This window comes from Micromonospora sp. NPDC050417, assembly GCF_044458865.1.
GTDB lineage: Bacteria > Actinomycetota > Actinomycetes > Mycobacteriales > Micromonosporaceae > Micromonospora_G.
Map to the genome: position 1 here is coordinate 506309 of NZ_JBITIH010000001.1, position 55444 is coordinate 561752.

General features: G+C 69.4%; 58 protein-coding genes (1 of these 58 only partly in view). 24 read left to right on the top strand and 34 right to left on the bottom strand.

What is annotated here, in order from left to right; genetic code table 11:
* Positions 1 to 107: 107 nt before the first annotated feature.
* Together ACIBF5_RS02110 and ACIBF5_RS02115 are read right to left on the bottom strand one after the other, a co-directional pair.
* Positions 108 to 500 (bottom strand): SCO5389 family protein, encoded by a 393-nt coding sequence (locus ACIBF5_RS02110; protein WP_396807151.1) that lies wholly within the window; start codon positions 498 to 500, stop codon positions 108 to 110.
* Positions 501 to 562: 62 nt separating this feature from the next.
* Positions 563 to 1534, bottom strand: coding sequence for an ATP-binding protein (locus ACIBF5_RS02115; protein ID WP_396807153.1), 972 nt, complete (start codon positions 1532 to 1534; stop codon positions 563 to 565).
* Positions 1535 to 1659: 125 nt separating this feature from the next.
* Between ACIBF5_RS02115 and ACIBF5_RS02120 the strand changes: the two genes are divergently transcribed.
* Together ACIBF5_RS02120 and lipB are read left to right on the top strand one after the other, a co-directional pair.
* On the top strand, positions 1660 to 3507 hold the full coding sequence (locus ACIBF5_RS02120; protein WP_396807375.1) for a DUF2079 domain-containing protein: 1848 nt from the start codon (positions 1660 to 1662) through the stop codon (positions 3505 to 3507).
* Positions 3508 to 3574: 67 nt separating this feature from the next.
* Complete coding sequence (gene lipB, locus ACIBF5_RS02125; RefSeq protein WP_396807155.1) at positions 3575 to 4219, top strand: lipoyl(octanoyl) transferase LipB; 645 nt, start codon at positions 3575 to 3577, stop codon at positions 4217 to 4219.
* Between the two features lie 55 nt (positions 4220 to 4274).
* Here lipB and aspS read toward each other — a convergent pair whose 3' ends face one another.
* The gene (gene aspS / locus ACIBF5_RS02130; RefSeq protein WP_396807157.1) at positions 4275 to 5645 is read right to left on the bottom strand and encodes an aspartate--tRNA(Asn) ligase; all 1371 of its coding nucleotides are present in this window, start codon (positions 5643 to 5645) and stop codon (positions 4275 to 4277) included.
* 436 nt (positions 5646 to 6081) lie between these two features.
* On the opposite strand from aspS, the gene lipA reads away from it, so the two are divergent.
* From lipA to ACIBF5_RS02145, 3 genes are all read left to right on the top strand, one after another.
* The gene (gene lipA / locus ACIBF5_RS02135) at positions 6082 to 7113 is read left to right on the top strand and encodes a lipoyl synthase (protein ID WP_396807159.1); all 1032 of its coding nucleotides are present in this window, start codon (positions 6082 to 6084) and stop codon (positions 7111 to 7113) included.
* A 219-nt stretch (positions 7114 to 7332) separates the two neighbouring features.
* A complete protein-coding gene (locus tag ACIBF5_RS02140; RefSeq protein WP_396807161.1) occupies positions 7333 to 8850 on the top strand; it encodes an NAD(P)/FAD-dependent oxidoreductase in 1518 nt (505 codons plus the stop codon).
* Between the two features lie 105 nt (positions 8851 to 8955).
* Entirely contained in the window at positions 8956 to 9645 is a 690-nt protein-coding gene (locus tag ACIBF5_RS02145) for a DUF4191 domain-containing protein (RefSeq protein ID WP_396807163.1), read from the top strand.
* Positions 9646 to 9729: 84 nt separating this feature from the next.
* Here the strand turns inward: ACIBF5_RS02145 and ACIBF5_RS02150 are convergent, their stop codons facing one another.
* From ACIBF5_RS02150 to ACIBF5_RS02165, 4 genes are all read right to left on the bottom strand, one after another.
* Entirely contained in the window at positions 9730 to 10056 is a 327-nt protein-coding gene (locus ACIBF5_RS02150; protein WP_396807165.1) for a hypothetical protein, read from the bottom strand.
* A gap of 98 nt (positions 10057 to 10154) precedes the next feature.
* Entirely contained in the window at positions 10155 to 11060 is a 906-nt protein-coding gene (locus ACIBF5_RS02155) for a GlxA family transcriptional regulator (RefSeq protein WP_396807167.1), read from the bottom strand.
* 7 nt (positions 11061 to 11067) lie between these two features.
* On the bottom strand, positions 11068 to 11673 hold the full coding sequence (locus ACIBF5_RS02160) for a cysteine hydrolase family protein (protein WP_396807168.1): 606 nt from the start codon (positions 11671 to 11673) through the stop codon (positions 11068 to 11070).
* A 68-nt stretch (positions 11674 to 11741) separates the two neighbouring features.
* On the bottom strand, positions 11742 to 12164 hold the full coding sequence (locus tag ACIBF5_RS02165; RefSeq protein WP_396807170.1) for an RDD family protein: 423 nt from the start codon (positions 12162 to 12164) through the stop codon (positions 11742 to 11744).
* A gap of 266 nt (positions 12165 to 12430) precedes the next feature.
* Between ACIBF5_RS02165 and glnA (ACIBF5_RS02170) the strand changes: the two genes are divergently transcribed.
* Entirely contained in the window at positions 12431 to 13855 is a 1425-nt protein-coding gene (glnA, locus tag ACIBF5_RS02170) for a type I glutamate--ammonia ligase (protein WP_396807172.1), read from the top strand.
* Between the two features lie 330 nt (positions 13856 to 14185).
* On the opposite strand, the gene ACIBF5_RS02175 is transcribed toward glnA (ACIBF5_RS02170), so the two are convergent.
* Together ACIBF5_RS02175 and ACIBF5_RS02180 are read right to left on the bottom strand one after the other, a co-directional pair.
* A complete protein-coding gene (locus ACIBF5_RS02175; protein WP_396807174.1) occupies positions 14186 to 14404 on the bottom strand; it encodes a hypothetical protein in 219 nt (72 codons plus the stop codon).
* Positions 14405 to 14774: 370 nt separating this feature from the next.
* On the bottom strand, positions 14775 to 15965 hold the full coding sequence (locus ACIBF5_RS02180; protein ID WP_396807176.1) for a helix-turn-helix domain-containing protein: 1191 nt from the start codon (positions 15963 to 15965) through the stop codon (positions 14775 to 14777).
* A 563-nt stretch (positions 15966 to 16528) separates the two neighbouring features.
* On the opposite strand from ACIBF5_RS02180, the gene ACIBF5_RS02185 reads away from it, so the two are divergent.
* The 3 genes from ACIBF5_RS02185 (at position 16529) to ACIBF5_RS02195 (ending at position 19555) form a co-directional block, all read left to right on the top strand.
* Positions 16529 to 17095 carry a hypothetical protein gene (locus ACIBF5_RS02185; RefSeq protein ID WP_396807178.1) on the top strand — a complete coding sequence of 189 codons (567 nt, stop codon included), beginning with the start codon at positions 16529 to 16531 and terminating at the stop codon, positions 17093 to 17095.
* A gap of 350 nt (positions 17096 to 17445) precedes the next feature.
* Positions 17446 to 18759, top strand: coding sequence for a hypothetical protein (locus tag ACIBF5_RS02190; RefSeq protein ID WP_396807179.1), 1314 nt, complete (start codon positions 17446 to 17448; stop codon positions 18757 to 18759).
* A 172-nt stretch (positions 18760 to 18931) separates the two neighbouring features.
* Positions 18932 to 19555 carry an HAD family hydrolase gene (locus ACIBF5_RS02195; RefSeq protein WP_396807181.1) on the top strand — a complete coding sequence of 208 codons (624 nt, stop codon included), beginning with the start codon at positions 18932 to 18934 and terminating at the stop codon, positions 19553 to 19555.
* A gap of 66 nt (positions 19556 to 19621) precedes the next feature.
* Here the strand turns inward: ACIBF5_RS02195 and ACIBF5_RS02200 are convergent, their stop codons facing one another.
* The 6 genes from ACIBF5_RS02200 to ACIBF5_RS02225 form a co-directional block, all read right to left on the bottom strand.
* The gene (locus ACIBF5_RS02200) at positions 19622 to 20866 is read right to left on the bottom strand and encodes an RNA polymerase sigma factor (protein ID WP_396807183.1); all 1245 of its coding nucleotides are present in this window, start codon (positions 20864 to 20866) and stop codon (positions 19622 to 19624) included.
* Positions 20867 to 20930: 64 nt separating this feature from the next.
* The gene (locus tag ACIBF5_RS02205; RefSeq protein ID WP_396807185.1) at positions 20931 to 21311 is read right to left on the bottom strand and encodes a YciI family protein; all 381 of its coding nucleotides are present in this window, start codon (positions 21309 to 21311) and stop codon (positions 20931 to 20933) included.
* A gap of 215 nt (positions 21312 to 21526) precedes the next feature.
* A complete protein-coding gene (mptB, locus tag ACIBF5_RS02210) occupies positions 21527 to 23035 on the bottom strand; it encodes a polyprenol phosphomannose-dependent alpha 1,6 mannosyltransferase MptB (RefSeq protein ID WP_396807187.1) in 1509 nt (502 codons plus the stop codon).
* 36 nt (positions 23036 to 23071) lie between these two features.
* Positions 23072 to 24778: a hypothetical protein gene (locus ACIBF5_RS02215; protein ID WP_396807189.1), complete on the bottom strand. Its 1707-nt coding sequence runs from the start codon at positions 24776 to 24778 to the stop codon at positions 23072 to 23074.
* A complete protein-coding gene (locus tag ACIBF5_RS02220) occupies positions 24771 to 27959 on the bottom strand; it encodes a bifunctional [glutamine synthetase] adenylyltransferase/[glutamine synthetase]-adenylyl-L-tyrosine phosphorylase (protein WP_396807191.1) in 3189 nt (1062 codons plus the stop codon). The genes ACIBF5_RS02215 and ACIBF5_RS02220 overlap by 8 nt, the downstream gene beginning before the upstream one ends.
* Positions 27956 to 28735: a type 1 glutamine amidotransferase gene (locus ACIBF5_RS02225; RefSeq protein ID WP_396807193.1), complete on the bottom strand. Its 780-nt coding sequence runs from the start codon at positions 28733 to 28735 to the stop codon at positions 27956 to 27958. Before ACIBF5_RS02225 ends, ACIBF5_RS02220 begins: the two co-directional genes overlap by 4 nt.
* A gap of 138 nt (positions 28736 to 28873) precedes the next feature.
* Between ACIBF5_RS02225 and ACIBF5_RS02230 the strand changes: the two genes are divergently transcribed.
* Both ACIBF5_RS02230 and ACIBF5_RS02235 read left to right on the top strand, forming a co-directional pair.
* Complete coding sequence (locus ACIBF5_RS02230; protein ID WP_396807376.1) at positions 28874 to 29749, top strand: LD-carboxypeptidase; 876 nt, start codon at positions 28874 to 28876, stop codon at positions 29747 to 29749.
* A gap of 200 nt (positions 29750 to 29949) precedes the next feature.
* Positions 29950 to 30453, top strand: coding sequence for a hypothetical protein (locus ACIBF5_RS02235; RefSeq protein ID WP_396807195.1), 504 nt, complete (start codon positions 29950 to 29952; stop codon positions 30451 to 30453).
* Between the two features lie 131 nt (positions 30454 to 30584).
* On the opposite strand, the gene ACIBF5_RS02240 is transcribed toward ACIBF5_RS02235, so the two are convergent.
* Together ACIBF5_RS02240 and glnA (ACIBF5_RS02245) are read right to left on the bottom strand one after the other, a co-directional pair.
* Positions 30585 to 31001, bottom strand: coding sequence for a hypothetical protein (locus tag ACIBF5_RS02240; RefSeq protein WP_396807197.1), 417 nt, complete (start codon positions 30999 to 31001; stop codon positions 30585 to 30587).
* 73 nt (positions 31002 to 31074) lie between these two features.
* The gene (glnA, locus tag ACIBF5_RS02245; RefSeq protein WP_396807198.1) at positions 31075 to 32427 is read right to left on the bottom strand and encodes a type I glutamate--ammonia ligase; all 1353 of its coding nucleotides are present in this window, start codon (positions 32425 to 32427) and stop codon (positions 31075 to 31077) included.
* A gap of 259 nt (positions 32428 to 32686) precedes the next feature.
* Between glnA (ACIBF5_RS02245) and ACIBF5_RS02250 the strand changes: the two genes are divergently transcribed.
* Positions 32687 to 34609, top strand: a complete 1923-nt coding sequence (locus ACIBF5_RS02250; RefSeq protein WP_396807199.1) for an NAD+ synthase — start codon at positions 32687 to 32689, stop codon at positions 34607 to 34609.
* Positions 34610 to 34716: 107 nt separating this feature from the next.
* On the top strand, positions 34717 to 35613 hold the full coding sequence (panB, locus tag ACIBF5_RS02255) for a 3-methyl-2-oxobutanoate hydroxymethyltransferase (RefSeq protein WP_396807201.1): 897 nt from the start codon (positions 34717 to 34719) through the stop codon (positions 35611 to 35613).
* Between the two features lie 53 nt (positions 35614 to 35666).
* Here panB and npdG read toward each other — a convergent pair whose 3' ends face one another.
* The 4 genes from npdG to ACIBF5_RS02275 all read right to left on the bottom strand — a co-directional run bounded on the left by npdG (position 35667) and on the right by ACIBF5_RS02275 (position 39026).
* On the bottom strand, positions 35667 to 36365 hold the full coding sequence (gene npdG, locus ACIBF5_RS02260) for an NADPH-dependent F420 reductase (RefSeq protein WP_396807203.1): 699 nt from the start codon (positions 36363 to 36365) through the stop codon (positions 35667 to 35669).
* 89 nt (positions 36366 to 36454) lie between these two features.
* Positions 36455 to 37909, bottom strand: coding sequence for an RNB domain-containing ribonuclease (locus ACIBF5_RS02265; protein WP_396807205.1), 1455 nt, complete (start codon positions 37907 to 37909; stop codon positions 36455 to 36457).
* 55 nt (positions 37910 to 37964) lie between these two features.
* Positions 37965 to 38735 carry a histone gene (locus tag ACIBF5_RS02270; RefSeq protein WP_396807207.1) on the bottom strand — a complete coding sequence of 257 codons (771 nt, stop codon included), beginning with the start codon at positions 38733 to 38735 and terminating at the stop codon, positions 37965 to 37967.
* Between the two features lie 87 nt (positions 38736 to 38822).
* Positions 38823 to 39026, bottom strand: a complete 204-nt coding sequence (locus ACIBF5_RS02275; protein WP_121156090.1) for a hypothetical protein — start codon at positions 39024 to 39026, stop codon at positions 38823 to 38825.
* Between the two features lie 396 nt (positions 39027 to 39422).
* Between ACIBF5_RS02275 and ACIBF5_RS02280 the strand changes: the two genes are divergently transcribed.
* The 3 genes from ACIBF5_RS02280 (at position 39423) to ACIBF5_RS02290 (ending at position 41815) form a co-directional block, all read left to right on the top strand.
* On the top strand, positions 39423 to 39641 hold the full coding sequence (locus ACIBF5_RS02280) for a hypothetical protein (RefSeq protein ID WP_396807209.1): 219 nt from the start codon (positions 39423 to 39425) through the stop codon (positions 39639 to 39641).
* A 93-nt stretch (positions 39642 to 39734) separates the two neighbouring features.
* On the top strand, positions 39735 to 40754 hold the full coding sequence (locus tag ACIBF5_RS02285; RefSeq protein ID WP_396807211.1) for an iron-containing redox enzyme family protein: 1020 nt from the start codon (positions 39735 to 39737) through the stop codon (positions 40752 to 40754).
* Complete coding sequence (locus ACIBF5_RS02290; RefSeq protein WP_396807213.1) at positions 40751 to 41815, top strand: glycosyltransferase; 1065 nt, start codon at positions 40751 to 40753, stop codon at positions 41813 to 41815. The genes ACIBF5_RS02285 and ACIBF5_RS02290 overlap by 4 nt, the downstream gene beginning before the upstream one ends.
* 191 nt (positions 41816 to 42006) lie before the next feature.
* Here ACIBF5_RS02290 and ACIBF5_RS02295 read toward each other — a convergent pair whose 3' ends face one another.
* The gene (locus ACIBF5_RS02295; RefSeq protein WP_396807214.1) at positions 42007 to 42291 is read right to left on the bottom strand and encodes a CDGSH iron-sulfur domain-containing protein; all 285 of its coding nucleotides are present in this window, start codon (positions 42289 to 42291) and stop codon (positions 42007 to 42009) included.
* A 33-nt stretch (positions 42292 to 42324) separates the two neighbouring features.
* Complete coding sequence (locus ACIBF5_RS02300; RefSeq protein ID WP_396807216.1) at positions 42325 to 42909, bottom strand: TetR/AcrR family transcriptional regulator; 585 nt, start codon at positions 42907 to 42909, stop codon at positions 42325 to 42327.
* A 252-nt stretch (positions 42910 to 43161) separates the two neighbouring features.
* Here ACIBF5_RS02300 and ACIBF5_RS02305 point away from each other — a divergent pair, with 252 nt between their 5' ends.
* On the top strand, positions 43162 to 43623 hold the full coding sequence (locus tag ACIBF5_RS02305) for a DUF6789 family protein (protein WP_396807218.1): 462 nt from the start codon (positions 43162 to 43164) through the stop codon (positions 43621 to 43623).
* A gap of 108 nt (positions 43624 to 43731) precedes the next feature.
* Positions 43732 to 44391, top strand: a complete 660-nt coding sequence (locus tag ACIBF5_RS02310; protein WP_396807220.1) for a DUF6766 family protein — start codon at positions 43732 to 43734, stop codon at positions 44389 to 44391.
* A 32-nt stretch (positions 44392 to 44423) separates the two neighbouring features.
* On the opposite strand, the gene ACIBF5_RS02315 is transcribed toward ACIBF5_RS02310, so the two are convergent.
* The 5 genes from ACIBF5_RS02315 to ACIBF5_RS02335 form a co-directional block, all read right to left on the bottom strand.
* Positions 44424 to 45089: a DUF3618 domain-containing protein gene (locus ACIBF5_RS02315; RefSeq protein WP_396807222.1), complete on the bottom strand. Its 666-nt coding sequence runs from the start codon at positions 45087 to 45089 to the stop codon at positions 44424 to 44426.
* Positions 45086 to 45535, bottom strand: coding sequence for a phage holin family protein (locus ACIBF5_RS02320; protein ID WP_396807224.1), 450 nt, complete (start codon positions 45533 to 45535; stop codon positions 45086 to 45088). The genes ACIBF5_RS02315 and ACIBF5_RS02320 overlap by 4 nt, the downstream gene beginning before the upstream one ends.
* Complete coding sequence (locus tag ACIBF5_RS02325; protein ID WP_396807226.1) at positions 45532 to 46257, bottom strand: hypothetical protein; 726 nt, start codon at positions 46255 to 46257, stop codon at positions 45532 to 45534. The genes ACIBF5_RS02320 and ACIBF5_RS02325 overlap by 4 nt, the downstream gene beginning before the upstream one ends.
* 76 nt (positions 46258 to 46333) lie before the next feature.
* On the bottom strand, positions 46334 to 47059 hold the full coding sequence (locus ACIBF5_RS02330) for a TetR/AcrR family transcriptional regulator (RefSeq protein WP_396807228.1): 726 nt from the start codon (positions 47057 to 47059) through the stop codon (positions 46334 to 46336).
* Between the two features lie 335 nt (positions 47060 to 47394).
* Positions 47395 to 47685, bottom strand: a complete 291-nt coding sequence (locus ACIBF5_RS02335) for a hypothetical protein (RefSeq protein ID WP_396807230.1) — start codon at positions 47683 to 47685, stop codon at positions 47395 to 47397.
* Positions 47686 to 47750: 65 nt separating this feature from the next.
* On the opposite strand from ACIBF5_RS02335, the gene ACIBF5_RS02340 reads away from it, so the two are divergent.
* Both ACIBF5_RS02340 and ACIBF5_RS02345 read left to right on the top strand, forming a co-directional pair.
* Positions 47751 to 48302: a DinB family protein gene (locus ACIBF5_RS02340; protein WP_396807232.1), complete on the top strand. Its 552-nt coding sequence runs from the start codon at positions 47751 to 47753 to the stop codon at positions 48300 to 48302.
* Positions 48303 to 48410: 108 nt separating this feature from the next.
* Positions 48411 to 48932: a hypothetical protein gene (locus tag ACIBF5_RS02345; RefSeq protein WP_396807233.1), complete on the top strand. Its 522-nt coding sequence runs from the start codon at positions 48411 to 48413 to the stop codon at positions 48930 to 48932.
* A gap of 130 nt (positions 48933 to 49062) precedes the next feature.
* Here ACIBF5_RS02345 and ACIBF5_RS02350 read toward each other — a convergent pair whose 3' ends face one another.
* The 3 genes from ACIBF5_RS02350 to ACIBF5_RS02360 all read right to left on the bottom strand — a co-directional run bounded on the left by ACIBF5_RS02350 (position 49063) and on the right by ACIBF5_RS02360 (position 50363).
* Positions 49063 to 49293 (bottom strand): helix-turn-helix domain-containing protein, encoded by a 231-nt coding sequence (locus tag ACIBF5_RS02350; protein ID WP_396807235.1) that lies wholly within the window; start codon positions 49291 to 49293, stop codon positions 49063 to 49065.
* The gene (locus tag ACIBF5_RS02355; protein ID WP_396807237.1) at positions 49293 to 49898 is read right to left on the bottom strand and encodes a DUF2975 domain-containing protein; all 606 of its coding nucleotides are present in this window, start codon (positions 49896 to 49898) and stop codon (positions 49293 to 49295) included. Before ACIBF5_RS02355 ends, ACIBF5_RS02350 begins: the two co-directional genes overlap by 1 nt.
* Positions 49899 to 50021: 123 nt before the next feature.
* The gene (locus ACIBF5_RS02360) at positions 50022 to 50363 is read right to left on the bottom strand and encodes a hypothetical protein (protein ID WP_396807238.1); all 342 of its coding nucleotides are present in this window, start codon (positions 50361 to 50363) and stop codon (positions 50022 to 50024) included.
* A gap of 416 nt (positions 50364 to 50779) precedes the next feature.
* On the opposite strand from ACIBF5_RS02360, the gene atpF reads away from it, so the two are divergent.
* From atpF to ACIBF5_RS02375, 3 genes are all read left to right on the top strand, one after another.
* Positions 50780 to 51313: a F0F1 ATP synthase subunit B gene (atpF, locus tag ACIBF5_RS02365; protein WP_396807240.1), complete on the top strand. Its 534-nt coding sequence runs from the start codon at positions 50780 to 50782 to the stop codon at positions 51311 to 51313.
* Positions 51314 to 51385: 72 nt separating this feature from the next.
* Complete coding sequence (locus tag ACIBF5_RS02370) at positions 51386 to 51580, top strand: HAD family hydrolase (RefSeq protein ID WP_396807242.1); 195 nt, start codon at positions 51386 to 51388, stop codon at positions 51578 to 51580.
* Positions 51581 to 51758: 178 nt separating this feature from the next.
* Positions 51759 to 52064 (top strand): DUF6083 domain-containing protein, encoded by a 306-nt coding sequence (locus ACIBF5_RS02375; protein ID WP_396807244.1) that lies wholly within the window; start codon positions 51759 to 51761, stop codon positions 52062 to 52064.
* Between the two features lie 767 nt (positions 52065 to 52831).
* On the opposite strand, the gene ACIBF5_RS02380 is transcribed toward ACIBF5_RS02375, so the two are convergent.
* Both ACIBF5_RS02380 and ACIBF5_RS02385 read right to left on the bottom strand, forming a co-directional pair.
* Entirely contained in the window at positions 52832 to 53299 is a 468-nt protein-coding gene (locus ACIBF5_RS02380; protein ID WP_396807246.1) for an NUDIX domain-containing protein, read from the bottom strand.
* A gap of 2 nt (positions 53300 to 53301) precedes the next feature.
* Positions 53302 to 53766: a hypothetical protein gene (locus tag ACIBF5_RS02385; RefSeq protein WP_396807248.1), complete on the bottom strand. Its 465-nt coding sequence runs from the start codon at positions 53764 to 53766 to the stop codon at positions 53302 to 53304.
* Between the two features lie 563 nt (positions 53767 to 54329).
* On the opposite strand from ACIBF5_RS02385, the gene ACIBF5_RS02390 reads away from it, so the two are divergent.
* Positions 54330 to 54737, top strand: coding sequence for a hypothetical protein (locus ACIBF5_RS02390; protein ID WP_396807250.1), 408 nt, complete (start codon positions 54330 to 54332; stop codon positions 54735 to 54737).
* Between the two features lie 298 nt (positions 54738 to 55035).
* Here ACIBF5_RS02390 and ACIBF5_RS02395 read toward each other — a convergent pair whose 3' ends face one another.
* Positions 55036 to 55444 carry the 3' portion of a HEPN domain-containing protein gene (locus ACIBF5_RS02395; RefSeq protein ID WP_396807252.1) on the bottom strand. Its footprint extends 959 nt past the window's final position, so only the last 409 of its 1368 coding nucleotides appear in the window; the start codon falls outside the window, past its right edge; it ends in the stop codon at positions 55036 to 55038.

The window sequence follows — 55444 nt, forward strand, 5'->3', positions numbered from 1 at the left end:
ACGCCCCCCCCCCCCCCCCCCCCCCCCCCCCCCCCCCCCCCCCCCCCCCCGCCCCCCCGGCCCCCCCCCCCCCCCCCCCCCCCCCCCCCGCCGCCCCTCCTTACACCTCAGCAGTCGCGGAGGGCTGGGGACTGGTTGCGGATCTGGGCGAGCGGGGAGATGAACCGCTGGTAGGTCTCGCCACCGACCGCACCGAGCTTGAACGCCGCCACCCGGTGGCAGTTCTGGAAGGCCAGTTTCACTCCGAAGTGGCGCTCCAGCCCGCCCCGGATGGCGTCACTGGCGAGCGCACGCAGCAACTGCCCGCGCTCGGCCTCGCTCGGCGGCGGCACCGCGTGGTCGGCGAACTCGTCGGCGGTCTCCGCCGACCGGGCGGCGACGTCGGAGACGATCGTCCAGGCGTACGGCAACGAGGTTCGGACACACTCGACGAACTCGGCGTCGTTGACCTGACCGGCCTCGGCCCGCTCCAGCAGCGCGGCGGAAACGTCAAGGGACATGTTCTCTCCTTCTGGTACGGATGGCTGGTACGGATGGTTACGGGTGCTTCCTGTTCCCGTACTCAGGCGTGATCCGCGAGGTCGACCGCGGTCGGGCCGAGTACGAATTCCGGGTCGACCTGGTCGGCGAGGTCCTCGCCTACCCGGTCGTTGGCCCAGGCGGTCGCGTTGCGCAGGTGGAACTCGACCGCCTGCCGGGTGTAGGTGGCCCAGTCCTTGGCGGTGGCGTCGACGGTGGCGCGCATCAGGTCGAGCGCGTTGCGGTTCGCCGGCTCCAGGGCGGTGATCGGTTGCGGCACGCCCCGCTCGGCGGCCTTGACGTACGACGACCGCCCGATCCAGGTGAGCAGGTCGTCGCCGACGTGTTCGGTGAGGAACTCGACGTCGGACGCGTCGTCGACCTTGTTGCCGACCACTCGCACGCGTACGCCGTACTCGCGGGCGTGGCCGACGTACTGGCGGTAGACGCCGATGCTGCGCAGGGTCGGCTCGCAGACCAGGAACGTGGTGTCGAAGCGGGTGAACAGGCCGGAGGCGAAGGAGTCGGCTCCGGCGGTCATGTCGACCACGACGTACTCGTCCGGACCGTCGACCAGGTGGTTGAGGAGCAGTTCCACCGCTCCGACCTTGGAGTGGTAGCAGGCGACGCCGAGGTCTTCGGTGGCGAACGGTCCGGTCACCGCGAGCCGGATGCCGCCGACCTCGCGTACCAGGCTGTCGTAGAGCGGGTTGGCACCGTCGACCCGGAGTAGCCGGGAGCCTCGCCCGGGTGGGGTGGTCTTCACCATCGCGGCGGCGGAGGAGATGCGCGGGTTGTCGCCGCGCAGATACTCCTTGATTTCGCCGAGGTGGTCGCCGAGCGCCGGCAGCAGCACCGCCTCGTGCTCGGTCGCGCCGAGCGCGGCGGCCAGGTGTTGGTTGATGTCCGCGTCGATGGCGAGCAGCGGCGCCGTCGTGCCGGCGAGGTGACGGGCGAAGAGCGCGGCGAGAGTCGTCTTGCCGCTGCCTCCCTTGCCGACAAAAGAAATCTTCACGAGACGGGACCTTTCAGCGCATGACCAAGTTTCAATTGAATTGATAGTCATTTTCAGTAACGACGTCAAGGCTAGACGGCGCACGGGCGTGTCGGGCGAAAATTGGTAACGTGCGGCCCGTGCCGATCTCCTCGTCCCTGGTAGCCGGGCCGACGCCGACGGAATCCGACCCGCCCCGCCGGCCCACCGGGCCCCTCCGCGACCGACTCGGCCGGCGGGCCGACCTGCTCGCCGTCGTCACGGCGGTGGCACTCGCGGTCTGGGTCACCAGCGGCCTCTGGGCCGACCCCGGAGGCCGGGCCATCACGGTCAACTCCAGCGACCAGGCCCTCTTCGAGTGGCTGCTCGCCTACGGAGCACACGCGCTGACCCACGGCGGCGACCCGCTCTTCACCACGCTGCTCAACGTCCCGGACGGGGTCAATCTCGCGGTCAACACCTCGATCACCGTGTACGCGGTGGTCTTCGCCCCGCTGACGTACCTGATCGGACCGCCGGCGACCTTCCTCGTCGTCCTCACCCTCAACCTGGCCGCCACCGCACTGGCCTGGTACTGGCTGCTCTCCCGCCACCTGGTGCGACACCGGGCGGCGGCACTGGTCGGGGGCCTCTTCATCGGCTTCGCACCGGGCATGGTCTCGCACGCCAACGCCCACCTGAACTGGACCGCCGGCTGGCTGGTGCCACTACTGCTCTGGCGGGTGCTCCGGTTACGCGAACCCGGACGCTGGGCGCGCAACGGCGTGATCCTCGGCGTACTGGTCGCGGTGACCTTCTCGATCGCCGCCGAGGGGCTCTTCTTCACCGCCCTGGCCTGCGCGGTGTGGCTCGGCACCTGGTCGCTGGACCGGACCCACCGGAGCGAGGCGCGGGAGGCCCTGCCCACCTTCGTACGCGCACTCACGGTGACCGGAGCGGTGGCGTTCGCCCTGCTGTCGTACCCCCTGTGGTTGCACTTCCTCGGCCCGCAGCGTTACCACGGCACCGGCTTCGACCCCCGGATCCACGCCGAGGACATCCTCGCCTTCGGCGCCTTCCCGCAGCGCTCCCTGGCCGGTGTGGCCGGGCTGGACAGCTCGCTCGCGCCGAACCCGACCGAGGAGAACTCGTTCTTCGGACTGCCGCTGCTGATCCTCGCGGTGCTCTGCCTGGTGTTCCTCTGGCGCGCCGAGCCGGCCCGGCGCGCCACCGTACGCGCCCTCGCGGTCACCGCCGCGGTCTTCGCCGTCCTCTCCTGGGGGCCGCGGATCAAGGTCGACGGACACATTGTCGACTTCCCGCTCCCGTACGCGCTCCTGGGCAAACTGCCGGTCTTCGACGCGGCCCTGCCGTCACGGCTCGCCCTGGTGGTGGCACCGGTGATCGGGCTGCTGCTGGCCTACACCCTGGAACACCTCGCCGACCGGCGGCCCAGCGGCCGGGCCAGGATCGGCTGGACCGTCGGCTTCACCGTCGCCCTGCTGCCACTGGTGCCGGTGAGCCTGCTCACCGTCGATCGGGAACCGGTGCCCGACTTCATCACCTCCGGCACCTGGCGCGAGTACGTCTCACCCGGCGGCGTTCTCACCCCGCTGCCGTTGACCCTGGACGTGACGCCCGACGGGCAGCGCTGGCAGGCGTACGCGCTCGCCCACCGGCAGGGCGAGTTCGCCCTCCCGTCCGGCTTCTTCCTCGGCCCCGGTGGCCCGGACGGGCGGGGCCGGATCGGCCCGGTGCCCCGGGCCACCGACGCGCTGCTGGCGGAGGTCGCCGAGACCGGTCGACTGCCGGTGATCACCGACGCCGACCGGGCCAGCGCCCGCGCCGACCTGCGCCACTGGCGGGTCGAGGTGGTGGTGCTCGCCGACCGGGTACACGGCGCCAAGTTCCCCGTACACGTCGACGCGCTCCGCCAGGTCGCCACCGAACTCCTCGGCTCTCCCCAACGCGTGGACGACGTCTGGCTCTGGCGCATCCCGCCCGCTGTCTCGTGAGCGCCGCTGACCGTCGGTGAGCATGGTCACCGGGTTCGGTACGCCGCACCGGGACTACTCTGGGGGCGTGACCAGCACTATTTCCGGCCTGAAAACTGTCCGGCTCGGCGAGATCGAGTATCTGGCCGCCTGGGACGAGCAGCGCCGTCTGCACGAGGCGGTGGTCGCCGGCGAGCAGCCGGACACCGTGCTGCTCCTGGAGCACCCGAGCGTCTACACCGCGGGCAAGCGCACCGAGCCGGCGGACCGGCCGATCGACGGCACGCCGGTGGTCGACGTGGACCGGGGCGGCAAGCTGACCTGGCACGGACCGGGGCAGCTCGTCGGCTACCCGATCATCAAGCTGCCGGACCCGGTGGACGTGGTCGCGTACGTCCGGCGCACCGAGGAGATGCTGATGGAGGTCTGCGCCGAGGTGGGACTCACCACGGTGCAGATCGAGGGGCGCAGCGGGGTCTGGGTGCCGCAGGACGAGCGCGGACCGGCGCGTAAGGTCGCCGCGCTCGGCATCCGGGTGGCGCGCGGGGTGACCCTGCACGGCTTCTCCATCAACTGCGACTGTGACCTGGCCGCCTTCGATCAGATCGTGCCGTGTGGCATCCGCGACGCCGGGGTCACCTCGCTCACCGCCGAACTCGGCCGTCGGGTCACCGTGGCCGACGTGCTGCCGCTGGTCGAGCGTCGGCTCACCAACCTGCTCGGCTGGATGTAAGGAAGGGGCCCTTATTAACGCTATGCGTTAATAAGGGCCCCTTCCTTACATCCAGCTACGGGGTGAGGCGGTGCAGGTCGCGGGGGAATGCCGCGACCTCGCGTACGTTCGCCACGCCGGTCAGACGGGAGACGAACCGTTCCAGCCCGATCGCGAATCCCCCGTGCGGCGGCATCCCGTGCTGGAACGCGGCCACGTACGCGGCGACCGGCTCGATCGGCTCGCCCCGAGCGGCTAGCGCGGCCAGGTAGTCACTGTGCCGGTGCAGGCGCTGCCCGCCGGTGACCAGCTCCACCCCGCGGAAAAGCAGGTCGAACCCGTTCGAGTACGCCGCCCCGACACCGCCCGCAGCCGCCCCGACACCGCCCGCAGCCGACTCGACGCCGCTCTCGGCGCCCGTCGGGCGGTGCTCGATACTGCCGGGTCGGGCGGGGTGGGTGTAGAACGGGCGCTTCGCCATGGGGTATCCGGTGACGAAGAGGAAGTCGGAGCCGTGCTCGGTCCGGGCCCACTCCCCCAGCGCCCGTTCGTGTGCGGGCGCGAGGTCCGGCTCGTCGACCTCGGCCCCGGCAATCCGCAGCGCCTCGGTGAAGTGCACCGAGGGAATCTCGGCCGGTACCGACGGCAGCTCCACCCCGAGTGTGGCCAGTGCGCGGCCGGCCCGCTCGGCGACCCCGGCGAGCATGCCGGCGAGCACGTCGCGGAGCATCGCCATCACGTCCCGGTGGTCGGCGATGAACCCGAACTCGACGTCGAGTGAGGTGTACTGGGCCAGGTGTCGGGCGGTGTCGTGCGGCTCGGCGCGGAACACGGGGCCGACCTCGTACACCCGCTCGAAGACGCCGACCATCAGTTGTTTGTAGAACTGGGGCGACTGCGCCAGGTAGGCGGGCCGGCCGAAGTAGTCGAGCGCGAAGACGTTCGCCCCGCTCTCGGTGGCGCTGGCGACCACTTTCGGGGTGTGCACCTCGACGAAGTCACGGGCGTCGAGAGTGGCCCGGAACCCGGCGACGGCCGCGGCCGAGATGCGCAGCGCGGCCGACCGGGTGGGGTGGCGCAGCGCCACCGACGCGTGGTCGAGCTGCGTCGGCAGGGTCGCCGCGAGGGCCGGCCGGTAGAGGTCGAACGGGGGCGCGACGGCGGGTTCGCCGAGCACTCGTACGTCGGGCTTCACCAGCTCGACCCCGGCGGGTGCCGTCTCGTTCGCGGTCACCTCGCCGGTGACCTCGAGCACGGTCTCCTCGGGCAGTTCGGCCAACCGGGCCCGCAGTTCCGGGTCGGTGACCACCACCTGGGTGAGCCCGGCGGCGTCGCGCAGAATCAGGAACGCCACCGATTTGAGTAGCCGACGTCGGTGTACCCAGCCGGCGATCGTCACCGACTGGCCGACAAGGGTGGGGAGGGAGGTGGAAAGGACGCGTCGCATGTGGTGTTACCTCCTCAGTCAATCGCAACGCGATCCCCAGGGAGGTGTGGGCGAGCGGGAACCTCGCGGTGCCACCACACCTTCACCGTCAGCGGCGCGAGCCACCGACGGCCTTCGTCGTCGCCCGTGACGGGGGCCAGCCGGCGGGCTCTACTAAGTGCCGGTACGTGTGCCGGCACCGTTCTTCCCGCAGCTCAGGAGGGTCTTCACGGTTCGGGCGGGGGCCACCTTCACAGCTACCGGTGACTCTCTCGAAACCCCACTGGTCGAACCGTTACTCGGCTCCGTCGTCGCTGTTGTCGCAGGACCTTAGCAGGCGTCGATACAACCCCGTAACAGGATTCCAAACGGCGGGTGAGTGCGATCACAACTTGCCGGTAGTGAGCCCCGTCGCCTCCGGCTCCACCGACCGGTCGCTACGCGTAGGCTCGGATTCGTGACCATCGAGCAATCCGGAACGCCGACTGCCGCGCCGCAGCCGGCCGGCAACGTCGCCACCGCTTCGGGCCCTCGGACCACTGGACCGGCGGCTCCCGACGGGCGTCGTCTGCTCCGCGTCGAGGCGCGTAACGCAGCCACGCCGATCGAGCGGAAACCGCCGTGGATCAAGGTCAAGGCGAAGATGGGTCCGGAGTACACCCAGCTACGCGGCCTGGTCTCCCGCGAGGGGCTGCACACGGTCTGTCAGGAGGCCGGCTGCCCGAACATCTACGAGTGCTGGGAAGACCGCGAGGCGACCTTCCTCATCGGTGGTGACCAGTGCACCCGGCGCTGTGACTTCTGCCAGATCGACACCGGCAAGCCGGCCGAGTTCGACGCCGACGAGCCGCGCCGGGTCGGTGAGTCGGTGGCGGCGATGGGGTTGCGCTACGCGACCGTGACGGGTGTCGCCCGCGACGACCTGCCCGACGGTGGCGCCTGGCTCTACGCCGAGACGGTCCGCCAGATCCACGCCTTGCAGCAGGGCTGCGGCGTCGAGCTGCTGATCCCCGACTTCAACGGCGATCCGGAGCAGTTGGCCGAGGTGTTCGGTTCCCGGCCGGAGGTGCTCGCGCACAACGTCGAGACGGTGCCCCGGATCTTCAAGCGGATCCGGCCCGGGTTCCGCTACGAGCGGTCCCTCGACGTGATCACCCAGGCTCGCGCCGCCGGGCTGGTGACCAAGTCCAACCTGATCCTCGGCCTGGGTGAGGAGCGCGAGGAGGTTTCGCAGGCACTGCGTGACCTGCACGCCGCCGGCTGCGAGCTGGTCACCATCACCCAGTACCTGCGGCCCACGCCCCGGCACCACCCGGTCGAGCGTTGGGTCAAGCCGGAGGAGTTCGTCGAGCTGGCCGCCGAGGCGGAGCAGATCGGTTTCGCCGGGGTGATGAGTGGGCCGTTGGTGCGCTCGTCGTACCGGGCCGGACGCCTCTACCAGCAGGCGCTCGACGCCCGCGAGGGGAATGTCGCCGCTCTGACGAGCTGAACTGACGTCGGGATCGCCCCCGAGAGGTGAATCCCGACATCGCGGACGGCTGGGGTATTTCGTCGTAGCCGGGTCGGAATCACATTCGACATGTTAGATTCCGGCCGTCGAACCCCAGCCCCCGGCAGTCCATGGCCAGCGCACGCATCCCACCTGCGGATCGTCGCTGGCCAGACACTGGGGGTTGCCGTCAGCGCTTCGAAGGTGATTAATATCGTCATGGCCACCTCGCCCCATACCGTGATCATCGGAGCCGGCCCGGCCGGGCTGACCGCGGCGTACGCCTTGACCAAGCGCAGCGCCACCGTCGAGGTCTTCGAGGCCGACGACGTGGTCGGCGGGATCAGCCGGACGGTGGAACGCGAGGGCTGGCGGTTCGACATCGGCGGACACCGCTTCTTCACCAAGGTCTCGCAGGTCGAGACGTTGTGGCACGAGATCCTGCCGGACGAGGACTTCCTCCTGAGGCCCCGGATGAGCCGGATCTACTACGACGGCAAGCTCTTCGACTATCCGCTGAAGGCCGGCAACGCGCTGCGCAACCTGGGTCTGTTCGAGGCGGTCCGCTGCGTCGGCTCGTACGCGTGGGCCCGAATTCGTCCACCGAAGGACCAGAGCCACTTCGAGGGCTGGACGTCGGCCCGCTTCGGTAAGCGGCTCTACGGCAAGTTCTTCAAGACGTACACCGAGAAGTTGTGGGGCATGCCCGCCACGGAGTTGCAGGCAGCCTGGGCCGCGCAACGGATCAAGAACCTCTCGCTCTCCACCGCGGTGATCAACGCGCTGCTGCCGAAGCGCAACCAGAAGGAGATCACCAGCCTCATCGAGGAGTTCCAGTACCCCAAGTTCGGTCCCGGCATGATGTGGGAACGCTGCGCCGAGCATGTCACCAAGGCGGGCGGCACGGTCACCCTGAACACCTGGGCGACCGCCGTACACCGGGGTGACGGCGGCGCGGTCGCGGTCACCGTGACCGATGCCGAGGGCAGCCACCGGCGCGACGCCGACCACGTCGTCTCCACCATGCCCCTCTCCCAGCTCGTGCAGATCATGGATCCGCCGGCCCCGCCACCGGTACGGGCCGCCGCCGCCGCGCTGCGCTACCGCGACTTCCTCACCATCGCGCTGGTCGTCCCGGCCGAGGCCGGTTTCCCCGACAACTGGATCTACGTGCACACCCCCGGGGTACGCGTCGGCCGGATCCAGAACTTCGGCTCCTGGTCGCCGTACCTGGTGCGGGACGGTTTCACCTGCCTCGGTCTGGAGTACTTCGTCTTCGAGGGCGACGACCTGTGGGAGCGGGCGGACGAGGATCTGATCGCTCTCGGCACCGCCGAACTGGAGCAGTTGGACCTGGTCAGGCCGGGCACGGTCAGCGCCGGTTACGTGGTACGGATGCCGAAGGCGTACCCGGTCTACGACGAGGGGTACGAGGACGCGGTCGACACCATCCGGCGCTGGCTCGCCGAGGAGGTGCCGAACGTGCACCCGGTCGGCCGTAACGGCATGCACCGTTACAACAACCAGGACCACTCGATGCTCACCGCGATGCTGACGGTGGAGAACATCCTCGACGGCACCGGCCACGACGTCTGGCAGGTCAACGTCGAGGAGGAGTACCACGAGGAGAAGGACTCCGGCTCGGGTGGCGGATCGGGCAACCACGGCACCGGACGGTCCGCTCCGGTCCTGCCGAAGCAGACCGGCGGCAGCCGAACGGCCGAACGGACGAGCTGACCGAGGCGGTACGTCGGCACCCGGGAGGGGCGCCCAGGGGCCCGGCCGGGTGCACCCGGTAGCCACGGGTGAACGAGATCCGCGCCGCCCACTACACTTCCACGCATGGCAAAACCCCAGGAGAAGGTGTCGTTCGGCCAGCGGCTGAAGCAGATCGGCATGGTGTTCTCGTTCACCGCCAAACAGGACAAGTGGTTCGTCCCGCTGGCCGCCGGTGCCGTACTGATTCCGCTCGCGTTGACCGTGGTCGCGGTCATGGCCTGGGGTTGGCTCTGGCTGCCGATCGGCATCCTGCTGACCGTGCTCGCCGTACTCATCGTGCTGAACCTGCGTTCCAACCGGGCGATGATGAACGCGGCCGAGGGGCAGCCGGGCGCCGCTCCCTCGATCTTGGAGAGCATGCGGGGTGACTGGCGGGTGACCCCGGCGGTCAGCTCGACCACCCAGATGGACATGGTGCACCTGGTGCTCTGCCGGGCCGGCGTGGTGCTGCTCGCCGAGGGGAACCCGCAGCGGGTCCGTGGGCTGCTCGGCCAGGAGAAGCGCCGGCTCGCGAAGGTGATCGGCAACGCGCCGCTCTACGACTACACGCTTGGCCAGGGCGAGGGTGAGCTGCCGATCCGCAAGCTGCGGATGACGCTGATGCGGCTGCCGCGCAACCTGAGCGGCAAGGACGTCAACGCCCTCGACCGGCGTCTGAAGGCGCTCACCGCCCGGCCGCAGATGCCCAAGGGCGCGATCCCGAAGAACATGCGGCCAGCGAAGGGTGCGTTCCGCCAGACCCGGGGTCGCTGACCCGGCACTGACGCTGCGAGGGCCCGGGACCTGACGGTCCCGGGCCCTCGGCGTAACCCGGCTATCCCCGGCCACCCGTCCCAGTCAGCCGATCGACCGAGACCGACCACCGAGACCGACCAGGTCGGCGAGCACCATCCGGCTGAACCGGTACCGCAGCACCAGGGCGCTCCCGCGTGGCCGCCCTCCCCGTACGCCGATGACGAGCGACGACGCCAGGTAGGTCAGCAGGCTCACGCCGGCGGTGGCGACCAGCATGAGGGTGAGCACCCGTGGCAGTTCCTCCAGTAGTCCGAGGAAGCCGAACCCCATCAGGATGACAAACGCGCCGAGGAAGATCCGCGCGGACTGGATGAAGACCTTGTACGTCCGGTCTTGCCGGAGTTCCCGCAGGTACAGCTCATAGGCCATTTGATCATCCCCTTCGAACGCAGGTTGTTGATCGTATCCGTCGCGGGCGCCCCACTGGTGCCGTAAACGGGACGGTTCAGGGGCGTACGCGGGGCGGTTCAGGGGCGGGCGCGGAGCCGGCGGAGCATCCGGGCGTCAGCGAAGCCGACCGTACGCGCGGCGGTCTCCACCGTCGCACCGTGCCCGATCAGGTGCTCGGCCCGCTCGACCCGGAGCAGTTGCTGGTAGCGCAGCGGGGTCAGCCCGGTTGTCTGACCGAAGAGCCGGGTCAGGGTCCGTTCACTGACCCCGACGACGGTGGCGAGGTCGGCCAGGAGCAGGGGTTCGGTGAACCGGGCGTCGATCTCGTCCTGTGCCCGGTGGACCGCGTCGCTGAGGTGGGCGCGGTGCCGCAGCATGGCGCTGGTCTGCCGCTCGTTGCCGTTGCGTCGGGCGTACACCACCATCGACCGGGCGATCCGGCCGGCGGCGGCGGAGCCGTGCCGAGTGGCCATCAGGTGCAACGCCAGATCGATGCCGCTGGCGATGCCGGCCGAGGTGACCACCCGGCCGTCGACCACGTAGAGCACGTCGCGAACGACGGTCGCCCTCGGGTAGCGCTGGGCGAGTTCGTCCTGCACCTCGTGGTGGGTGGTGCACCGCCGCCCGTCGAGCAGCCCGGCCCGACCGAGCGCGTCGGCGCCGGCACAGACGCTGGCCACGGTGCCGCCGGCCGCGTGGTGGTCGGCCAGCCACCCGAGGGTGGCGGCGGTGAGCTGCCCGTTGTGGTCGATCGTCGGGGCCCGCCAACCGGGTACGACGATCAGGTCCTCCGGTCCGAGTGCCGGCCGCTCGACGCCGGCCCGTACCGGCAGTCCCTGTGCGGTCGGCACGTCCTCCTGCTCGCTCAGGTAGCTGAGCTGGTAGTCGTAGCCGAGGTTCGCCGCGGTGGAGAAGACCTGTGCGGGTCCGGCCAGGTCCAGCAGGTGCACCTGGGGTACGAGCAGGAAGACGACCCGGGTCACGTGCGGTTCAGCCGGCCAGTGCGGCGCCGACCGGGCCGGTCAGCTCGTCCACCGTACGGATGGTGGCGAACCGGCCGGCGAGGACGTACTCGGTGCGGGTCACGATCTCGGCGGTGCCGAGGGTGCGCGGGTCGGCGAGGATCTCGTCCACTGGCCGTCCGGTCGGGGCGTCCCGGTGCGCGATCGGGAAGGTGGCGGTGGCGTCGGTGACGAAGGTGACCTCGAAGCCGAGGTCGGCGGCGACGCGGGTGGTGGTCTCGCAGCACTGTTCGGTCTGGATGCCGCAGACGACCAGTTCCCGGATTCCGGCGGTGGTGAGGAGTTGGTGCAGGTTGGTGGTGGTGAAGGCGTTGCGTGAGGTCTTGGTCAGGACCGGCTCCCCCGCCTGCTCGGCGAGCGGTGCGATCAGCCGTACGTGGCCGTTGACCGGGTCGAAGACGTCGCCGGTGCCGGGGTCGCTGTGCAGCACCCAGACGACCAGGTCGCCCTGGCTGCGGGCGGCTTCGACCAGCCGGGACACCTGGCCGACGATGTCGGGGTTGGAGCTGGCCCGCCAGATGGGCCGCTGGCGGAACGATTCCTGCACGTCGATCACGAGGAGTGCTTTACTCATGTGACGATCCTGACCGTGTTCGGTCATCGCCAGAAGACACAATCACGCCCGGTTCCGGACGGATCCGGTCAACTGCTCACGACGGGGCGGGTCGGGTCGGCGGGCACGATGACCGAGCCGACGGCCCGATCGTGCCAGCCGCGCCGCCGGCCGTCCATGATCAGAACCGGGATCACCAGACTGACCAGTACGCCACGGAGCAGGCCCCGGATCACTCCGATCCGGCCACCGTCGGCGTAGGCGACGCAGCGGAGCCGGGTGACGAACATGCCCGGAGTCTGGGCGAAGAGCCCGACGAAGAAGCCGTACACGCCGATCAGCACGAGCACCGGCGGCCAGCCGTCGCGTACCGGATCACCGAAGAAGTTCGCCACCAGCAGGCAAAGAACCCAGTCGATCACCAGCGCGCCGAACCGGCGGGCCAGACTCGGCGGCACGAAGGCCGGATCGGTCGCGGGGGTCGGGGTGATGCGGTCATCCTGTGTCGCCACGGAGAGTCAGGGTATCGGTGCCCATCCGGTGTCTCCGCACCGGCCGGTCCGGTACGGGTCCGGGCCGCGACACGGAGCCCGAGCACGCCGCTCTCCGAGTCGGCGGAGTATCGTCCGAAGCGGGGGACCAGACCACGACCAACCAGCGAAGATCACGCTCCGCAGGTGACGTAACACGGCGGAAACATAAGAGACATGCTCGGGCAACGGCATGGTCATAGCGTCCCCAGCAGCCTAGCCACCCCGTGGACGTGCCAGGAGGATGTGTGTTCGCCAATCCCGAGGAACTCCTGCGATACCTCAAGAATGAGGACGTAAAGTTCGTCGATGTACGTTTCTGTGACCTGCCCGGCGTGATGCAGCACTTCAACCTGCCGGTCGAGTCGTTCGACGAAAGCGTCTTCACCGACGGTCTCGCCTTCGACGGATCGTCGATCCGTGGTTTCCAGGCGATCCACGAGTCGGACATGCTGCTGCTCCCCGACGTTGCCACCGCCTTCATCGACCCGTTCCGGGCGCACAAGACCCTGGCGCTCAACTTCTTCATCCACGACCCGTTCACCCGCGAGGCGTACTCGCGTGACCCGCGCAACGTGGCGAAGAAGGCCGAGGCGTACCTCGCCGCGAGCGGCATCGCCGACACCGCCTACTTCGGCGCCGAGGCCGAGTTCTACATCTTCGACTCGATCCGCCACGAGACCTCGGCGAACCAGGCCTTCTACTACATCGACTCGATCGAGGGCGCCTGGAACACCGGCCGCGAGGAAGAGGGCGGCAACCGCGGCTACAAGACCGCGTACAAGGGTGGTTACTTCCCGGTGCCGCCGGTCGACCACTACGCCGACCTGCGCGACCAGATCGTCCGCAAGCTGATCGACACCGGCTTCACCGTCGAGCGCTCGCACCACGAGGTCGGCACCGCCGGCCAGGGCGAGATCAACTACAAGTTCTCGACCCTGCTGCACGCGGGTGACCAGCTCCAGCTCTTCAAGTACATCGTGAAGAACCAGGCCTGGGCCGCCGGCAAGACCGCGACGTTCATGCCGAAGCCGCTCTTCGGCGACAACGGTTCCGGCATGCACACCCACCAGAGCCTCTGGCTCGGTGGCGAGCCGCTGTTCTACGACGAGACCGGCTACGCCGGCCTCTCGGACACCGCGCGCTGGTACATCGGCGGTCTGCTGCACCACGCCCCGTCGCTGCTCGCCTTCACCAACCCGACGGTCAACTCGTACCGCCGGCTGGTGCCGGGCTTCGAGGCGCCGGTCAACCTGGTCTACTCGCAGCGCAACCGCTCCGCCTGCACCCGTATCCCGGTGACCGGCAGCAACCCGAAGGCCAAGCGCGTCGAGTTCCGGGTGCCGGACCCGTCCGCCAACGTCTACCTGGCCTTCTCGGCCATGATGATGGCCGGCCTGGACGGCATCAAGAGCAAGATCGAGCCGCCGACGCCGATCGACAAGGACCTCTACGACCTCCCGCCGGAGGAGTGGGGTTCGGTCAAGCAGGTCCCCGGCTCGCTGCCCGAGGTGCTCACCTCGCTCGAAGCCGACCACGACTACCTGCTCGAGGGTGGCGTCTTCACTCCCGACCTGATCTCGACGTGGGTCGACTACAAGCGGGCCAACGAGGTCGACCCGGTGCGTCTGCGCCCGACCCCGCACGAGTTCGCCATGTACTACGACTGCTGAACCCAGTCACCTTCGGCGAGCCGCCGACCGCCCCACCCGGGTGCGGTCGGCGGCTCGCCGCGTTTGGCGGAGCTGACGAGCATCAGCGGGTCCAAGGGATGAAGCGCTCGTACAGCTTGGCCGGCGACTCCCCGCGCAACTCCCGGACAGCCGACACCAACTGCTCCCCCATGTACATCGCCATGCCCACCCTGTCCCCGTGGAACGACGCCCTGACCTCCTCGCGGGCCGGCTCGCACGGCCACGGCTGCCCGCAGCGGCCACAATCCCAGCGATGGCTGGCAGCCTTGCGAGTGAGGTCGGCGGCTACCGAGGACGCCAGGCGTCGGCTCACCGCCGGGCCGCCTGCTCGGCGGCCAGCATCTCCGGGTCGGCAACCATCTGGCGGGCCCACCTCAGCCGGGCGCACCGTCCACGCCCGTACGCCGGGCAGAGTCGGCACTCCTCGCCGCCCTCGTGAGCGGCCACCGTCGCACGCGCGTTCCCGAGCATGGCCGGCCACACCGACCGGGGCATGATCGTCAGGGGGTGCCGCTCAACGATGGTCACCGCCGCCGCCTGGTCCAGCGAACGACACCCGCGTTGCGCATGATTCGCAGCAGTGGCCACGGCACCGCTTGGCTCCGCGCTTGGTCGGTCCGCCTCGAAGCGGCCGGTCGGACAGTGCGTGGATCTCCGTCCGCGCCCGTGCTCTGGGTCATCTCGCTCACCTCCGTCAGGCGGAGCGGGAGACGAGCGGTCGGCCGACCTCGTCTCCGCGCTCCGTGCACCGGGCGACACAGGGACCGGCCGGTGCGATCGGGGGCGCGGCGATCGGGGCTGAGGAAAGGGCCGCCGGATGGCGGATGTGTGCATGTATCCATCGCCGCGCAGTGATCACGAGATTACGGACGGCTAACAAGATCGGTATTACTCGCGGTTATGCGTGGACGTCAACACCGACGCGACGGGCCAGGATACGGAGATCGTCCGACATGGAACGGTCCCGAGCCCGACGCACCATCGCCACGACCGCGTCGTGGGCGAGAGGGTTCAGCGTGAAGGTCAGGGGCGCTGCCCGCTCTGCCCACATGAACGCGGTGAGCGCCTCCCGGTCGCTGCGACCCGAGTGCGCGAGCGCCCTGCCGAGATCCAGCCAGTATGACTGGTGCCGGATCACCGCTCGCAGTGAATCAGGGCGCACCTTACGCGCCGCCTCGGTCACACGACCATGCTCGCCCAGTTCGGCGGCGATCGACATCTCCCACAGCTTGACGTTCGTCGGCCCGAAGCACGCCTGGTTGAACCCCGCCCCGTCAGCCGGATCACCGAGGGTCGCGGCTTCCCGGGCCGCCTCGGCAAGGTGCCCGCTCGCGTCGTCGGCTCGACCATCCACCGCCGACGCGAACGCCGCCGACAGGTGTAATTGGCCAAGCATCTGCCGCACCTCCGGCCCGGCGGCGGCGCCTTGCAGGTCCGCGAGCGCCCTGCCGGCGACCCGGCTGGCGACGCCTGCCGCCTCGATCGGCAACGACTGGGCGGTGGCGAATCGGGCCGCCCCGATCCAGGCGTTGTGCCCCGAGGACTCGGCGGCGACCAGTGCCACCTTCGCGGCGACCCGCGCCAGGTGCCGGTAGCCGAGGTGCCGCAGGCACGCCGACGCCTGGTAGCCGACCTGGGCCAGTGCTCGGCCACCGTCGTCGTGGCCGGCAGCGGCCAGCAGCAGCGCCGGCAGCGCCCGCGCCATCGCCGCGTGGTTCGCCTGGTCCCGGAGTTCGACATTGCGCCCGATCTCGGCGTCCAACTGCTCGGCGGTCCAGGTCGGGGCGCGGCGCTCCCCTTCCTCGATCTCGATCAGGGCGGACCAGATCGCGGGTACGGCGTCGGCGGTACCTGCCTTGATCGGGTCTGTCGGGTCGCCCGGCTGGTCGAGCAGGTCTGCGACGGTGACCTGTAGGGCTGCGGCGATGCCGATGAGGGTGGCCCGCCGTTCTATGGTCTTTCGGCCAGCTTCGACCTGTGAGATGTACGGCTGCGTGACTCCGGCGAGGCCGGCGAGGACGGCCTGGGTCATCCCGCCCCGGCGCAGGCGCCAGTATTTGATCCGCGCACCGATCGTATCTGCAGACATGATGTCGCCTCCCCAGGTAGCGGTCTGGGCGGCGGCCTCACCGGCCGCTACAACCGGCGGGCCGCCATGCCGGACGGTACACGCTCCGAGCGATCGAGAGGTCCCGATCGAGCCGTGACCGGCTCGGTGCGTCGCGGTCCGGAGGGCAACGTCTCTCCTTGGGTCACCGCGACGGCGTCGCCGGGTCCACGCGGTAGCCCCACCCCGCAGCTCGGCGCAGCGCGAGCTTTGCCGGCCGCGCTGTGGTCGACTGGTCGGGCTGACCGGAGGTATCCCCCATGCCCAAAACACCCGCGTATCTACAGCTCGCAACCATCCTGCGCACCCAAATCCTCAGCGGCGACCTGCCGCCCGGCGCCTGATCCGCACCTACATCAACTCCTGGAACACCGACCCACGACCCTTCACGTGGACCGCGACCGCCGACGAGATCCTGGCCAAGGTCCGACTCACCCAGCTCAACATCAAGAAACTCGTCGCGAACAACTCGAAGTAGATCGACCATCAACAGGAACACCAGCCCGAACTATTTTTTTCCCGGCCGGTTCAGGCACCGTATGCCCATGAGCGAATACACCACAGCGGACCTCACAGTCCTGGAATTCGACAAGTCGGTCCGCCGCCGGCCAGGCATGTACTTCGGGGCCGATCCGCACCTGGCAACCAGCGTCCTAACCGCCGTCGTCATAGCGTCCCTTCACCCGGGCCCGAAAGTCGCGCCCACCGGCCCACCCGACGTCACCGCAGAGATCCTCGATGACCTCGCATTCTCGATAACCGACAACTGGCCGACCGGCCCGGACGGCTCAACCGCCGGCTACTACGGTTCCCTCCTGACCCCCTACCGCTGGGTCCACGCCGCAGCCGCCGCTGTGAGCACCCACACCACGATCGAGACCTGGCACGCAGGCCACGCCCTGCATCAGAACCTCGCCGGCTTACGCCCCACCGGACCACCCCACGATCTCGACACACCACGTGGCACCGGCACCAAACTGACCTACCACCTCGACCCCTCCTGCTTCACACCGTCCACCCTCAACACCCCCACACTCGACCTCCACGCCGAAGGCTGCTGCAACCTCCCTGGCCAGTTCCGTCTCCGCGATAACCGCTCCACCACATCCTGAATTGGGCAACCAACCACATCAACGCCACGTAAAGGCAACAGCATCACAATGCACTAGTGACTCGAACAGGATTGATGACCTCGTACCAGATTACGAGGCCAGACTGCCCAATCCCCCGCGCAGCCATTCCGGGACCGATCTTGGAGATGAGTGCGGTACTGGTGGCATGACGACAGCAACAATAAGTGCAAGCATTTGCCAGGATGACCATCTGCCGGAATTTCCGCATGAATAGTTGGATCATATTCGGGTACTCATGCTCGATCGCTGCGTGAAGTAACACCCAAAGTTAAGCGGCGGAGTACACAGGAAAGGGATCACCCTGATGCCGCAAATTGGGCAGGGTTAGCATGACGAAAAGTCGCAGGACTTTCAGTGCCTTCATTTGTATCACCACACCCGCAACATTTCTCGCAGTCGCAGTAATCGCACTTTCAGTCGGCCTTTCGGGCCTGACACAAGGTTCCACATTCGCCAGCAAGATGATGGGCGCATTTTTTGTTGGCACCGGCATTGCATTGCTGACCGGAGCGATAGCTTCAAGCGCGACGCTGCCTCGCAGTATTCGCCTGGGCGAACTGACAGCGCAACAAATCGCACTATCAGGGTCAGCCCACCGGCAGCTCGCCATTCTGTCTGGCTTCTGCGCGACAACCGTCACCGGCGTGCTGGTACTCGCACAGACTATATCTGGCGACCTTGACGCAAGAGTCTGGGTGGCACTGTTTCTCTTTATCTCATCAACCGTGGCCCTAGCTGTCATCATTGCTTGCCTTAAGCCAAGCTCATTGCTTCCCAGGAAACTGGCCGCAGGGGCAGCGATCTCCAGCCTGCTCGCAATCGGCAACTTTACGTACAGCTCAATCTACCTACCTTACGCCGAAGAGCCACTGGTGAGTGTGTCACCCACGTTCGGTGCGGTGTCCCCGCACCCAACAGGCGATGACCTGATGCTTCCACTCTCGGTGGAATTCAAATTCGGCCGTACCGAAGCAGTGATCATGGTAGCGACCTACATCGTTCTAGGGCGGCGGGCCAAGGTGACAGAACACAAAAGGACTTTGAATGAATTGAGACTTGATCTTTACCAAGGAAGAGATGCATCCACGCGAACAAGCGTCGCGGATTTTGAGTTTATTCAAGGAGGATACCTACTTGGATCTCAATCGCGGTACTCCCGAGGTCTTACCACAAGAGTAGACCGGATTGTTCTTCTACCCACACCTGTCGAATACGATTCGATCGAACTGCGAACGACCGTATCGTATATGCGTGCAGACCGAGCATTCATTGTTGATCCGGATTCGGAAGTGCCAACAAGAGGAGGGCAGAGGCCGCCTGACTGGACAGATATTCCAGAAACGCCATACTACAAGAATTCGCACTGGCGACTGGTGGAGCGGAATGCGTTGAATAGCTTGGTCCGGGATCCGGTGTGGGTTTCTCACTGGTGGGTACTTGGCGCGGAGGGCGGCCCACCCGACCCAACGGAGTATCTAGTCCTCACCCGAAGGAAACCAACCGACCGTTCATCCAAAGACTTCGACGGAGATCCATTCACCACGGAGAGCAAGGAGTCGGAATTCTGGAAGAGGTATGGCGCGTCGGTGGACCGATCAAGGATAACTCTGCTCGCCTCAGCGTTCCCATTGACGCCCAGATGATGATTCGATGGACCTCACCAGGAACGGCGCTCCGTCGATTGAAGGCTGGAGGGCTACGCCGACCACGCAGCACATAGTCAAATCCATAGATCTGCCCTCGCCCACTTGCGGTCGAATCACTCATCCGGAAGGGGCAGGGACGTGATCGTCACTTGCCCGCTAACCTGCGGTCGTGAAGGAAAACCGCGCCGTACTGTTCGATGTCGATGGAACTATCATCGATGCCTTGGAAAATCAACGCCGGGTCTGGTACGCGTGGTCGGCGCATTACGGGCTGAACCCCGAGCAGGTCTACCAAGTCGCCCTGCACACCCGCCCGGTGGATACTTTCGCCGCCGTCGTGCCGCACGCGGACCCAGAGCAGTGCCTCGCGCTTCTTCACCACCTGGAGGACGAGGACGCCCGCGTGGGCATCTACGGCGCCTTCTCGGGCGCCGCAGAACTGTTGGCTGCACTGCCCGAGCGACGCTGGGCGCTGGTCACCAGCAACTACGCCCGGCGGGTACGGATCCGCTTCGCACGGACGGGCCTACGTCTGCCCGAGGTGATCGTGGACGCACCCGCAGCGGCCCACGGCAAGCCACACCCGGCACCATATTTGCTCGCCGCCCACCGCCTCGGGATTCCACCAGACGCTTGCCTCGTCATCGAAGACACAGCTTCCGGTGTCCGTGCCGGTGTCGCCGCCGGCATGACGGTATGGGCGGTCAACACCGCTGTCCCGCTGCCTGGCTGTCATCGCCACTACTCCAGCCTGGAAGCCGCAGCCGACGATATTCGCGGTTACCTCGGCTGAACGCGACCGGCCCCGCACCCGGACATGTCGCGAACGGTGCGGGAACGGGCTGGCTCCACGGGTTGGTCAGCCGGCGAGTTGGTCGCGGCGGCGGGTGAGGTAGGCCCGTTCCGCCGGGTTGCCGGCGAGACCGATGGCCCGGTCGTACGCCACCCGCGACTCGCCGCCGCGCCCGAGTCGCCGCAGCAGGTCGGCGCGCGCGGCGTGGAAGGCGTGGTAGCCGTCGAGGGCCTCGGCGAGCCGGTCGATCTCGGCGAGCCCGACCCCGGGGCCGTCGACTTCGGCGACCGCGACCGCCCGGTTGAGCCGCACGATCGGCGAGGGGTCGAGCAGCACCATGCGGCCGTAGAGGGCGACGATGGTGGACCAGTCGGTGTCCCGGGAGGATGGGGCCTCCGTGTGGACCACGTTGATCGCGGCCTGCAACTGGTAGCGCCCGGGTGGGGCACCGCCGGCCGCCACCGCCCTGATCCGCTCGCGGACGAGGGCTTTGCCTTCGGCGATGAGGGTACGGTCCCATGCGCCACGGTCCTGCTCGTCGAGGGTCACCAGCTCCCCGGCGCGGGACACCCGCGCCGGCCGCCGGGCGTCGGTGAGGAGCATCAGGGCAAGCAGGCCGGCCACCTCGCCGTCGTCCGGTAGGAGAGTTCGGAGCAGGCGGCCGAGGTGGATCGCCTGGTCGGTGAGGTCGACGCGCAGCGGGTCGTTGCCCTCGCCGGCGAGGTAGCCCTCGTTGAAGACGAGGTAGACGACCGCGAGCACGCCGGCGAGCCGCTCGCGGATGTCGTCGGCCGAGGGCACCCGGTAGGGAATGTGCGCCGCCTTGATCTTTGCCTTGGCGCGGGTGATTCTTTGCGCCATCGCGGTCTCCCGCACCAGAAAGGCGCGGGCGATCTCGGCGACGGTGAGGCCCCCGAGCAGGCGCAGGGTGAGCGCCACCCGGGCCTCCATCGCGAGCGCGGGGTGGCAGCAGGTGAAGACCAGTCTGAGCCGGTCGTCCTCGACCGGACCGGTCGGCTCGGGAGGGGTGTCGTCGTACACGATCCGGGCCGCCCGGTGTTTCGCGTCGCGCTGCGACTCGCGACGGATCCAATCGATCGCCTTGCGGGTCGCGGTGGTGGCGAGCCATCCGCCGGGATTCGGCGGTACGCCCTCGCGCGGCCACCGCTCCGCAGCCGCTACGAACGCTTCGGCCGTCGCGTCCTCGGCGATGTCGAGGTCGCCGAAACGGCGGACGAGGCCGGCGACCACCCGCGCCCACTCCTCGTGGTGGACACGGGTGATCGCCTGCTCGACGGTGGGATCAGTCACGGCACCAGCGGCGGTCGGACGGGTTGCTCGGTGTAGACGGACAGCAGGTACCTGGGCACCGCGTTCACTCCTTCCCGGGGCCAAGACGCCTGGCCTCCCCCGGGCCTCGGAACCGGTGCACCTCCTGCGGCCAGTCGAGCACGGTCGCGAGCCGGCCAGCCCAGTATCGCGCCGCCGCGTCGTCGGGCACGTCCACGACAGCGAAGCCGCCGAGGTGCTCCTTGGTTTCGACGTACGGGCCGTCGGTGAAGACGGGCTTGCCGTCGACCAGCTCGACGCTGCACACCACGGTGGACGGGTCGAGCCCGCCGTTGCTGAAGACCAGGACATCCTCGGCCCGCATCTCCTCGATCACGGCCCGGGCGGCTATGCCCTTCTCGCGTATCTCCTCCGCCGTGTGCTCGCGCACCCACTCATCGTTGAAGGCGATCAGATACTCCGTCATGGTCGTCTCCTCTCAGTCCCCGGACAGGGACCTTTCCCGACTTCTCGTGTCCTGCGGCCCAGCGGGCCGCCGCACACTGGTTCCACGAACGGCCACGCCCTGATACGACACCATCTCGGAAAGTCTCTTCCAGGCAGCCCCGGGGCCGACGAATCGTGGGGCTGTCCGGGCGGCTCGGAACCGACCCCGGGCTGCTGTGGCGGCGGGATTGACCCTCAGCGCTGTGGTGGGGCCGACCCGGCCAGTGCCGGCTGGTCCGCGTCCACCGGCCCGCGCCTCGAACGGCGTACCCCGATCACCACCGCGACCAGCACGAACGCGGTCATCGCCAGGGCGCCGGGGAGTTTGGTGAACCGGGCCAGGTTGGTCCCGTCTGGCAGGGTCAGGAACGAGATCAACAGACCGGGTACGAGCAGCCAGCGGTTCGCTGTACCGGCCACGGTGACCGTTGCCGCGAGTACGGCCAGCGGCCAGGTCGCGTACCAGGGGTGGAAGACCGGGGCGAGGGCGACCGTGGCGGCCAACGCCAACCCGGCTCCGCGCACCGGATCGCGGTGCCGGGCCCGCCACCAGAGCACCACCAGGAGTGCGACCAGCACCGCCAACCCGACCAGTCGGGTCACCGGGACCGCGTCCGTACGGGCGCCGAAGAGCCGGGCGGCGTAGTCGACGGTGAGTCCGAACGCGGTCGGCGGTGACGTCCACTGCACCGAGTCGCCGCTGCGGGCGAGCCCGTCCACCCAACCCCAGCCCAGCCCGGAGAACCCGGTCACGGCGAGTACGGCGAACGCCGCCCCTGCCCCCACCGGCACCCCGTCGCGCAGCAGCGTGCGGAGCCGGTACGGGCCGGCTGTCGCGGCGAGCATGGCGAACGGCAGCACCACCCCGGCGGTCGCCTTCACCCCGATCGCGAGCCCGAGCAGCACACCGGCGGCGAACATGGGCACCGGGCGGCTCGGTCGGGCCACGGTGACCAGCAGCCCGGCGGTCACCAGTCCGATCATCAGCGCGTCGTTGTGTGCCCCGGAGACGAGGTGCACCGCGACGAGCGGGCAGCCGAGCAGCAGCCAGAGGGCACGCTGTGGCGGCACCCCCCGGCGGCGGGCCAGGGCGGGCAGGCAGGCGGCGGTGAGGGCGACGCCGAGCAGGGCGTACAGGCGCAGCACGGTCAGGGTGCCGAGCAGGGTTCCGCCGACCACCACCGCCAGCCCGGCGGCGAGCACGAAAACCGGACCGTACGGTGCCGGGGTGTCCTGCCAGGTTGGCGAGACCGAGTCCAGCCACGGGCAGCCCAGCTCACGTACGCCGGTGGTGTACGGGTTGCCGCCGTCGCGCAGCACCGCCCCCTGGCAGGCGTACGAGTAGACGTCGCGGCTGCCCAGCGGCGGCGCGGCGAGCAGCGGCAGCAGCCACAGCCCGGTGGTGACGTACGCCCACCGGGTCGAGGGGACGTGGTCGCGGGCGGCCCACCAGGCACCGGCGAGCAGTGCGGTGCCGAGCAGCCAGCCGGTCAGGACCAGCGGGCCGTGGTCGTCGTGCCAGATGCTCGCCGGGGTGACCCCGGCCCGCCACTGCGGTAGCACCCCGCCGAGCCGGGCCGCGACCGCGAGCAGGATCGCCCCGGCCAGGCCGACGTAGCGGACGATGCGGAGCCGGGGCACGGCGACCATCGTGTCATGTCGCTCGAACTGGCTGGTCGGGGGCGGTGCGGGCGAGGGTGCCATCGGGGGGGATCCTGGGCACGTCGGGAGCCGCGACGGTCAGCAGCGCGGGCCGGGGGTGGTCAGGCTGCTGCCGAGCCGGTGCTCGCCGGGAGCGGCGACCCGGACCACCGTCCAGCCGTCGGAGGTGGGGCGCAGGCAGGCGCCGGGTGGCCCGGTCACCGCCAGGAAGTCCGACCAGCGCACCCGGACCAGCAGGTCACCGGGTACGTCGCTGGCGAAGGTGACCGCCTGCTGGTCGGAACCGACCAGTCGCCCCGGCGCCTCTACCAGGGGCGACGGGTCCGTCACCTGGTAGAGGCGCCAGTTCCGGTCCTGCCACACCTGGCGCAGCTCCGGCAGGCCCGCGCCGACCAGGGCAGCCTCCTGACGGGCGTACCGGTCCGGTGGGCTGTCCGGGGCGAAGGCCACGTAGCTCACCGCGTTGTGGCGCAGCCAGGTGACGTACTCGGCCGGAGTGAGGTCGCCCGCGTAGAAGAGCGGGTTGCGGTCGACGTCGACCTGACGTTCCCAACCACGGGCGAGCGGCACCTCGGGTGCGACGTACGCCGATTCCCAGTGGTCGCGCAGCGGGACCACCTCGATCCGGCCGATCGGGGCGTGCCGGGACAGTTCGGTGACCAGCGGCCGGTAGAACCCGGCCCCGCTCTCGGTCGACCCGGCCCGGGTCAGGTCGCTGACCACCACCGGGTTCTGCCACCAGACGGCGACGACGAGCAGTGGCACCAGCCAGCGCCACCGCAGGTCGGCGAGGGAGGCGATGAGCGGCACCGCGAAGAGCATCGGCAGCCGCAGCGCGTTCGAGCCGATCGGGCTCTCCAGGTAGTAGGCCCCGACCAGCAGCAGCGCGGTGAGCCCGGCACCGACCCGGACCGCCCGCCACCGGCGCGGTACGACCACCAGCACCACCAGCGCCAGCACCACGTTCGTCCGCATCGAGGCGAAGGTGTACGGCTGCACCCCGCCGTTGCCGAAGAGCAGCGCCATCGGGGCCAGCGCGACCGCCGGGGCCAGGCAGAGCACCACCGCACCGACCAGGCGCCCCCCGGCACTCCAGCGCAGCGTCCGCCACCGGCCCGGCCGGCGCGGTTTCTGGAGCACCGGCAGGCGCAGGTTGGCCAGGAGCAGGGCGCCGCCGGTGAGTCCGACGAAGAGCCCCGCCACCGGGCTGGCCCAGGTCGCCAACGCGGCCAGCACCCCGGCCGCCACCAGCCACCAGACCCGCGCGGCCCGTCCCCCGCCGGTCGCCACGACCCAGCCGCCGGGGACCGGCCGTACGGTTGCGGTGGCGGCGACCGCGCAGAGGGCGAGCAGGCCGAAGAGGAGCCCGACAGCGAAGGTGATCCGACCGCTGACCAGGTTGCCGACCAGCACCACGGCCCCGAGCAGCGCACCGAGGACCGGACGTCGGGCGCCGGCCGCGACCAGCAGCCAGGCGAGGGCCAGCGCCGAGCCGACCGCGGCCAGCGCGCCGACGACGCGTACGCCGAGGGTGGCGCCGAGGCCGGCGGTGAGGAGGCTGTAGCCGAACTGGTTGACCCCGCCGTACCAGCCGAGGTCGATCGGGGTGGTGCCGAACCGGTCGACGAAGTTCGCCCGCGCCACCTGGGCGGCCAGGTCGGTGCCCATCGCGGGGGCGAGCAGGAACGCGACCGCCAGCAGCAGCGCCGCCACTGCGGCGACCGGCACCGGCCCGCCGACGGCACGGACTGTGCCGACCCGTGACGGGTGGCGTCGGTCAGGCATCGAGGACGCGCTCCACGGCTGCCCGGGACCGTCGCGCGGTACGCAGGTACTCGTCGAGGAACTCGCCCGGATCACCGGCACCGAGCAGCCGCACCACCCCCGCCAACTCCACCCCGTGCCGGGGTAGCTGGTCGCCGGCCCGGCCCCGGACCAGCATCAGCGCGTTGCGTACCCGGGCGGCGAGGGTCCAGCTCGCGGCCATGACGGCGGCGTCGGCCGCGTCGATCAGATCGGCGTCCCGGGCCGCGGCGAGCGCGTCGAGGGTACGGGTGCCGCGAAGCGTGGGCGTCTCGCCGGCGTGCCGGAGCTGGACCATCTGCACCGCCCACTCGACGTCGGCGAGCCCGCCCCGACCGAGTTTGGTGTGGGTGGCGGGGTCGGCTCCCCGGGGCAGTCGTTCGGTCTCGACCCGGGCCTTGATCCGCCGGATCTCGGTCACCTGTGCCCGGGTCAGTCCGTGTTCCGGGTAACGCACCGGGTCGATCATGAGCTCGAACTCCCGGCCCAGGTCGGCGTCACCGCAGACGTGCCGGGCGCGCAGCAGTGCCTGTGCCTCCCACACCTTCGCCCAGCGGGCGTAGTACTGGGCGTAGGCGGCGAGGCTGCGTACCAGTGGGCCCTGGCGGCCCTCCGGGCGCAGGTCGGCGTCGACGCCGAGCGGCGGGTCGGGAGCGGGCCGGCCGAGCAGCCGGCGCAGCTCCTCGGCGATGGCGTGCGCGGCGGCGCTGGCGGTGCTCTCCGGCACCCCGGGTGGCGGGTCGTAGACGAAGAGCACGTCGGCGTCGGAGAAGTAGTTCTGCTCGTAGCCGCCGAGCCGGCCCATGCCGACGATGGCGAAACGCAGACCGGGCAGCTCCGGTACGGCGGCGCGGGCGACCTGGAGCGCGGCGGCGAGCGTCGCGTCGGTGACCGCGCTCAGCGCCGCCCCGATGACGGTGATGTCGGCCTCGGCGAGTTGCGCCGGTTCGAGCTGTTCGAGCGGGTCGTACTGGGGTGGGGCGAGCGCGCCGGCCCGGTGCAGCACGTCGGCGCAGCCGAGCCGGATCAGCTCGCGGCGACGTAGCGCGCGGACGGCGCTGATCGCGGCGTCCGGGTCGGCCGGGTTCGGTCCCCGTCCGGGCAGGTGCCGGCTGGCGGCGGCGATGAACCCCTCGCGCAGCACGGCCGGGTCACGCGGGGCCAGTTCGGTGTCGTCGGCGAGCAGCCGCAGCGACTCCGGGTCCCGGGCCAGCAGGTCGGCGACGTACCGGGACAGGGCGAGGGTGCGGGCGAGCCGACGGGCGACCGGTCCCTCGTCGCGGAGCAGTCGCAGGTACCAGGGCGTGCTGCCGAGCTTGTCGGAGACCTGGCGGTAGTTGAGCAGTCCCCGGTCCGGCTCGGGGGCGTCGGCGAACTCCTGGAGCAGCACCGGCAGCAGGGTCCGCTGGATCGCGGCGGTGCGACTCACCCCGCCGGTGAGCGCCTGGAGGTGTTGCAGGGCGCGGGCGGGGTCGCGGAAGCCGAGGATCTCCAGCCGGTGCCCGGCCGCCTCCGGGGTCAGCCGCAGCCCGTCGGCGGAGACACGGGCCACCGCCTCCAACAGCGGCCGGTAGAAAATCTTGATGTGCAGCCGGCGTACCTCGTTGGAGTGCGTCACCCAGTCGGCCCGGAACGCCTCGACCGCGTCCCGCTGGGCGGTGGCGGTGTAACCGAGGGCGTGCGCGAGCCACCGCAGCCCCTGCGGCTCGCTCGGCACGGTGTGCGTACGCCGCAGGCCCTGTAGTTGCAGTCGGTGCTCGACGGCGCGGAGGAACCGGTAGCCACGCAGCAGCGACTCCCCGTCGGCCCGCCCGACGTACCCGCCCGCGACCAGTGCCCGCAGCGCCGGGATGGTGCCGCTGGAGCGGAGCGACTCGTCGCCGCGCCCGTGCACCAGTTGCAGCAGTTGGATGGCGAACTCGATGTCCCGCAGGCCGCCCGGACCGCGCTTGATCTCGCGGTCCAGTTCCCGGGCCGGGATGTGGTCGATGATCCGGCGGCGCATCGCCCGTACGTCCTCGACCGCCTCCGGCCGCTCGGCGGCGGTCCAGACCAGCGGTGCGAGCTGGTCGATCCACTCCTGGGCCAGCTCCAGGTCACCGGCGGCCGGACGGGCCTTCAGCAGCGCCTGGAACTCCCAGGTGCGGGCCCAGCGCCGGTAGTAGGCGAGGTGGCTGGCGAGGGTCCGGACCAGCGGTCCACGGCTGCCCTCGGGGCGCAGGGCGGCGTCGACCGGCCAGGCGACCAGGCCGCAGATGTGGATCAGCCGGGTGGCGATCGTGGTCGCCGGACCGAGATCGTCGTCGGTGGCGGCGACGAAGATGACGTCGACGTCCGAGACGTAGTTCAGCTCCTCGCCCCCGCACTTGCCCATCGCCACCACGGCGAGCCTCGGCACCGGCGTACCGGCGGGCAGTTCGGTGACGGCGATGTCGTACGCGGCGCCCAGGGTGGCGTCGGCGAGTCCGGAGAGCGCCGCCATGGTCTGTTCCAGGCTCTGCCCACCGGTCAGGTCGGCCGCCGCGATCCGCAGCAGTGCCAGCCGGTACGCCCGACGCAGCGCGGCCACCACCGGCAGCGGCGGCAGCACCGGCGGTTCCAGCACCGGAGAGTTCCGACTGCCCATCGGCCGGACCAGGGTGGCCTCGTCCCCGGCTCCCCGGGACGCGCCGGCCCGGTTCCCGTTGCGGCCGTCCGCCCGGTTGGCGTCGCCGCCCAGGCCGTCGCAGAGGGTGCCGTCGGCACGCGGCGGAAGCCCGTCGGCGCCGGTGACCAGCACCCGCCACTGGTCCGGGTTCGCCACCAGGTGGTCGCCGAGCGCGGACGACGCCCCGAGTACGGCCACCAGCCGGCGGCGCAGCCCCGGGTCGGTGTGCAACGCGCTCAGCAGCACCGATCCGGGGCCGGTGTCCGGGGCGGCGACCCGCCGCTCCGCCTCGACCAGGCGGTGGAGCTGACGCAGCGCGAGATCGGCGTCGGCGGCCCGGGAGAGGGCGTTGATCAGATCCGCCGCCGGGCCGTCGGTCGGCTCCTGGGCGGTGCTGTCCCAGAGCCCGAGCCCGGTCGACCCGAGCAGGTCCGCCGCGCGGGAGCCGTGGTCGCCGTCGGCCGCGCCGAAGCCGTACCGGGCGAGGCGGGCGTGCGCGCTGGTCGGTCTGGTCACCGCGGCTCCTGCGACCCGAGCAACGGCAGGTCACGACGGGATGGCGGTACGTCCAGGTCGCCCTGGGCCAGGGCGGCGAAGCGGATCGCGAACGGCTGCCAGACCTCCTCGACGTCGGCCAGCACCGCGTCGGCGGCGGCGACGACGGCGTCCGGGTCGTAGCCCAGTTCGTCGAGGATCGCCGAGTCGGTCGCCCAGCCCGCGATCATGTCGGTGTCGGGCTCGATGTGGAACTGCAACCCCCAGGCCCGGTCGCCGAGCCGGAACGCCTGGTGCGGGTAGCGGGTCGAGGCGGCGAGCAGCACCGCCCCCCGGGGCAGTTCGGTGATCTCGTCCTCGTGCCACTGCAACACGTCGGGAATCAACGGAACCCACTTGAACAGCGGGTCGCCGTCGGCGGCGTCACGCTTGCCGACCACACCCGGTCCCACCTCCGGCCCGGACTCGCTGCGCGCCACGGTGCCGGCGTGGGCGGTGGCGAGCAGTTGCGCGCCCAGGCAGATCGCCAGGGTCGGCAGCCGGTGCCGTACCGCCTTGCGTAGCAGCCCTTCGAGCTGCGGGAACCAGGGCGCGTCCGGACTGCCGTCGGGCAGCGGGTACGCCTGCTGCCGTCCGCCGAGCACCACCAGCGCCTCGAACCCGGTCAACTCCTCGGGCAGGGCGTCACCGGCGTGCGGCCGGAGTACGTGCAGGTCGAGACCGGCCTCGGTGAGCCACTCCCCCAGCCGACGGAGATCGTCCGTCGGGTCATTCTCGATCACCAGCGCGGTTGCCACGACGTCGAGGCTATCCGGTGGCCAAAGATGATCCGGATAGGCTGGCACCCCGTGACCGACACCCGACCCGTGACCGCCGTACCGGTGGCCCAGGCGCAGCCCGTACGTCCGGCCGCCCTGCGCCCCGGCGACCAGGTGATGCTGGTCTCGCCTTCCGGTCCGACCAGGCCGGAGCGGTTGGCCCGGGGCCTCGAACTGCTCGCCGGTTGGGGATTGCGTCCGGTGCTGGCCCCGAACGCGTACGCCCGCCAGGGTTACCTGGCCGGCTCGGACGAGCTGCGTGCCGCCGACGTCAACGCCGCCTTCGCCGACCCGGAGGTACGCGGGATCGTCTGCACCCGGGGCGGCTACGGCGCGCAGCGGATGGTCGACGCGATCGACATGGCGGCGGTCCGGGCGGATCCGAAGGTGGTGGTCGGCTTCTCCGACATCACCGCCTTGCAGTTCGCGCTCTGGCGCGGTGCCCGCCTCGCCACCGTGCACGGTCCGGGGGCCGCCTGGCTGGACACGCGCCTCCCGGAGCACTCGGCCGAATCACTGCGCGGGGCGCTGATGACCACGGAGGCGGTGACCGTCAGCCGTTTGGCCACCGAGGAGACCGCGCCGGTGGTGGTGCCCGGGGTGGCGACCGGACCGCTGATCGGCGGCAACCTCTGCCTGATCGTGTCGTCGCTCGGCACCCACGACATGCCCGACCTGACCGGGTCGATCCTGCTGATCGAGGATGTCGGGGAGCAGCCGTACAAGGTGGACCGGATGCTGACCCAGTTGCGGCGGACCGGGGTGCTGGCCGAGGTGGCCGGGGTGGCGGTGGGTCAGTTCACGAACTGCGCGGACAACTGGGCGGTGAGCGTCGCCGACGTGCTCGCCGACCGCCTCGGCGACCTGGGTGTGCCGGTCCTCGGCGGGCTACCGATCGGTCACGGGGAGGGCCAGCTCACCGTGGGTGTGGGTACGTCGGCCACCCTCGACGCCACCGCCGGCACCCTGACCGTCTCTCCCGCCGTCGCCTGACGGCCGTTTCCACGTCCCGGCCACACACCTGTCGCCGCGTGGGGATCCCCCGGACGCGACCAGTCGCCGCGTACCGTTCATGCCCGAATTTCGGTTTTCGCGCCTGATTCACAGCCCTCACATAGGTTCGGCACGGTCTTCGTTCAGCTCGACCGGTGACGGTGGGCGGGTCAGATTCGCAGAGCGAAACGGGGGTTTCGATGTTGAGGAACATCTCCAGGAAGACCGCGCTCGGTGGGCTCGCCGCCGCCGGCGCACTAGCGGTGGGCATCGCCGTACCGACCGTCGCCTTCGCCGACGACCCGGCCACCCCGACACCGTCGTCGTCGACCGCGACCACCGCGCCCGCCCCTGCTGCCGGTGACAAGGGCGGTGAGCAGGGACGCCCCGAGCGCGGGGCGGCGTTCGCCGAGGCGCTGGCGAAGGAACTGGGCATCACTCCGGACAAGGTGACCGCGGCGCTGGACAAGCTGCGCGAGCAGCACAAGCCCGACGGCAAGCCGCCGGCGGGCCAGGCCGACGACCGGAGGGCCGACTGGAAGGCCAACCTCGCCGACCGGCTGGACCAGGCGGTCAAGGACGGCAAGCTCACCCAGGAACAGGCGGACGCCATCAAGGCGGCCTTCGACGCCGGCGTCCTGCCCGGCGGACTCGCCGGCCACTGGCGCGGCGGCCCCGGCGGTGCTGCCGGCCAGTCGAAGTAACCGACGACCGGGTTTGCCGCCCGGGGCGGTCGGGCACCTGTACCTCGGCCCGGGAGCAGCGCCCCGATGTTGCTCCCGGGCCGCCCACCTTCGTCCTTTTCGGCTGAATCTGCCCTGACCAGATCTCCTGATCAGGGCAGTTGGACCGGGTACGCCCCGGGCGCGTACGGCATCGAACTGGCCTGGGTCGACGGGGTGTCCCGCCGCTCGGCCTGGGCGAAACCGGCCGACCGGGTGTTCTCCCGGGGCCAGCCACCGGCCTCGTGGAACAGGCGCAGCGCGGTCGCCACCACCTCGCCCAACGGCTCGTGCGCCTCGATGTCGATGCTCGTCCCGGGCGTCTCGATCCGGACCTTCGTCGGACCGGGTCTGGTGGTCACCGCCACCGTCGACGCGTCGGTGGTCACCGCGACCGTGGGGGCGTCGCTGGTCACCGCCACCACCGGAGTCTCGGCGGTGGTGACCACCGTGCCCGTGGTCGTGGTCACCACCGTGGACGCGTCACCGGTCACGGTCGGGGGCTTGGGCTGCGCGGGAACGCTCGTCACGGCACCATTCTCGCGCCACGGGGCACCGTCGCGCCACGCCCCGAGCGCACCGCGTCGAAAACCCCTCCCGGGTTCAGAGCGCCCCGAGGTAACGCCTGCGCTCGTACGGGGTGACCTCGCGGCGGTACTGCTCCCACTCGGCCCGCTTGTTGCGCAGGAAGAAGTCGAAGACGTGCTCGCCGAGCACCTCGGCGACCAGCTCCGAACCGGCCATCACGTCGATCGCCTCGGCCAGGTTCTCCGGCAGCGCCTCGTACCCCATGGCCTTGCGCTCGGCGTTGGAGAGCGACCAGACGTCGTCCTCGGCCCCCGGCGGCAGTTCGTAGCCCTCCTCGATGCCCTTGAGCCCGGCACCGAGCAGCACCGCGAAGGCCAGGTACGGGTTGGCCGCCGAGTCGAGCGAGCGCACCTCCACCCGGGCCGAGTTCGGCTTGCCGTACGCCGGCACGCGAACCAGCGCGGAGCGGTTCAGGTGCCCCCAGCAGACATACGCCGGGGACTCGGTGATCCGGTCCGGCAGGGCCTGCGGGAAGAGCCGCTTGTACGAGTTGACCCACTGGTTGGTGACCGCGGTGTATTCGCGGGCGTGCACCAGCAGCCCGGCGATGAAGGCGCGGGCCACCTTGGAGAGCTTCGACGGGTCGCCGCCGTCGTGGAAGGCGTTGCGCTCCCCCTCGAACAGGGACAGGTGGGTGTGCATCCCGCTGCCCGGCTGGTCGGTGAAGGGCTTCGGCATGAAGCTGGCCTGGACCCCGGTGGAGAGCGCCACCTCCTTGATGACGTGCCGGAACGTCATGATGTTGTCGGCCGTGGTGAGCGCGTCCGCGTAGCGCAGGTCGATCTCCTGCTGGCCCGGGGCGACCTCGTGGTGGCTGAACTCGACCGAGATGCCGATCCGCTCCAGCGAGAGCACCGCCTGGCGGCGGAAGTCGCGGGCGACGGCGTGGGTGGTGTGCTCGAAGTAGCCACCGGCGTCGACCGGGACCGGCACCGACCCGTCGTTCGGGCCGTTCTCAAGCAGGAAGAACTCGATTTCGGGGTGGGTGTAGAAGGTGAAGCCCTTCTCGGCGGCCCGGGAGAGCGCACGCCGCAGGACGTGGCGCGGGTCGGCCCAGGAGGGGGTGCCGTCGGGGAGCAGGATGTCGCAGAACATGCGGGCGCTCTCGCCGCTGACCCCACCCTCGAACGGGAAGACCTGGAACGTGGTCGGGTCGGGCATGGCGACCATGTCGGACTCGAAGACCCGGGCGAAGCCCTCGATCGCGGAGCCGTCGAACCCGATGCCTTCCTCGAACGCGGCCTCAAGTTCGGCCGGCGCGACCGAGACACTCTTCAACGTGCCGAGCACGTCGGTGAACCACAACCGGACGAAACGGATGTCGCGCTCTTCTAGGGTGCGGAGCACGAACTCCTGCTGACGGTCCACTTCAACCCCTCGTGACACTCCTGCTCGACCCGGCCAGCCATTCCCCGACCTAGCGGCCCAGTCTTACCCGACCTCGTTACGTCGACGTTACGTGATCTCGGTCGCGTCCGGTGCGTCGGGACGGGCGCTGTCCCGTTCGTCCCGCGTCGGTGGTTAGGAAGGGCCCCTTCCTCTACCGAATCCGATAACAGGGGGCCCTTCCTTACCTCGCTTCACCCCGGTGCGAGCAAGGCCGACGACGGCGCGGCAAGATGAGGACATGCCCACCCTGCGCCTCGCCCTCGCCCAGGTGAACCCCACCGTCGGAGACCTCGCCGGCAACGCCGCGACGGTACGCCGCACCAGCCGTACCGCAGCGTCGGCCGGCGCGCAGGTGGTCGCCTTCCCGGAGATGATGCTCACCGGATATCCGGTCGAGGACCTGGTGTTCCGCAAGTCCTTCGTGACCGCGTCCCAGGCCGCGCTCCGGCAACTCGCCGCCGACCTGGACAGCGACGGCCTCGGCGACCTGCCGGTGCTCCTCGGTTACCTGGACTCGGACGAGTTCGGCGAGACCGCGGACGGCGGGACGACGCAACACGACCAGGCGAGCACCGGCGCCGGACCGACCCGGACCCGGGGACCGCGCAACGCGCTCGCCGTACTGCACCGGGGCGCGGTGGTCGCCACCTACTTCAAGCACCATCTGCCGAACTACGGCGTCTTCGACGAGGACCGCTACTTCCTGCCCGGCGACACGCTCACCGTGGTCCGGCTCGGTGGGGTCGACGTCGGCCTCACCATCTGCGAGGACCTGTGGCAGGCCGGGGGCCCGTTCGCGGTCGCCCGACAGGCCGGGGTCGGCCTGGTCGTGAACATCAACGGCTCGCCGTACGAGCGGAACAAGGACGACGTACGGCTGCCGCTGGTCCGGCGCCGGGCCGCCGAGGCGGGCGCCACGGTGGCGTACGTCAACATGGTCGGCGGCCAGGACGAACTGGTCTTCGACGGCGACTCGATGGTCGTCGCCGCAGACGGCACGCTGCTGGCCCGCGCCCCGCAGTTCGTCGAGCACCTGCTCGTACACGACCTGGAACTGCCGGCTGCGGACGCGGACGCGCCGACCGCCGACCGGACCAGTGCCGCCAGCACCGGCGCCGCGACCGGCAGCGGAACCGCCGGCGAGGTGGTGACCGCGGTCGAGACCGCCGACGAGGTGCTGGCCGGGAACCGGTACGCCGAGGACGGCGGTCGGACCACGATGCGGATCGCCCGGGTGATGGTGGGCGACCCGCTGCCCGCCCCCGCCGGACCGGCGGCCGAGGCGGGGATCGCCGAACGGATCGTCGACGAGGCGGAGGTCTGGTCGGCGTTGGTGTTGGGGTTGCGCGACTACGTCAACAAGAACGGCTTCCCGTCGGTCATCCTCGGCCTCTCCGGCGGCATCGACTCCGCGGTGGTTGCGGCGATCGCGGTCGACGCGCTCGGCCCGGACCGGGTGGTCGGGGTGTCGCTACCGAGTCAGCACTCCTCCGGACACTCCCGCGACGACGCCGCCGACCTGGCCAAACGGACCGGGCTGGACCTCCGGAGCGAACCGATCCAGCCGATGGTCGACGCGTTCCTCTCCCACATGTCCCTCTCCGGGCTCACGGTCGAGAACCTCCAGGCGCGGGTCCGGGGGGTGGTGCTGATGGCACTGTCGAACCAGGAGGGGCACCTCGTCCTCACCACCGGCAACAAGAGCGAACTGGCCGTCGGTTACTCCACCCTCTACGGCGACTCGGTCGGTGGCTTCAACCCGATCAAGGATGTCTGGAAATCCCTGGTCTGGCGCTTGGCGAAGTGGCGCAACGCGGACGCGGTCACGCGCGGCGAACAGCCCCCGATCCCGGAGAACTCGATCCAGAAGCCGCCGAGCGCCGAACTGAGCCCGGGGCAACTCGACAGCGACTCGCTGCCGGACTACTCGGTGCTCGACCCGATCCTGGTCGGCTACGTCGACGAGGACCAGGGCCGGGAGGACCTGATCGCGTCCGGGCACGACCCGGAGATGCTGGACCGGGTGCTGCGGATGGTGGATACCGCCGAGTACAAGCGCCGGCAGGCGGCGCCCGGACCCAAAATCTCCATCAAGGCGTTCGGCCGGGACCGCCGGCTGCCGATCACCAACCGGTGGCGGGAGCGCGGCGGAATCGGGTGAGCGGTGTGAAATCCTCCACTGCACTCTGACCCGGCCCCACATCGCGGTGCGACGATCGACGCGGACCCGGGGACCGCGAGCGCGGCCTCGAGGCGAGAGGAGTCGTGATGTCCGAAACAGGAGCCACCCCGACACCGGAGACCAGCGTCACCATCCCGGCGGGTGATCCGGCGGCGAACGAGGTGACCGCGTTGTACGGGGGCCCCGCCAGCCGGCGCGTCCGTACCCGTGACCTGGTCACCGCCCGCGAGCGCGGCGAACGCTGGGCGATGCTCACCTCGTACGACCAGTACACCGCGTCGATCTTCGACCAGGCCGGTATCCCGGTGCTGCTGGTCGGCGACTCGGCGGCGAACAACGTCTTCGGTTACGAGACGACCGTGCCGGTGACCGTGGACGAACTGCTGCCACTGGTCCGGGCGGTGGTCCGGGCGACCCGGTACGCGCTGGTCGTCGCCGACCTGCCGTTCGGCTCGTACGAGGAGGGGCCGACGCAGGCGCTGCGTACCGCGGTGCGGTTCATGAAGGAGGGCGGCTGCCACGCAGTGAAGCTGGAGGGCGGCCGGCGCGTCGCCGCCCAGATCGCCGCGTTGACCACCGCCGGCATCCCGGTGATGGGGCACATCGGTTTCACCCCGCAGAGCGAGCACACCATTGGCGGCTACCGGGTGCAGGGACGTGGCGACGCCGCCGACGAGGTGCTGGCCGACGCGCGTGCGGTGGCCGAGGCGGGGGCCTTCTCGGTGGTGCTGGAGATGGTGCCGGGTGTGGTCGCCAAACGGGTGACCCACGAGGTGGGCATTCCGACGATCGGCATCGGCGCCGGCCCCGACACCGACGCCCAGGTGCTGGTCTGGCAGGACATGGCCGGTCTGCGTACGGGCAGGGCGCCCCGGTTCGTGAAGCGGTACGCCGACCTCTCCGGGGTGCTCACCTCGGCGACCCAGCGGTTCGCCGCCGAGGTACGCGGCGGCGAGTTCCCCGGCACCGAACACACCTTCTAGTCCGGCCGCCCGGGGGTGTGGGCTCGACTCCACGCCCCCGGGCGGTGCGGCTCTCAGACGTCGGTGACCCGGACTCCGGCGTGGGACCGGTACCGCTTGTTGATGGCGATCAGGTTCGCGGTGAACGCCTCGATCTGGTGCGCGTTGCGCAGCCGGCCGGCGTAGATGCCACGCATGCCGGGGATCCGGGCGGCGAGCGCCGCGACGATGCCGACCAGTTCCCGTTCCTCGGTGCAGATCAGCACGTCGAGGTCGATCCGGTCGATCTCCGGGTCGGCGAGCAGCGGTGCGCTGACGTGGTTGAACGCGGCGCAGACCCGGGACTCCGGCAGCAGGGCGGCGGCCTGCTGCACCGCACTTCCCTCCTCGACCGGCAGCGCGTACGGGCCCTGCTTGTCGAAGCCGAGCGGGTTGACGCAGTCGACGACGACCTTGCCCGCGAGCGGTTCGCGCAGCGCGGCGACGGTGGCGGCGTGCCCGTCCCACGGCACCGCGATGATGACCACGTCGGCATCGGCGCAGACGCTGGCGTTGTCGTTCCCGGTGACGTCCGCGTCGGCGGGGAGCCCGGGCAGGGCGGCGATCTCCTTTGCCGACTGCGCGGCGCGCTCCGCCGAACGGGAACCGATCAGCACCCGCTGTCCGGCGCGGGCGAACCGGTAGGCCAGCCCTCGCCCCTGGTCGCCGGTGCCGCCGATGATGCCGACGGTGAGCCCGGAAACGTCGGGTAGTTCGCTCGCGTCGTATGCCATGAGGTCCATCCTGCCAAACGGGTGACGCGGGCGACCGGCATGGTCAGACGCCGCCGACCGGCATGGTCGGACGCGGGCGGTTGGCACGGTCAGTCGCGGGCGAAGAGCACCTTGCGGGCGACCGGATCGGCGGTGACCAGGCGGACCCGTACCCGCTCGCCGAGCGGCAGCTCGCCCTCGCAGCGGGCCCGTACCGGTGGCTCGTCGAGCGCGACCGTGCCGCCGGGTCGACGAGCCGACCGACCGGGGCCGGTGGCGCCCTGCGCGGCCGGTGCGGGTGGGCGGTCGACGTCGAGGACGGCCACCTCGAAGCTCTCCCCCACCCGGTCGCGCAACAGCACCGCCTCGGTCAACTCCACCGCGGCACGGGTGGCGGCCGAGGCGGTCCGGTCGGTGCTGGACATCACGGCCGGCAGTCGCGGCAGCGCGGCACGCGCCCACTGTGGCACCTCCGTACCGGCGTGCAGGGCCAGGCAGACCTCGGTGGCGTACCGGTCGGCGAGTCGGCGCAACGGCGCGGTGACGTGCGCGTACGCGGCGGCGACGCCACCGTGCCGGGGGTCGGCGGGCGGTTCGCCGTCGAAGGCGGTGTAACCGGAGCCACGGAGCAGTTCGGCGGCGTGGTCGAGGAAGGCGGCGGCCCGGGGTTGGGCCGGGTCGATGGTGGCGAGCACCTGCCCGACGCTGGCGCCGTCCGGCCACTCGATGCCGAGTCCGGTCGCGGCGACCCGCAGGCCCTGCACCGCCTCCGGCTTCGGGGTCGGCATCGTACGCAGCAGTCCGACCCGGCCGGCGAGCATCAGGTCGGCGGCGGCCATCCCGGTGAGCAGGGAGATCTGGGCGTTGTAGTCCTCCATCGGCGACGGTGCCCGCAGTACCAGTCGCCAGCCGCCGTCGTCGGGCTCGACGTCCTGTTCCGGCAGCGGGAGGTTGATCGCCCCGCGGTCCAGTCCCCGGTCGATGAGGAGCTTGCCGAGTTCGGGGAGGAGGGCGATCGGTTCGGCCAACCGGCCGGCGTCCGCGTCGGCCTGTACGCCGACATAGTCGAGCTTGGCGCGGCTGCGCACCCGCGCCCGTTCCAGGTCGACGGAGACGGTCGCACCGTCGGCGTCGAGGTCGATGGTCCAGAGCACGGCGGCCCGTTCGACGTCGGGCAGCAGGCTCGCCGCGCCTTCGCTGAGCGTCGTCGGGTGCAGGGGGATGTTGCCGTCGGGGAGGTAGATGGTCTGTCCCCGGCGCCAGGTCTCCGCCGCGAGCGCGCCGTCGGGGCGGACGTGGGCGGCGACGTCGGCGATGGCGTAGCGGACCCGGTAGCCGCCGCCGGGTCGCCGGCTCAGGCACATCGCCTGGTCGAGGTCGCGGGAGCTGGCCGGGTCGATGGTGACGAACGGGATGTCGGTCCGGTCGGCGGCCGGTCCCGGTGGGGTGGCCGCCGACTCGTCGGCCTCGCGTTGCGCCGCGACCGGAAACTGTGTCGGCAGTTCCAGTTCGCGGCGCAACGCGCTGAAGTCGATGCGGGGCGCCACTACGCGTCGGATCACCACGGGTCATTCCTACCAGCGTGGTGCCAGTACGTGCCGGGGCGCCCGGCATCGTCGGTCAGCCGGCCGCCTTACGGACCGTCGCCCGGGTCGACTTCTTGGCCGGTGCCTGCCGCGCGGCCACCTTCTTTGCGGGGGCCTTGCGGGCGGTGATCTTCTTGGCCGGCGTACGCGTGGTGGTGGTTCCCGCCTTCTTGGCGGTCGCCTTCTTGGTCGCGCCGACGGTGGTCTTCCGGGCTCCGGTGGCCGCGCGCGAGGTGGTCGACTTCGCGGTGGTGGCCTTCTTGGCCGGGGCCTTCTTCGCGGTGGCGCGGGTGCCCGGGGCGGTCGACCGGGTGGCGGTCGCCTTCTTGGCCGGGGCCTTCTTCGCCGTGGTCTTCGCTCCCACGGTCTTCTTCACCGCGGACCGCGCCGTCGTGGACTTGGCCGGCGTGGACTTGGCCGCCGTCGAGCGCTTGGCGGGCGCCTTCTTCGCGGCGGTCTTCTTCACCGCACTGGCGGCACGGGTCGCCGCCGTGGTCGCCTTCTTCCGGGCGGTGGCTGCCTTCGACGCCACGGTCTTCTTCGCCGCCGTCGTCTTGGCCGCGGCCTTCTTCGCCGGGGCCTTCTTCGCCGCCGTCTTCTTGGCGGTCGCCGGCCGGGTTGCGGTCGCCCGGGTCGTCGACGGGCGGGCCGCGGTCGTCCGGGTAGGCGTGCTCTTCGCCGCGGCCGTGGTCTTACGCGCGGCCGTGGTCTTCTTCGCGCCGGTGGTGCTTCGTGCCGCCGTGGTCTTCTTGACGCCGGTGCGTTTGGCAGCCGGGCGGCTGGTGGCCTTTACTGCTTCGGCCATCTGGGTCCTCCTTGCGGGACATGCTCTCGGGGGTCTCCAGGTGGAGACCGCGGAGTACTTCGACGACGCGGGCTCTGCGCCGCGCCGCTACCTCTCCTCCCCGGCCCAACGGGCATCCTCGGCGTCCCACTCCTCGTTGCGTTGCCGGACCTTCTCCAGCGCGTGCTCCGCGTCGTGAGCCGAGGCGTACGGACCGAGGACGTAGCGCGCCGGGCAAATGTCGGCGTCCGTCTCGACCCGGTGGTGTCGTAGGCACCAGTAGTACCGTTCACCACTTCCGCTGTCGCTCATGTGATAACTGTGCACCGCAAAGTAACTGGAGCGCTACCTTTTCACACAAAAAGTCGGAGTCTTCTCCACAATAGACCCGATCCGTTTCCCCAGGTGAGGAATCCGCAGAGGCGACTCATTTCCGGAAAATGGTTGTCAGGAAAGGGAATCGCACGACATCGGAGGGTGGACACGGTGCACAGGCCGGGCGACCCGGGCCGGAAAAAAAATATCTGGTACGTGTGCGTCCGCCGCCGTGTCGCCGCCCCTGTCCGGCCGCCCCACCCCGCCACGGCGCCCCCGACCGCCCCGCCCGACGGGTAGCGGGTGGCGATTGCGGCCGGCAGTGAGCAGCGGCATAGGCGATCGGCTGGTCGGCTGATGGTCCGCGCCGGCACCCGGTCAGATCATCGGACCATGTCTCGCTACGAGTACGCGGAAATTGTCGCCCAGTGCGCGCTTCACGGTCCTGCGGTGGTGCGGGAGTGGGTCGACTCGGCCGGTCAGACGCACCCTCTCGGTGGAGTCCATCCGGTCTCCCTGCTCACCGCCTGGTCGACCGAGGGATGGGATCTCGTCACCTGCGCCACCTACGGGAACCTGCGCATCTACACGGTGCGGCGCCCGGTCGGCTAGCCGGAGCGGGTTTGACCCGCGACGCGGCGGGCATCACCGGGCGTTGGCGCCGTGAGGGGGACCAGTGTCCGACGCGATGGAACAGGTGGCCGGATGAGGCTTCCGGTCGGCCGGGGACCGGCCTCGGCGATGCTCGTCGAGGCGCTCTCCGGCGTACCGGGGCGGCTGTCCTTCGACGCCGTCGAGGGGTGGCGCACCGACGAATCCGTGGACGTCGCGGCGATCGGGGACGAGGACCTGCAACTGTTCCTCTTCGTCTGTTACGAGCTGCACTACCGGGGCTGGGACGGGGTCGACGAACGGTGGGAGTGGGAACCGTCGCTGCTCGCCGTACGCGCCGTCGCGGAACACCGGTTCGAATCGGCGCTGCGCCGCGTGGTCGGACCGGTGCCGGCGGTGGAGGCGGATGACGTACCCAGCACTCTCGGCACGCTGGTCGCCGACGACGACGGGCCGTCGATCGCGGCCGAACTGCACCGTCGAGGTGACCTGGAGCGGTTTCGCGAGTTCGTCGCCCAACGCTCGGTCTACCACCTGAAGGAGGCCGATCCGCACAGTTGGGGCATCCCCCGGCTCGACGGTCCGGCCAAGGCCGCGCTGGTCGAGATCCAGATGGACGAGTACGGACGCGGCCAGTTGCCCCGAATGCACGCCGAACTCTTCCGCGACACGATGCGCTGGCTCGGACTCGACACCGGCTACCACGCGTACGTCGACTCGGTCCCGGCGGTCACCCTGGCGGCGAACAACCTCATCTCCCTGTTCGGCCTGCACCGCCGTTGGCGGGGTGCGTTGCTCGGGCATCTCGCCGCCTTCGAGATGACCTCCTCGTTGCCGAACCGCCGTTACGGCGACGCGCTGCGGAGGCTCGGCGGCCCACCGGAGGCGACCCGTTTCTACGACGAGCACGTGGTGGCCGACGCCGTCCACGAGCAGATCGCCGCGTACGACCTCTGCGGCTCGTTCGCGGCGGCGGAACCGGCCCGGGCGGCGGACGTGCTCTTCGGCGCCGCGTGCTGCCTGACCCTCGATCGGCTGGTGGCGGAGCACGTGTTGACGAGTTGGGCGCAGCAGCGTTCCTCGTTGCGACTGCCGATCGCGCTGGGGCATTGACCGCCGCCGGCCCGAGCGGGCGGCTGCCGCTGGAGTACGTCCTGCCGCTGCGGTGGTCGGACGACGACGGCTGCGCGGAGTTGACCGACTACCTGCGCTGGTTGTCGGGGCGGGTGTCGGTGACCGTGGTCGACGGCTCGCCACCGGAGTTGTTCGCGCGGCACGCGCGGTGCTGGCCGCACCTGGTTCGCCACCTCGCCCCGGACCCGGCGCTGCGTTATCTGAACGGCAAGGTCAACGGTGTGCTGACCGGTGTCCGGTTGGCCCGTCACGAACGGGTCGTCGTCGCGGACGACGACGTGCGCTATGACGAGCGGGCGCTGGGTGCGGTGCATCGACTGCTGGCGTACGCCGACCTCGTCCGGCCGCAGAACTACTTCGACCCGATGCCCTGGCACGCCTGCTGGGACACCGGCCGCACACTGCTGAACCGGGCCGTCGGTGACGACTATCCGGGCAGCTTCGGGTTGCGTCGTTCGACCGTGCTGGCGATGGGCGGCTACGACGGGGACGTGCTGTTCGAGAACCTGGAACTGCTGCGGACCGTACGCGGATTCGGCGGGGTGGAGGCGGCGCCGCCGGACCTCTACGTACGCCGCCTGCCGCCGACCGCGCGGCGGTTCTGGTCCCAACGGGTGCGTCAGGCCTACGACGACCTGGCGGTGCCGCCCCGGATGGTGCTCTTCCTCGGGGTGCTGCCGGCGGTGGCGGTGTTGGCGATGGTCGACCGGCGGGCGTTGCTCGGTGCGGCGGCCGGGGTGGTGGCGCTGGCGCGGTGGGGTCGTCGACGCGCGGGCGGCGCGGCGGTTTTTCCGGCCCGTGCCTGCCTGTTCGCTCCGGTCTGGGTGCTGGAGCGGGCGGTGTGCAGTTGGGCGGCGTTGGGTCTGCGGTTCGGTCGCGGCGGCATCCGTTACGCCGGGCACCGGATCCGGGTCGCCGCGCACAGCCAACGGCGCCTGACGGGTGTTCCTCGCCGGATGGCACCCCGAACGTCGGTGCTGGGTGCCGCCGTGTCCTCGTCACCCTCTCGGCGGGGTGGGCCCACGATGCCGAGAGGGTGACGAGGCTGCGGTCACGCGACGGGCAGGAACCGGTTGACCTCGGTGGCGAACTCGTGCGGGTACTCGCGTCGGGGTAGATGATCAGCTCGGCGTTCGGCAGGTGCCCGGCCTCGGCCTGCGCGACGAAGCCGCCGAGCGAGAAGCTGAACAGGTCGATGCTGGTATCTGAATCTCACAGGGAACAAGCGTGGCTAACCCTCGTCGGCACCGGAGTCGGGATGAGGCGAAGCCGGACCGGGGCCACCGGGATCAGGGCCCGGATCGGGTGTTGCACCAGCGACGAAACCAGCCATCTTGTGCGTACCGTCGCAGAAAGGTTTGAGTGACGACTTTCCACACCGGCAGAGCGCGACCGTGTCGCGTCCGGGGTCGATCGGCCCGCCCAGCGCCGTACGCAGGGCGTAGTCACCGCGGATCAGCAGCGGACCGTTCTCGTAGACGGTGACACTTGCGGCTGGCGGCGTCGGTCTCGGCATACGTACTCCTGCCCGACGCCGAGCCGGTGAAACCTACTGTCGTTGGGCGATGAGGGCGTCTCGGACGACGTCGAGAATCTCGTCCGACAGTGCCGTCCCGCCGGTCGCCCGGGCGAGGGTGAGCGCCCCGACCATCGACGCCAGGTCAGCGATCGCGGCGCGCCGTACCTCCGCCTCGGCGTCCTGGTACCCGGTCAACTGGTCGAGCGCGGCCTCCAGCCCGGCCGCGTACGCAGTCCTCAGCGGGCCGTCATGAGGCGCGCGGGCGGCGTCGCTGGCGAGCGCCACCATGGCGCACCCGGTGCCCGGGGCGTCGCGGTGCTCGGCGCAGAGGTACTGATTGAGCAGCTCGGCGCGGGCTTCCGTCTTGCCGGGAATCTCCTCGGCAACCTGGACGAGCATGCCCAGGATCTCGTTGTACGCCGTCTCGGTAGCGATGCCTACCAGCTCTTCCTTCGAACTGAAGTGCTTGTAGAACCCGCCGTGGGTCAGCCCTGCGGCTGCCATGAGCTCCTGCACACTCACCCCGGCGGCGCCACGCTCCCGCAACAGTCTCGCCGTGGCGGCCACCACCTCTTCGCGATGTCTCGCCGCGTCGGCACGTGACGACCTGCCCATCGACGTTCCTTTCCTCGACGCCCACGGCACGCAGCCGCCTGGATTAGATTAGCTCGCTCATGAAAAGGGTGCGCCCGTCGCCGCCCGCGCAACCTCCTCGCCCAGGGCCAGCCGGACGCGGTCAAGACAACCTGGCCCTGGTTTCACGAGTTGGCCCTGGTTTCACAAGCTGGCCCGGGTTTCACGAGACGATGGGCGGGTAGCCCCCGGCCCGGACCGCCCGAGCGGCGACGGTGCCCGGAAGGGAGCCAGGTGGACGGCAGGAGGCAGCTCGCGGTCGTGGGCACGGCGGTCGGCCGGGCAGGCGCCCGTGGCGCAATCGCCGCAATGGCGATGTCAGGCATCAGGCAGGCCACCACCTCACTTGGCCTGGTCGAACGGACACCGCCGGAACAACTGCTCAAACACACCGCACCCGCACTCTTCTACCGAGTCCCCGCGAACCGGCGACCCGCGCTGGTGGAGTTCATCCACTGGGGCGTGGGCGCTGTCGGCGGGGCCGCCTTCGGTCTGCTGCCCCGCACCATCCGCCGCCGCGCCTGGGCCGGCCCGGCGTACGGCTTCGTCTTCTGGGCCGCCTTCGAGGCGACCGTCGCGCCGAAGCTCGGCATCAGCCGGAAACGACACGGGCTCGGCGAACAACTCGCCCTCCTGGTCGACCACACCCTGTACGGCGTCGTGGTCGGCTCCTCCCCCTGGCCGCACGCCGACTGACCGCCGCGTCGGCATCACGGACGGCGCGTCTCTCAACAACACTGACCAGCGTGTTTCCGCGTCGGCGCGACTGGGAAGGAGGCTCCGCGTCGGCGAGAGGAGCCGGAGATGAAACGCTGGCTACGGGCGCACGCACTGTCGGTGGCGATGTTCGGCGCCTTCCTGATCTTCCTGGTCCTACAGAGCGTCTTCGGATGGCAGACCCACAACGACGAGTTGACCCAGTACGGGCTCGCCCCCGAGGGCTACCTCTCCTACCTCGGTACGGGCCACTTCGCCGAGGCCGTCTTCGAGAACTGGGAGTCGGAGTTCCTCCAGATGGGCGGGTACGTGCTGCTCACCGCGTACCTGGTGCAACGCGGCTCGTCGGAGTCCAAGCCCGAACAGGACGCCGACCGCCCGGACGACCACGCCGACCACGCCAAGCCGAACTCCCCCTGGCCGGTCCACGTCCGCGGGGTGGCACTGGTGGTCTACCGCAACAGCCTCTCGCTCGCGCTGCTGCTCCTGTTCGCCGGTTCGTTCGTCGGGCACCTGCTCGGCGGCACCGCGGCGTACAACGAGCAGCAGGCGTTACAGAGCGGTGCCGCGCCGGTCGGCGTATGGCAGTTCGTGCAGACCAGTGACTTCTGGTTCCAGTCGATGCAGAACTGGCAGAGCGAGTTCCTCGCCGTGGGCGTGCTGGTCGTACTGAGCATCTTCCTGCGCCAGCACGGGTCACCCGAGTCCAAACCGGTGACCGCGCCGAACGCCATGACCGGCGGCTGAACCGGCCCGGCCCCGGTCCGGCATGTGGGTTGTCAGTGCCGGCGTACGTCCTCCGCTGTCTGCTGGGCCTGTCCGCGCAGGTCCTCGCCGGTGGACCGGGCCTGGTCACGCAACGCGCCCGCGTTCCCGGTGGCCTTCGACCGTACCGCCCCGACCGCTTCGTTCGCCGGCCCGCGCAGGTTCTCCTGGGCCTGCCGTGCCATTCCGGTCGCCTGCTGCTTCAGCTCGTCGGAATGCGCCGACGCCTGATCGCGGAGTCGGCCCGCGAGCCGCTGCTCTCGCTGGCTCGCGGGCAGCAACGACGAGGCGAGGACGCCCAGGCCGAAGGCGACGAGACCGACGGCGAGCGGATGTCCCTGAGCCTGATGCTGGGCTTCGTGCCCCATGCCGCGCATCCGGTCGCCCGCGGCCGAGGTGGCGGCCGACATCCGGTCCTGCGCGTTCGACAGTCGCGCCTGCCCGACGTCCCGGGCGTGCATCGACGCGTCCCGGGCGTGCATCGAGGCGTCGCGGGCGTGCGAGGCGGATCCCATGACGTTCTCCTTGAGCTTCTGGAAGGTGCCCCGGGCCCGGTCGGCCTGCATCCGGGCGGCGCGGCGCGGATTTATCCGGTCGGAGAGGGCGTCCAGGTTGCGGCCCAGATCGTCCTGCGTCTCCTCGATGCTGGCGCGGATCTGCGCCGGGTCCATGCTGCTCATTGCTCTCCCCCCGATCGGTGGTCCGTCCGTCCCTTGACCGCGTCCGGTATCCGCTTCACGGTGCCGGATGTCTGTGGCAGGGCGCCCAGGCCGCGCATCCGCTGCCGCGCCATCGTGACCAGGATCGCCGCGATGAATCCCCAGACCGCCGCGACGATCAGCGCCGACCAGCCCTGGTCGATGACGTTCGACAGCCCCCACCACATGGCGTACGAGAGGAAGAGCAGCACCATGAAGCCGCCGAGCGCGGCCCCACCGAACATGCCGGCGACCTTGACCGCACTGCGTACCTCGGCCCGTACCTCGGCGCGGGCAAGTTCGATCTCCTGACGGACCAGGGTGGTGGTGTCCCGGGTGATCGCGCCGAGCAGCTCACCGATCGATGCCTGTCCCGGGTCACGCTCCCGTTCCCGGGTCGCACCCGGTCCGGCGGTCGCGGCGCTCATGGCCGGGTCCCGCCGGGACGTGGGTCGGCGGCCGGTCCTCCGCCCGGGTCGGCCTCCTCGTCGACGCTTCCTCTGCGGGCGTCGGTGTACGACGCCCCCGGCGCGCTCGAACCGGTCGGTCGGAACTCGGGCATCGCACCGGGCCTGACGTTCCGACGATGGCCGTCACCCTGGTGGTGTCCGTCACCGCTGTCCGGCGAGCCCGCACCGCCGGACCTGCCACCGCTGTCCCGCGCGCCGCTCATGCCGCGACCGAGACGGCCGGCGAGCACCCCGGCGACCGCCGCGCCGGCAAGGAAGATGCCCGGGTTACGGCGCGCGTAGTCGCGGATGTCGTTCAGCACCGCGCCCGGTTCCCGCTGGTCGAGCCAGTGTGCGGCCTGGTGGACGCGGCCGGCGGCATGGCGTACGAGGTCGGTGGCGACACCCGGTTGGTCGGTTCGCTCGGACATGGTGTGAAGCTGGTCCCCGAGCGCCCGCAGGCCGTCGGCCGCCCGTTGCTGCTGGGCCTCGGCCTGCTCCCGGAGTTGGGACGTTGCCTGTCCCATCAACTGCCGGGCCTGCTCGCTCGCCTCGTGGGCCACGTCCCGCCCCTGGTCGGCGGCGCTGTGTGCGAGCGCGCCACCGGCCTGGGATACCTTCTGTCCGGTCTGCGCGGCGCCCTGCTTCGCCGCCTGCGTCTTCGTTGCCCTGCCGTCGCCGGCACTCACGTCCTGCGTCATCAAGGCCCCCCATGGTGCCGCGATCCGACTCGACGGGATCGTCGAGATGGTTCGTGGCTACCCGCTGTCGGGTTCCTCAGTCACGGATCCGGAAGAGGAGTTCCCGCATCAAGGCCAGTTCACCAGGGGTGAGACCGCTCGGATCCCGGTCGAGGGCGGCGAGCAGGGCGATCGCCGGGCTGGCCCGGGGCCGGTCGTCCGGCCCGGCCTGCGGTGTCTGCGACGTTGTCGCCAGCACGGAACCGAGGATCGCGTCGCGGACCCGTACGGAGAGCCGAGTGTCCCGCCCCTGTCCCGGCTGCGTGATCAGACTGAGTGTCACGCCGACGTTCGCGGCCAGGATCTGGGCGGCGGCCTCGGCCGGCGGCACCCGCAGCAGTCCTCGTCGCGCGGCCTCGTCCAGGAGCCTGACCAGCATGTCGGTGGCGGGACCGGTGATCGCACAGGGTCGGCCCGGCTCGACGTTGCCGTAGAGCAGGGCGTAGAAATTCGGGTGTTCGAGGCCGAACGCGACGTGCCGGTCCCAACCGTCGCGGAGGTCACGCAGCGGGTCGTCGGAGAGTTCGGGCGAGCCGGCGGACGAGACGTACTGGGTGAAGCCGTGGTGGATCACGGCGTCGATCAGCCCCTGCTTGCTGCCGAAATGGTGGTAGAGCGTGGGGGCGGTCACCCCGGCGAGGTCGCAGATGGCCCGGGTGGAGAAGGAGCGGTCGCCTCCGTCGAGCAACTGCGCGGCGGCGAGCAGCAGCCGGTCCCGGGCCGGTGCGGGATCGTCGACCGGCGACGTCACGTCAGGTTGCATGGCGCTACATTATCCCGCTTAGCGGTCCCGTCAGGGTTCGCAGCCGCTCTCCCGGCCGGGTTGCCGATCGGCGCGCCGAGATTTGGCCGACCGAACCGAGGGTATTCGGGTCAGCGGCGCCACAGCGACGCACATCGGCCGGCCAGGGGGTAACACCGAATGTTCGTCTTCTTCTCGAACCGGCTCGGCTGCTTGGGCTCGATTCTGGTGTCGCTGGCGCTGACCGCGCTGCTCATCCTGGTGGTCTCGCTGATCTTCTGAGCCGGACGGTGCCTGACCTCACCCGTAGGTGCGTTTCAGGCCGTGGGTCAGTGGACCCGTCCGTCGGAGACTGCTCATGACTGCCGCTTCCCGCCCCCTGCCCTGCGGGTACGGGACCAGCGCCACAGCCCGTACCCGGTGGCCACCAGGCCGACGAACGCCACGACAGCGGTGATCCTCAGCCGAGCTGCCAGGGCCTGCCGGGCCTGCGCGATCTCGACTGCCTGCTTCTGCAGCATCTCCGGCGTCGGATCCTGGTACGGGAACGACGCCCCCAGCTCGTCATTGAGCGGCCCGCACGGCAGGACACACGCGGCCAGGAGAAACACGACTCCCAGGATCAGGGCGACACGGGCACGAAACATCGCGCCAGTCTTCCATCGTGGAGCAATCTGGACTCGGTGCTGGTCGGCACGTAGCGTCGTCCTCCATGACCAGCACGAACGAGCAAGTTCTTCGGGAACCACCGCTGGCGGGTGACGAGACCGCCACCCTCCTGGGCTCCCTGGAACGCCAGCGCGCGACCCTGGGCTGGAAGTGCGGCGGACTGGACGCGGCCGGTATGCGGGTGACGGTCGGCGCGTCGTCGATAACCCTGGGCGGTCTGCTCAAGCACCTGGCCGCCGTCGAGGCGATCACGTTCTCGTGGAAGCTGCTCGGCGCCGATCCGGGTGCTCCGTGGAACACGGTGGACTGGGACAACGACCCGAACTGGCCGTGGCATTCAGCCGCCGAAGACTCCCCCGAACAGCTCTTCGCGCTCTGGCGGGACGCCGTGACCCGCGCCCGCGCGATGGTGCGGCAGGCACTGGCCGACGGTGGCCTGGACCATCCGGGCACGATCACCACCCCTGACGGCGAATCGCCCAGCCTGCGGCGTCTCTTGATCGACATGATCGAGGAGTACGCCCGACACGTCGGCCACGCCGACCTCATCCGCGAGTCGGTGGACGGGCTCACCGGTGAGGACCCGCCGGCCTGACAAGGCTTTCGCCGGTGTGGTGGGCCAATTGACATCGGTGCTCGTCGGCGATCGGAAAGTCGCCTGCCGACCCCGTCAAGTGTCAGTGTCTTGTCCATAATGACGAGGATGGACATCATTCCCGGAGTTGGCGTCGAGGCCGTGAAAATCGGTGACCCACGCCGTGACGTTGAGCGAGGGCTCGGGCCTCCAGCCCACGCCGGCAACCATCGTCGGGCCGTCTACGACTCGGTGGACCCGATGCTCGTCGTCACCTACGACGAGGACGACATCGTCGAACTTGTCGAGATCGGATACGGCATCGATGACCAGGTCTACTTCGACGGGGTGCAACTGACCTACCGGTTCATGGACGAGGTGGTGGCCGACCTGGCGACCAAAGGCCAGTTCGGCAGCCCGTCCGACATCGGGTTCGATCTGCGAGCCGGTTTCGCCATCTTCTCGATGGCATCGTTGTCGGCCCGGGACCTGGATCCGGACGCGCCCGAGGACGACCCGCGCCGCGTTGTCGAGGGCGTATCTGTCGCGCCCTACTCGTACTTCACCGACGATCAGCCGCCGTTGGACGGGACTGACGAGGAACTCGACGCCTGGCTGCGAAAGCGAGGAATGCTGCCGGCGGAGTCGTGACCGCCGAGTGGTCGGTGCCCCCTGGGGCGGCTGCCCGCCGGTGCTTCGGTTGGCTGCCGGCTGGGTTCGCTTCCGGCGGGCTGCCGGCTGGGTTCGCTTCCGGCGGGCTGCTGCCCAGCCGAACGGCCGGTCACTTCTCGGGCGGCCGGGTGGTGAAGAGGTCCCCCGGCTGACAGTCGAGTGCGTCACAGAGAGCCGTCAGGGTGCTGAAACGGATCGCCCGCGCGTGGCCGTTCTTGAGCACCGATAGGTTCGCCAGGGTCACCCCCACCCGCGCGGCGAGATCCGTGAGAGTCACACCGCGCTCGGCCAGCAGCCGGTCGAGGTGCACCTCGACCCGCTGCTCCTCGGCGGGCGGCATCAGACCAGACCCGCGAGGTCGGCGCGCATGGCACAACCCCGCTTCACGACCTCGGAGAGGGCCAGCAGGCACAGCCCGCCGAACAACCACCCGAACGGGATCTCCATGGTCGCACCCATAGCTCCGGTGATGACCGTGGCGGATAGCTCCATCTTCGCGATGACTTCGATCCCGAAGGCGAGCACACTGCCGATGGTCACCACCCAACCGAGCATCCGCAGGCGCCCCACGTTCGCATCGGAGAACGGATCCTCGCGACGTGCCGTCCGTACGATGACCAGCAGCATCGCCAGCGCGAACAGCGCGACAAGGTACCACGGCAGGTGCTGCGCGGCGTACCACGCAAGCTGCCCGCCGGACGGGTGCTCGACGACAACAGCCACGTCAGCGGTCCGGTCGAGGTCGACTCCCGGGCGTAGCGAACCGGCGGTCGCGGCGAGCCCTTCGGCTCCCCTGGAGACCTCGACCGAGATGGGTCGGCCGGTCACGATGGCCCAGAGGTTGACGATTACGGTTGCCGCGCCCGCGATCAGCGCCAGGACCAGGATGGTCTGAAGTTCGGCGAGGTAGCTGCGGCTCCGCAGAAGGTTGCGTAGACGTCCCACGACTGCCCCCTTATCGATAATCGATATATTGATAATCGATAAGGAGGGCGCCGATGTCAAGCCCGGGTACAGCCGACCCACGGGGCGGCCGGTCGACAAGGTACGGGAAGCTCCAGCCCAGACCTACGAGCCCTGTGGGTTGCCGTGGGACGCGAGCCGGGCGAGCGTTTCGAGCTGGAGCAGTGCCATCGCCTGAGTGACGGACGGTACGTCGCCAACGGGGATGGACGCGTACAGCAGCGTGGAAAGCTCGGGACGGTCCGGCTCGGCCGGTTCGTCCAGCTCTCTGTTCCACCGAATGACGAACACGCCTCGACCGGACCGGCTCAGGTAGTAGTCGCCACCGTGGTATTCGCTGTCGCGTAGCTCGAACTCAACGTCGAGCGCCTGGCCGACCTTGCCCATCAGGGTTGCGATGTCGTCATGACTTCCGAAGGTCACGGAGGCAACGGAGTTTTCAGGCATGGAAGGCAGGCTACGACGCTCGGACCCCTGGGTACCACACCTTAGGCTTGCCACCAATCAGGCAGACGCGGCGGGCCGCACTCTGCCTCACCACATCAGGTACGACTACTCCTGCGACCCGGTGGGTAGCTACCCAACAGCCTCGCCGGGGTGTCTCCTTGACCAGCATCGCCCAACGATGACCAAAGAGAATAGACAGGTCACAGCCTTAATCATGAGGGTGATCTGGTGGGCGACACACGGGTCGACCTGTACGCCGGATATCGTTGCCGACATAGTGCTTGACCTGCCCATATGCTCAGCTCTCCCGCCCGGCGTCGCTAGGCCGTCAGGTCCTCCATCTCCTCGGCTCGCGTCGGCCTACGACTGGTAGCCGGCTGTAGCGGCGGATCCTTTGCAGACGGTAACATCGATCGATGTCGCATCATGCCGCCGGAAGCGAAGGCACGCTCGCAATCACTCCACAATGGCAGGAGCTCATCATCGGGGCTGTGGCGTTCTCGCTGCTGTGCTTCGTGTTGATGAAGTTCGTCTTTCCTCGGATGGAGCAGATGCTTCAGGCGAGGACCGAGGCGATTGAGGGCGGCTTCGAACGCGCGGAGGCCGCCCGGTCCGAGGCGGTTCGGCTGCTGGAGCAGTACCGTGCCCAGGTAGCCGAGGCGCGGGACGACGCCAGGCGGATTCGCGACGACGCTCGGGCCGACGCCGAGCGGATCCGGCAGCGTGCGCTGACCGAGGCGCAGGCGGAGGTCGACCGGGCCGTCTCGGCCGGCAGGGAGTTGCTGGCTGGCGAGCGCCAGGCGGTCGCCCGAGAGCTACGCTCCGAGATCGGCGCGCTCGCGGTCGAACTGGCGGGCACAATCGTGGGTGAGTCACTGGCCGAGGAGGCTCGGCGCGCAGGCACGGTCGAGCGGTTCCTGGCCGAGCGCGAGGCCGCCTCAACGTCCTGACGGGTCCGCTCTTGGCGAGGCGGCCAAGCCGAGCAGAACGTCGCCCGAGGCGCCAGCGTCCGTACGGATGTCATGGCTCAACCGCTACACGCCGACCCTGAGCCATGCGTCCTCGTCGGCGACTCCGAGAGCGACATCGAAGCCGCCCAGGTCGCCGCCATCGGTTACGCCAACAAGCGCGGCAAACGCACCCGCCTCGCCAAAGCCGAAGCCATCATCGGCAGCATGGCCGAACTCGCCACCATGCTTGCCGGCGAGGAGCTGTAGCCCACCCACTAACCTCCACACACGAGCGTCCCGGTCCACTCCCAGGAGCCGGGGCGCTTCATATGGTGGCGGCCCCCACAAGGCATAGGTGACGACTAGAATCCGAGACTGCTTGGTACGTCGCTACGAGAGATCGCAAAACACCCCCTCGCCCAACTGAATAAATGGGACAAATCGCATGATTCCCGTTCAGCGAACTCGTTGCCGTTACTGTAACCGACCGGTCATAATCGGCCGAATGCAAAATGGTCACTGGCGAACATTCCATCCGGATGAGTTTCCGTTCGCCGAGGTTCCCGAACGGGAACGTTATGCTTTCAGCCGCACCTATGATGCCGTGATTGACCTTATAGGAGTCCAGAAGCCTCCACCTCGGGTGCTCATGCGCCATTACTGTGCCGAACAACGCGAGCGACAACTTATGGAAAACATGTCCCAAGTAGACGAAATTATTGCCCAAGAGTTTTGGCCGAAAGATGAATGAACGAGAAACTTGGTGCAGGCAGTGTCACCCGACCACGCGGCTCGTCGATCTAAACGACCGTGTAGAACGATGCCCGAGATGTCATCCCTACTGGAACTACCGGCCGACGGAAGTCGATCCTTCGGTAGCCCCTGACGGCCGTGTCGCGCAGACAGATGCAGCCCGTTGGCTCTCGTATACCGTGACCACACTACGTCGCATGCCCGCCGATGACTTGCGCGAGCTAGCACGGAAATACTTCAATGCATCCTGGACGCCAAACGATGTCATCCATGCATTGGACAATAATCCCGATGGCTCGAAAGCCGGGCCACCACCCCTTCCAACCGAGCCTGCTCAGCGGATCGAGTGGTGGGTCAGGAACCGCTTGGCAGCCTGGTGTGACGATGAGGGCGAGCCCGGGCCATCCGTTTCGAGCGTACTAGCAGCTCGCACACAACGACTACGAGCCGAACAGGTTGTCAGAGCAGCAGAGTTTGAGTATCGACGACAGCGAGCGGCACCGCCCTTTGCAGCAAGCGCGTCAGGCGCTCGGGCGACGGCGATAAGTGCAGCCGCCCGAAGCCGACAAAAACGTCGGCAAGCAGAGGCGCGGGAACGCGCGGCTAGAGAAGCTGAGATTGCAGTCCGCAAGGCCGAGGTCGAACGCTATTCTCAGCTACTCAAACGTTTTGATGATGCCCAGGAGGATCAGACATAGGTTCCGAGCGCCGATGCGGTCCGAACGGATCGCTCGCTAACCGCTAAATGATGCCCAACCAACGACTTCAATCGACGTGCGGGATTGATCCGTCGAGGTAGCTCGTAATCTGGCGCCGCATTGTTGGGTGGATGTCTAGGCCGAGTAGGTCATCCGGCGAAAACCAGCCGACCTCGCTCGCCTCGTCATTCACTGTTGGAGCACCGCCGACCGGCCGCGCCAGCAATGTCACCTCGTACTCTTGACGAATCTCACCGTCGGTGTATGCGACGATGTGACCGGGGTCGGAGTAGATGCCGATGATGCCGGTCACCTCGACCTCGATCCCGGTCTCTTCTCGCGTCTCACGTATGGCGCACTCCGATGGAGTCTCGCCGATTTCCATCTTGCCCATCGGCAGCGCCCACTGACCGGTGTCGCGCCGCCGTTGCAGCAGAATCGCGCCCTGGTCGTCGACCGCCAAGACCCCACACGCCGGTACGAGCGTGTTCGCCTTCGGTGCATCCGGATCGTTCCAGTACTCGACACGTCCCACGCTCAGACCTCCGTACCCAGCCACGGCATCGCGGTAGCCCACACCCGCTCGAAGCTACTCACGTAGTGATCAAACAGGCTGCCACCATCGACCTTACGGAGATGGAACGTCGGATTGGCGCTGGCCGCCTCACCGTACGCGTGCGGGTTCGTCAGGATCTCGTCGTCGTACCGGAACAGGCTGTTGTAGAGCGTGGTCGGGTGCAACCGGATTTCGCAGCCGTCCATCCCCGCGATCTCCCGATAGTACGTCAGCGACGCCCGGATCTTCGCAGCGAGCGTGCCGCCCAGGCCCTCCTCCCGATCCCGCACCGTCACCGCATCGCTGTTCGGGTCGCCGAAGCAGAGCCGCACCTGCACACCGGCCGACAGACGATCAGCGAGCATCCGGGCGACGCGCGGCTGTATCTGCGCGAAGAAGGTCCCGGAGAAGACCAGCACGTCCACCCATTCCTGCGCCTCGGTCAACAGCCGTAGCCACGTCTCACGCGGACCCGAAGCCCGATCCGGGAAAACCTCGATCAGCTCCGCCCGACTCGCCTCACCCCGCTTGGCAGCGACCGAGGCAAGCACGTCGGGCCAGAGGTACGCCTCTTCCGCGCCCAGCCGCCGCGCCGTCGCCCACCGATGCCGCCGATGCGGAACCCGCCCCGAGCTGATCCACCGCTACACCGTCTTCGGGTCGACGCCGCACTCACCGGCCAGATCCTCAACCGCGACGCCCCGGCGCACCATCACCGTCCGCAGACGTTCATTCATATCTCCATTGGACGTTTCCCGGACGGGACGTTGCAAGACCGTCACGGGACGTATCACCAAGGCCCCAGACGTTCACGAGGGGTCTACCAGGGCAGGCGCGACGTACGACAGGCCCCCAGTTGACTACCCAACGTCGTACGGAAACGGCCCTGCTTTCGTGCTCGCCGCAAGGGCCGCGAGGGCAGGTGCGTACGACAGCACCAGTCGGGGTGCGGGTCAGGTCCCCCGCCGACACCCGCACCCCGACCGCAACTAGCCCGAGGAGCCCAAACGTGACTGACGCACGCTACGCAAGCGGTCCACCGCCAAGGAACTCGATCACGCCAACCGCGACCCAGCGCCCACTACCGCTCGTAGATTTGACGCAGCCCGACGCACGATTCGTCATCCACATCCCTTTCAAGGCTTCCACGCTGCGCAACGCCCTCGGGATAGCCGAGAGGCTCGCGGACTTCCTGGCCTTCATTCCCGAATTCGAGTCAAACGATACCGCTATCAGCCTTGAAGATGACCAGCTCAATCAGCACCCCGTATTTTGCGGCAGCATCATCGCCAACAAGGGTCGATGCCTTTACCTATTTGGCCACAGTGACCCATGCAGCGCCGCTCAGGAGCAAGAATCGACCAGCCCCGAATTTCTCAAACATACTCACAAACAAGACGGACTTTCGCGTCAATGAATCACTCCAGCAGACCCCGGCTTGTCAAAGCTACCTTCAACCTAAGCTTGACGAGCGACGAAGCCCTGACTCGGCTGGCCCTTGGCCAAGGCAGCACTCGAACTGAAGCCCTCAACCGAGCGATCAGAATCGCCATCCTTCTTCACGAGATGGCACCTGAGGGACACTTCACGATCATCCCACCAAATAACCCGGAAAGGAGTGTTTACCTGGTGTAGCAGCCTATATTTGAGCACCACGTACCAGGACTCACACACCTTACGAACCCCACATGACGCCGTTACGGATTGATGGAGACTTACGTACCGAGCACCTTTTGAAGCGCCTCCCGGAGTTGCCATGTGCGGTGCGCACTCCCTTGAAAGATTCGTTTGGACGGCGTCTTGTTAGTCGCCACCCGGTTGAGTAGCGCCGCCGCAAGAAGCAACAGTGCACTTTCGGCAAGAAGAGAGCACTTGCGTTCATCCACGTCGTACCCCGGCTCGTGCTTCAATTTGTTGTAGGTGCTCCAGAATTCCTGAGCCCATGTATCAACGTCCCCAATCCATTCAGCGAATGGTGAGCCAACATGGGTCGCGAGAGTCCACGCATATCCGCATCGATGACCACGCCTGGGGCACATCCGCCTTGCCCATTGAGTCGATGGCCGATGGGCTGCCACCCAGTATTCTATCCCGGCAGCCACTTCCATCAGACGCAACGGCGGG

Coding starts and splice junctions, on each gene's coding strand:
- ACIBF5_RS02110 (WP_396807151.1), bottom strand. CDS start 500: ATGTCCCTTGACGTTTCCGCCGCGCTGCTGGAGCGGGCCGAGGCCGGT.
- aspS (WP_396807157.1), bottom strand. CDS start 5,645: ATGCGACGCGTCCTTTCCACCTCCCTCCCCACCCTTGTCGGCCAGTCG.
- ACIBF5_RS02140 (WP_396807161.1), top strand. CDS start 7,333: ATGGCCACCTCGCCCCATACCGTGATCATCGGAGCCGGCCCGGCCGGG.
- ACIBF5_RS02145 (WP_396807163.1), top strand. CDS start 8,956: ATGGCAAAACCCCAGGAGAAGGTGTCGTTCGGCCAGCGGCTGAAGCAG.
- ACIBF5_RS02150 (WP_396807165.1), bottom strand. CDS start 10,056: ATGGCCTATGAGCTGTACCTGCGGGAACTCCGGCAAGACCGGACGTAC.
- ACIBF5_RS02160 (WP_396807168.1), bottom strand. CDS start 11,673: ATGAGTAAAGCACTCCTCGTGATCGACGTGCAGGAATCGTTCCGCCAG.
- ACIBF5_RS02180 (WP_396807176.1), bottom strand. CDS start 15,965: ATGTCTGCAGATACGATCGGTGCGCGGATCAAATACTGGCGCCTGCGC.
- ACIBF5_RS02185 (WP_396807178.1), top strand. CDS start 16,529: ATGAGCGAATACACCACAGCGGACCTCACAGTCCTGGAATTCGACAAG.
- ACIBF5_RS02190 (WP_396807179.1), top strand. CDS start 17,446: ATGACGAAAAGTCGCAGGACTTTCAGTGCCTTCATTTGTATCACCACA.
- ACIBF5_RS02205 (WP_396807185.1), bottom strand. CDS start 21,311: ATGACGGAGTATCTGATCGCCTTCAACGATGAGTGGGTGCGCGAGCAC.
- mptB (WP_396807187.1), bottom strand. CDS start 23,035: ATGGCACCCTCGCCCGCACCGCCCCCGACCAGCCAGTTCGAGCGACAT.
- ACIBF5_RS02215 (WP_396807189.1), bottom strand. CDS start 24,778: ATGCCTGACCGACGCCACCCGTCACGGGTCGGCACAGTCCGTGCCGTC.
- ACIBF5_RS02230 (WP_396807376.1), top strand. CDS start 28,874: ATGCTGGTCTCGCCTTCCGGTCCGACCAGGCCGGAGCGGTTGGCCCGG.
- ACIBF5_RS02235 (WP_396807195.1), top strand. CDS start 29,950: ATGTTGAGGAACATCTCCAGGAAGACCGCGCTCGGTGGGCTCGCCGCC.
- ACIBF5_RS02250 (WP_396807199.1), top strand. CDS start 32,687: ATGCCCACCCTGCGCCTCGCCCTCGCCCAGGTGAACCCCACCGTCGGA.
- panB (WP_396807201.1), top strand. CDS start 34,717: ATGTCCGAAACAGGAGCCACCCCGACACCGGAGACCAGCGTCACCATC.
- npdG (WP_396807203.1), bottom strand. CDS start 36,365: ATGGCATACGACGCGAGCGAACTACCCGACGTTTCCGGGCTCACCGTC.
- ACIBF5_RS02270 (WP_396807207.1), bottom strand. CDS start 38,735: ATGGCCGAAGCAGTAAAGGCCACCAGCCGCCCGGCTGCCAAACGCACC.
- ACIBF5_RS02275 (WP_121156090.1), bottom strand. CDS start 39,026: ATGAGCGACAGCGGAAGTGGTGAACGGTACTACTGGTGCCTACGACAC.
- ACIBF5_RS02280 (WP_396807209.1), top strand. CDS start 39,423: ATGTCTCGCTACGAGTACGCGGAAATTGTCGCCCAGTGCGCGCTTCAC.
- ACIBF5_RS02285 (WP_396807211.1), top strand. CDS start 39,735: ATGAGGCTTCCGGTCGGCCGGGGACCGGCCTCGGCGATGCTCGTCGAG.
- ACIBF5_RS02295 (WP_396807214.1), bottom strand. CDS start 42,291: ATGCCGAGACCGACGCCGCCAGCCGCAAGTGTCACCGTCTACGAGAAC.
- ACIBF5_RS02300 (WP_396807216.1), bottom strand. CDS start 42,909: ATGGGCAGGTCGTCACGTGCCGACGCGGCGAGACATCGCGAAGAGGTG.
- ACIBF5_RS02310 (WP_396807220.1), top strand. CDS start 43,732: ATGAAACGCTGGCTACGGGCGCACGCACTGTCGGTGGCGATGTTCGGC.
- ACIBF5_RS02315 (WP_396807222.1), bottom strand. CDS start 45,089: ATGAGCAGCATGGACCCGGCGCAGATCCGCGCCAGCATCGAGGAGACG.
- ACIBF5_RS02320 (WP_396807224.1), bottom strand. CDS start 45,535: ATGAGCGCCGCGACCGCCGGACCGGGTGCGACCCGGGAACGGGAGCGT.
- ACIBF5_RS02325 (WP_396807226.1), bottom strand. CDS start 46,257: ATGACGCAGGACGTGAGTGCCGGCGACGGCAGGGCAACGAAGACGCAG.
- ACIBF5_RS02330 (WP_396807228.1), bottom strand. CDS start 47,059: ATGCAACCTGACGTGACGTCGCCGGTCGACGATCCCGCACCGGCCCGG.
- ACIBF5_RS02335 (WP_396807230.1), bottom strand. CDS start 47,685: ATGTTTCGTGCCCGTGTCGCCCTGATCCTGGGAGTCGTGTTTCTCCTG.
- ACIBF5_RS02340 (WP_396807232.1), top strand. CDS start 47,751: ATGACCAGCACGAACGAGCAAGTTCTTCGGGAACCACCGCTGGCGGGT.
- ACIBF5_RS02345 (WP_396807233.1), top strand. CDS start 48,411: ATGGACATCATTCCCGGAGTTGGCGTCGAGGCCGTGAAAATCGGTGAC.
- ACIBF5_RS02350 (WP_396807235.1), bottom strand. CDS start 49,293: ATGCCGCCCGCCGAGGAGCAGCGGGTCGAGGTGCACCTCGACCGGCTG.
- ACIBF5_RS02360 (WP_396807238.1), bottom strand. CDS start 50,363: ATGCCTGAAAACTCCGTTGCCTCCGTGACCTTCGGAAGTCATGACGAC.
- atpF (WP_396807240.1), top strand. CDS start 50,780: ATGTCGCATCATGCCGCCGGAAGCGAAGGCACGCTCGCAATCACTCCA.
- ACIBF5_RS02370 (WP_396807242.1), top strand. CDS start 51,386: ATGGCTCAACCGCTACACGCCGACCCTGAGCCATGCGTCCTCGTCGGC.
- ACIBF5_RS02375 (WP_396807244.1), top strand. CDS start 51,759: ATGATTCCCGTTCAGCGAACTCGTTGCCGTTACTGTAACCGACCGGTC.